Genomic DNA, 57,228 nt, shown 5'->3' with positions numbered 1-57,228 from the left:
CGCGCGGTCGACGACGATCTCGATATGCAGGCCATGATGCCGCAGCAGCCACGTGTCGCCCGCCCGCCCGATCAACTGCGCGGGGTCGGCGAGCGTCGGCGTGCCGCCGCGCCAGTCCGCCCATCGACCCTCCGCCAGCGGCACCGCCTCGTCGAGCAGCGCCTTGGCCCAGGCGATCACCGCCGCGCCGCGCACCGCGTCATAGCCGCGCGTCGCCGGACCCCGTTCGGGGATCGCATCGCTGCCGTAGAGCGCGTCGTACAGGCTGCCCCAGCGCGCATTGGCGGCGTTGAGCAGGAAGCGCGCGTCGAGGATCGGCACGACCAGCTGCGGCCCGGCACGCCCGGCGATCTCGACGTCGATCGCGCCGGGGTCGATCGCGAACGGCGCCGGCTCGGGGACGAGATAGCCGATCTCGGAAAGCATCGTGCGATACGCCTGCGGCGCATAGGCGTTGCCGCGGTGCCAGTCGTCGATCGCCGTCTGCAATCGGTCGCGCTCGGCGAGCAAGGCGCGGTTCTCGGGCACCAGCTTGGCGAACAGCGCCGCGACGCCGTGCCAGAAGCGGTCGGCGTCGAGGTCGAGCCCGGGCAGCACCGCCTCGTCGATGAAGGTGGCGAGTGCGGGGGCGATCGACAGGCCGGCACGCTGGATCATGGCATCATCTCCTCACCCGATCGCTAGACCCGCAGCGATCCCATCGCTAGCCATGACAATCACCAATCACCTTTTCCGAAAGCGAACGAATGGGCTTCGATCCGGATTATGCGCTGTTCGTCGCCATCGCCGATGCGGGCAGCCTGTCGGCGGCGGCACGCAGCCTCGGCAGCTCGCCGGCGATGGTGTCGAAGCGGTTGCAACGGCTCGAACATCGCCTCGGCGTCACGCTCGTCCAGCGGACGACACGGCGGCTGGTGCTGACCGAAGCCGGCAGCCGCTTTCGCGACGATCTGCGCGCAATCCTCGATACGCTCGGCACGGCGGAGGCGCGGGTGACGGGCGGGCAGGGCGCGCCGGTCGGACGGCTGCACGTATCGGCGCCGACCTCGTTCGGGCGGCTCCACGTCGCCCCGTACCTCGGCCGTTTCCTGGCGCGCCATCCGCGGATCGATCTCGCCTTCGATCTGAGCGACGCCTATGTGGATTTGCTCACGGCCCGCGTCGACTGCGCGATCCGCATCGCCCGCGATATTCCGCCGCCGCTCGTCGGGCATCGGCTGGCGCCGAGCCGCCGTATCCTCTGCGCCGCGCCCGGCTATCTCGCCGAGCATGGCACGCCGGCGACGATCGAGTCACTCGACGCGCATCGCCTGATCGCTGCCGATGGGCAGATGCCGTGGCAGCTCGCGACGGCGGGCAGGGCGGTGACGATCGAGCGGCCGAGCCACGTTCGCACCAATTCGAGCGAGATGGTGCGCGAGCTGGCGGTCGCCGGTGTGGGAGTCGCGCTGCGATCCTGGTGGGATATCGGTGCGGCGATCCGCAGCGGGGAATTGGTGCGGGTGCTGCCGGACTGGCACGGATCGGCGGCGGTGGCGATCCACGCGGTGCATCTGCGCCGCCCGGCGACCCCCGCCGCGGTCGCCGCCTTCGTCGCCTTCCTGCGCGAAACGATCGACCCCGCCGTCTGGGAGGCGGAGGCCTGACCGCGGGATGACACCGAATTCATGGAACATGACGCTGGCGTCACGGCTTTGGTCGGGAACGGTTCGATACAGGAGAATGCCATGAAGACGCTCATGATCCTCGCCGCCGCCACCGCCGTGATCGGCGCGCAGCCGGCGCTGGCGAAGGGCTGCATCCGCGGTGCCGCCGCGGGCGGCGTCGCCGGTCATTATGTCGGCAAGGGCCATGCCGTGATGGGCGCGGCGGCGGGCTGCATCGCGATGCACCACCATTATGCCAAGCAGGCGCGCGCGCAAAAGGTCGCCGCGAAGCGCTGACCCCGATCACCCGGCGTATCAGGGTGGAGACCCGGAGCGGCCGTCGCCGTCTCCGGGTCTTGTTATATGGCGGTCAGCCCGTCGCGCGGCCGCTGAGCTCCTCGCCCGCCTTCGGGTCGAAGCGTGCATTGACGAATACCGCGGTCAGCGAGATCGCCGTCACCGTCCAGAAGGCGAAGCGGAAGTCGGCGAAGCCGGTGTTCACGCTGCCCCGCCACAGCATCGAGACATGCAGCGCGGTCGCGCCGATGCAGATGCCGAGCGACAGCATCAATTGCTGGAAGGTCGAATAGAAGCTCGTCGCCGCGCTCATCCGGTCCTTGGCGATCTCGTCATAGGCGATGGTGTTATAGGCGGTGAACTGGAACGACATCAGGAAGCCCGACACGACCAGCACCGCGAACACCGCCGGCAGCGGCCAGGCCGGCCCGAACAGCCCGCAGCAGGCATAGCCCGCGGTCCCGGCCAGTCCCATTACCACCAAAGCGTTGCGGAAGCCGAAGCGCTTGAGGATGCGCCGCGCCACGCCCTTCATCCCGAACGAGCCGATCGCCGAGGCGACCGTCATCGCGCCGCTCTGCGCTGCCGACAGGCCGAAGGCGAGCTGCATCATCAGCGGCAGCAGGAAGGGCTGCGCACCCTGCGTGATCCGGGCCAGCGACCCGCCGAGCACCGACAGGCGGAAGGTCGGCACACGCATCAGCGACAGGTCGAGGATCGGATGCTCGGTCCGCCGCGTATGCCGCCAATAGCCGAGGCCGAACGCTGCGCCGATCGCGATCAGCGTCGCCGCCAGCCCTCCCTCGCCGGGGCGGCTCGCCATCTCGAAGCCGAACAGCAGGCAGCCGAGCGCCGCGCCCGACAGCAGGAAGCCGGCCGGATCGAAGCGCGCCGGATGATCCTCGCGCACGTCGGCGATGAAATGGCCGACCAGCACGATGCCGGCGATGCCGATCGGCAGGTTGAGCCAGAAGATCCACCGCCAGTCGAGATAGGTGACGATCAGACCGCCGACCGGCGGCCCGACGATCGGCCCGATCAGCGCCGGCATGATCAGCCACGACATCGCCGACACCATGTCGCGCTTGGCGACCGAGCGGAGCAGCACCAGCCGCCCGACCGGCATCATCATCGCGCCGCCGATCCCCTGGACGAACCGCGCCGCGACCATCGCCTCCAGGTTCGGGGCGAGGCCGCAGGCAAGGCTGCCCGCGACGAACAGGCCGATCGCGGCGCGGAACACGCGGCGCGCGCCGAACCGGTCGGCCATCGTTCCCGAGGCAGGGATGAACATCGCCAGCGCAAGCAGGTAGGAGGTGAGCGCAATGCTCATCTCGGGCGCGCGCACCGCGAAATCGCGGGCCATCGTCGGCAGCGCGGTGGCGAGCACGGTCGCGTCGAGATTCTCCATGAACATCGCGGTGGCGATGATCAGCGCGACGGTGCGGTAATTGCGCGTCGGCTCGGCGCCGCCGTGATGATCCGCGGTCTGCGCGATGCCGTCGCCCGCCGGCACGATACCGTCGCGCACCTCGGCATTGACCGAGGCGATCCCGCGCCGACGCGGCCTCAGATAGAGACGCGGATCGAGCTTGGCGGGAAGGTGGAGGTGCATGCGACGGACGAAGCTTTCTCGCTGGAACGGACCTCTCCGACGGTCGCGACCGGCTCGGACGGCTCGGCTCGCGCTACCGACAATATAGGAACGGTGACGCCGGGATTGAAGTTGCCGTCTACGCCGATCCCCCGGCAGCGCCATGGTTATTGCCGCTGCCGAGGGTCGCGGGCATGATCGCGCGGATGATCCGGACCGCCGCCTGATGTGTAACCGCGCCCGCCTGTCGAGCGAACCCGAAACCTTATGGGGCGCGAGCGCGGCGCTGTTCGACGAGCGCCCGCGCGACAATCGCTTCGACCCGCAGGAACTGCGCCCGCGCAACCGCAGCTATGTCATCCGCGAGGCGGACGGCACGCGCGGCTGGGACGTGATGGGCTGGGACGTGCTCGGCGGGCAGGCGGCCTATCCGATGACCAACGTGCGCAACCTCGGGCTCGCGCAGTGGCGGCGGCTGGCGGAACGGCCCGCCAACCGCTGCGTCGTGCCGCTCACCGAATTCTGTGAGTTCACCCCCGAGCGGCACGATCTCGGCGACGGCAAGCCGCCGCTCAAAGGCGAGATGTGGTTCGCGGTCACCGACCAGCCGCGCTTCGCCGTCGCCGGTTTCTGGCAGCAGACCGCGGCCGGCAAGGGCTTTGCGATGGTCACCTGCGACCCCAATGCGCTGGTCGCGCCGATCCACCCCAAGGCGATGATCACCATCCTCGCCGCCGATGACGTCGATCTCTGGCTGCGCGGCAGCTATGCGGAGATCGTCGCGCTGCAACGCCCCTATGATGCCGCGCGCATGACGGTGCGTGGGCCGCTGTTCCCGACCCGGCAGGGGTGATGCCGGACGGCGCGCGCCCGGCATCGATCGGTCAATTGGCCTGCCGCCACGCGCGCAGCTGCGCGGCATCGACATCGCCGGCGTAGCACTATCATCGGGCAGTGATGCGGTATAATGAGTCCAGGATTTCCTGATCCCGGCTCGATCGGTATCAGGTTACGGCGCCGTTGTTCATCAATACTGGCGCGTCGGACTCACTTCATCGCCTTCTGCGCGGCCAAGGCGCGCTCACGTGCTTCGCGATGGCCGATGATCTTCGCCGGATAGGATTCGGGGCGGACGCCATGCTCGTCGGGATCGTGGATGGCGTCATCGGGAACGTCGGCGAGCTCGGGCACCCAGCGGCGGATATAGTCGCCGGCGTCGAACTTCTCCGACTGGCCGAGCGGCGCCATGATCCGGCTGAACATATTGGCATCGACGCCGGTGCCGGCGATCCATTGCCAATTGACCGAGTTGTTGCCGTAATCGGCGTCGACCAGACAATCCCAGAACCAGCGCTCGCCCGCACGCCAGTCGATCAGCAGATGTTTGACGAGGAAGCTCGCGGTGATCATCCGCACCCGATTGTGCATCCAACCCGATTGCCACAATTGCCGCATGCCGGCGTCGACGATCGGATAGCCGGTCCGCCCGCGCTGCCACGCCTTGAGGTCGCGCTTGGCGGCGGCATCGTCGCGCCACGGCAAGGCGTCGAACTTGGCGCGGCCATTGACCGTGCCGTAATCCGGCAAGGCGAGCAGCACGCCCGAGGTGAAGTCGCGCCAGGCGATCTCCCGCACGAAGCCGTCGTCGGCATGGTCGCCGAGCGCGTGGATCACCTGCCGCGGCGAGATCTCGCCGTGATGGAGGTGCGGCGACAGCCGGGACGTGCCGTCCGCCGCGGGCAGGTTGCGCTGCGTTTCATAATCGTCGGCCTGTTTGGCGAAGCGCTTCGCCTTGGCCAGCGCCTCGGTCTCGCCCGGTTTCCAGTCGGCGAAACCGCCCGACCAGTCGGGCTTGCTCGGCAGCAACGCCCAGTCGGCAAGCGCGTCGCTTTTCGGCCAGTGATCGGGCGCAGGACACGTGCGTGGCGCGGCGACCGGCGCATCGGGGGGCAATTGCGTCTGCAAGGCCTTCCAGAAGGACGAGAAGATGCGGAACGGCGCGCCGCTGCCGGTGGTGACGTCCTCGATCCGCGCGAGGTGATTGCCGTCGTACAAGGTGATCGCGTCGCCCAGCGCCGCCTCCGCCTTGCGCCACCACGGCTCATAGTGGCGCAGCGCATGGATGCGCGTCGCGCCCGTCTCCTGCATCAGGTCGCGCAGGATCGTCACCGAATCCCCGCGACGCAGGATCAGCCGGCTGTGCTTGGCGTCCAGCGCATCGCCGAGCGCGGCAAGGCTGTGATGCAGCCACCAGCGTTGCGCCCCACCGATCGCCCATTCACCCGCGGCATCGTCATCGAGGATATAGACCGGGATCACCGCCCCCGCCTGCGTCGCGGCGACGAGCGCGGGTTGATCGTGCAGGCGCAGGTCCTGGCGCAGCCAGAGCAGGGAGATATCGGTCATCGGCGGTCAAGCGTTTTAGCGGCGAGACGGGTTCCGCGCCGCATCGGCCTGATGTGCAACTCGATCATGGGTAAGCACGAGCCGAAGAGCGGGGCAGCGGCCCGATTGTGCTCGGGCAGGCGGTCGGGCACAGGGGAGGGATGAAGCGGATATCGATCCTCGCGCTGCTGCTCGCCGCCTGCGCCCCGTCCGCGCCCGACCCGGCGCCGCCGCGGCTGCCGGTGCCGATCCGTGGCGCCGAACAGATGACGCTGGTGCGCGGCGCGGCGCTCGAACGGCTGGTGCGCGGCAGCGTCCAGACGCGAGACGGCGCGGTGCCGCCGGTCGAGCATTTCGCCGCGACCGGCGATGGCTATGAGTTGCGCTATAACGACAAGCCCGATTCCGCCGGCCGCTATCGGATCACCCCCGACCGCGTCTGCCTGCGCTTCGCCGACGATCGCAGCATCTATTGCCGCTTCTATCTCACCGATCGCGCCGGCAAGACCTGGATGGCGGAGGACGATCGCGACTATCCCCTGCACGTCGCCGGGGTGCGGGTGACGCACGGCGACCGATAGGGCCCGCCGGCGTCGGGAGCGGCGGCGATCGGTCGCCGTCCGCCCCCGAACCGGATTCAGGCGATCATCGCGCTGCCCGCGATCACCTTGTCGAGCGTGACCGGATATTCGCGCACGCGCACGCCGCTGGCGTTGTACACCGCATTGGCGATCGCCGCGCCGACGCCGCACAGGCCGAGTTCGCCGACACCCTTGGCCTTCATCGGCGACGACATCGGATCGACCTCGTCGAGGAAGATCACCTCCTGATGCGGGATGTCGGCATGAACCGGCACCTCATAGCTTGCCAGATCGTGGTTTACGAAGAAGCCGAAGCGCTTGTCGACCGCCAGCTCCTCCATCAGCGCCGCACCGACGCCCATCGTCATCGCCCCGATCACCTGGCTGCGCGCCGACTTCGGGTTGAGGATGCGTCCGGCCGCGCAGACCGCGAGCATGCGGCGGATGCGGATCTCGCCGGTATAGGCGTGGACGCCGACCTCGACGAAATGGCCGGCGAAGGTGGATTGCTGTTCCTTCTTCGCCAGGTCACCGAACTCGATACTGTCTTCCGCCGACAGGCCCGACGTGCCCGCCGCCTGCGCCAGTGGCACGCTGCGATTCCCTGAGCGGACCTTGCCGTCGGCGAAGCTGACGTCGTTCGAGTTGAAGCCGAGCTTTTGCGCCACCGCCTCGCGCAGCTTCATGCACGCAGCATAGACGCCGGCGGTCGAGCTGTTGGCGCCCCATTGGCCGCCCGATCCGGCGGCAGTCGGGAAGCTGCTGTCGCCGAGCAGCACCGTCACCTTGTCGAGCGGCACGCCCATCATCTCGGCGGCGGTCTGCGCGATGATCGTATAGCTGCCGGTGCCGATGTCGGTCATGTCGGTGGCGACGGTGACCTGACCCTTGCGGTCGATGCCGACCCGCGCGCCCGATTTCATCGTGATGTTGTTGCGGAAGCCGGAGGCGACACCCATGCCGACCAGCCACGCGCCGTCGCGCTTCGCCCGCGGCGTCGCGCTGCGCTGCGCCCAGCCGAATTTGTCGGCGCCCAGGCGCAGACACTCGACCAGCTGCCGCTGCGAGAATTTGCGGTTGGGCTTCTCGGGATCGACCTGCGTGTCGTTGATGATGCGGAACTGCACCGGGTCCATGCCCAGCTTCTCCGCCATCTCGTCCATCGCGACTTCGAGCGCCATCAACCCGGGCGCCTCGCCCGGTGCGCGCATCGCATTGCCCTCGGGCAGGTCCAGCACGGCGAGCCGCATCGAGGTCAGCCGGTTGGCGCCGGCGTAGAGCAATTTGGTCTGCGACACCGCCGTCTCCGGCCCGCCGCCGGGCAGATCGCCCGAACCGCTCTCATGCGCGATGGCGACGAGCTTGCCGTCCTTCCCCGCGCCGAGCCGGATGCGCTGGCGCGTCGCCGGACGGTGCGTGGTGTTATTGATCATCAGCGGGCGTTGCAGCGTCACCTTGACCGGCCGGCCCGCCTGCCGCGCGCCGAGCGCCGCGAGCACCGCATCGGCGCGCACGAACAGCTTTCCACCGAAACCGCCACCGATATAGGGCGAGATCAGCCGCACCTTCTCCTTGGGGATCCCGAGCGTCTTGGCGACGTCGCCCTTGCCCCAATTGATCATCTGGTTCGAGGTCCACAGCGTCAGCTCGTCGCCCTGCCAGCGGGCGATGCTGGCATGCGGTTCCATCATCGCATGGCTCTGGTCGGGCGTTTCATAGACCGCGTCGAGTTGCACCGGCGCGGCGGCGAACGCCTGTTCGAACTTGCCGACGCGGTCGACCGGCGGGGCGGAGCTGCCCTCGCCGCTGCTGTCACCCTTGAGCGGCGCGGTCTTGAGCGCCTCGTCGAGGTCGAACCGGCCTTGTCCGCGCGCATAATCGACGCGGATCAGCGCCGCGGCGGCGCGCGCCTGTTCGAACGTCTCGGCGACGACGAGAGCGATCGCCTGGTGGTAATGATCGACCGCCGGGCCGCCGAGCAGCTTCGCGGTGTTCATGTCACCCTTGCCGAGCGTGCCGGCGGTGTCCGCGGTGACGATCGTCAGCACGCCCGGCGCGGCCTTGGCGGCGGCGAGGTCCATGCCGGCGATCCGGCCCTTGGCGATGCCGGCGCCGACGACATAGCCATAGGCCGCATCGGGGGCGACGTCGTGGCGTTCATAGGCATAGGGGGCGGTGCCGGTCGTCTTGAACTTGCCGTCGATCCGGTCGGTCGGCTTGCCGACCACCTTGAGCTGATCGATCGGATTCTGCCCGGCGGGCGTATCGAACTTCATGCTGCGTCCTTCGCTTGCGCCAGCACCGCGGCGAGCGTCCGCTCGACCAGCGGCACCTTGAAGCTATTGTCCTTGGTCGGCCGTGCGCCGGCGAGCAGTCGCGGCGTCACCGCCTTGGCTCCCTGCGGCAGCGCTGCTTCCGCCGCCTCGACCCGCCACGGCTTGGGCGCGATACCTCCGATCGCGACATGGCCGCTGCCGTCGCGCTGGACGATCGCGGCGACCGAGACGAGCGCATAGGCGTAGGACGCACGGTCGCGCACCTTGTGGTAGATGTGCGTGCCGCCGACCGGCTTGGGAAGGGTCACCGCGGTGATCAGCTCGCCCGGTTGCAGGTTGGTGTCGATATGCGGCGTATCGCCCCACAGCCGATGGAAATCGGCGATCGGGATGCGCCGTGTCGCGCCCGACGGCTGCACCGTCTCGACTGTCGCGTCGAGCACGCGCATCGCCACCGCCATGTCGCCGGGATAGGTGGCGATACAGGCGTCGCTGGTGCCGATGATGCCGAGCTGACGGCTGTAGCCGCCGATCGCCGCGCAGCCCGATCCGGGCTTGCGCTTGTTGCACGGCTGGTTGGTGTCGTAGAAATAGGGGCAGCGGGTGCGCTGGAGCAGATTGCCCGCGGTGGTCGCCTTGTTGCGCAACTGGCCGCTCGCCCCCGCGACGATCGCCCGGGTCAGCACGCCGTAATCGCGGCGCACGCGCGGGTCGGCGGCGAGGTCGGTGTTACGGACCAGGGCGCCGATGCGCAGTCCGCCGCTGTCAGTCGGTTCGATCTTGTCGAGCGACAGCGTGTTGACGTCGACCAGATGGACCGGCGCCTCGATCTCCAGCTTCATCAGGTCGAGCAGGTTGGTGCCGCCGGCGATGAACTTGGCGCCGGGACGCGCCGCGACCGCGGCGGCGGCGGCGGCGGGGCTGGTCGCGCGCTCATAGGTGAAGGCCTTCATGCCTTGGCTCCCGCGACGTCGCGCATCGCTTCGATGATGTTGGAATAGGCGCCGCAGCGGCAGATGTTGCCGCTCATCCGCTCGCGGATCTCCATCTCGGTGACGGCCGGCGCGGTGGCGATATCGGCCTGGACGTGGCTCGGCACGCCGCGTTTGATCTCGTCGAGCACGGCCACCGCCGAACAGATCTGGCCGGGCGTGCAATAGCCGCACTGATAGCCGTCATGCTTGATGAAGGCGGCCTGCATCGGATGGAGATCGTCGGGCTTGCCCAAGCCCTCGATCGTCGTGATCGAATCGCCGTCGTGCATCACCGCGAGGCTGAGGCAGGAGTTGATCCGGCGGCCGTCGACCAGCACCGTGCACGCGCCGCACTGGCCGTGGTCGCAGCCCTTCTTGGTGCCGGTCAGCTTCCAATGCTCGCGCAGCGCATCGAGCAGGGTGGTGCGCGTGTCGAGATCGAGCCGGTGGGTCGATCCATTGACCTTGAGCGTCACCGGCATCGTCGGCGGCGCGGCACGCTGGTCGAGCGGCGGCGTCTGTGCTTCGGCCGGCAGCGCGCTCGCGGCGACGCCGACGGCCCCGCCCGCGATCACGCCGCGGCGGGACATGGTAATTTCGTTCTGGCTCATCGAGGCCCCCGGATGCTGTCGCAGATCGTCATAGGGCCGGACGGCCCTGCCTAGCTACGGAAAATCGCGTCGACTCACTACGCCGGAAGAGGGCCGGGGTTCCGCCGCCGGGACGGCGAAACCCCTGATTTCCCATCAGAAGCCGATATGGGCTCCGGCCGACAGGACGACGGCATGCGCATCCTGCAACGTGCCGTTGGTCAGTACGGTGGTCTGCGCGATCGTGCCGGAATAGGCCTGCGTCGCGCGATCGATCGACGCATTCTTGAAGTCGACGTAATTGGCGGCGAGATCGATCCCGAACTTGGGGGTCAGCTGGAAGGTGCCGCCGGCGCCATAATTCCAGCGGTTGGCATCGGGTACGCGCGCGTCGCGCAGACCGTTCTGCGTCGGCGTGGTGGCGTGCTGGACACCGGCGCGCAGCGTCACGCGCGGCGAGATCTCATAATCGACACCACCGGCGAGGCTGTAGCTGTCGCGATAATTCTCCGGCAGCGCGGTATTGAGCGGCGCGCCGAGGCGGATCGCGTCGAACTTGCTCCAATTGTAGCGCACCGCCTGGCCGTTGAGCGTCAGCGCCGGCGTGGCGCGGATGCGGGCGCCGACGATCACCTGCGCGGGGGTGTAGAAGCGCGCCTCGACCCCCGAGATCGTCGTGTTGCGGGTGGCGAGCGGCCCGGTCAGGCCTTCAACCAGCAGGTCGCCCTTCAGCGTATGCTCGATCCGCGACTTGTAGCTGACGCCGACCGTCGCCCAGTCGTTGTGCATCTGCGCGCCGGCGGTCCAGCCCACATCCCAGCCGTCGCCTTCGAGCTTCTGGCGGCCGTCCGTCGTCGTGGTGAGGTTGGGCAGCGCGTTGCCGAGGCTGGCATAGACATGTTCGACATTGGCGCCGCCGCCGACCCGCAGCCAGTCGGTCAGCGCAACCGCGATCGATGGCTGGATGTCGATCGTCTGGAGCTTGGTGCGGGTGGCGCTGTAGCGCGTCCAGCTCGTCGAATCATAATCGGTGGTGAAGCTGTACGGCGAGGTCACGGCAAGGCCGATCGCCACCGGTCCGAACGGCACGGCGACGGCGCCCGACGGCAGCAGGCCGTTGTCGATCGGGTTGCGCGCGACCTGGTCGCCGCCGACCGCGGCGAACTGACCCGCCGGCGTGCGCTGCACCAGCGTGTTGTTGTTGACGACCTTGCCGCGCGGCAGGATGCCCGACGCGTTGATCGCCGCCTCGCCATGATCCATCCCGGCGATCGCGGCGGGGTTCCACCACAGCGACTGCGGCCCGGTGTCGGCGACCTCGCCCGAGAAGGCGCGGCCGGCGCCGCGTGCCGACTGTTCCTGAAGGTAGAAGGCCTGCGCGTGGGCGACGGTGGCGAAGCCGAACGAGCCGAGCACCGCGGTGGCGAGCAGGGAGGTTTTGCGGAAGGTCATGGCGGGGTTCCTCTGAAAGGTATGGGAAGGGGGCTGGTGCGAGGGATGCGGCGGGCGGCGCCGGATCAGCGGATGCGCGTCCAGGTCTGCGTCTTGCAGAGCGGCACGAAGACGCAGCCGCGCACCTTGAGCGTGTCGGCGGTGAGCGGCGTCACCGTCGCCTTATAGGTCTTGCCGTCGTCGGCCTTGTAGATCGATCCGCCGGTCCAGGCGTTGCCGCTGGCGGTGAAGCCGCTGAGGATCAGCAGGCCCTTGAGCGGGCGGTTACGCTGCGCCGGATCGGGGTTCTTGCTGTCCTTGAGGTCGGGCTGGGTACGCAGCAGCTCCGACGTGACGATGCGGCCGCAGATCGATGCGCCGCAGCGCTGGATCTCGACGATGCCGCCGCGCGTCTCGGTCTTCCAGCGGCCGATCGCGGCCTCCGCACCGGGGTCTGGCGCCGCGGCGAGCAGGGCACCGAGCAACAGCAGGGACATGGTCATTCTCCTCTCCATGATGCCCGCGGTCCACCGCGCGCATCGGTCTTGCACTGGTCGGACGCCGTATCCGTACGGTCGCCCCGTCATCATCACCGCGTAAAGATGAACGATGACCTAATGGCTAAGCAGATGCCGTATACGGCAAGCTGCGGCCCGGTTAACCCGCTGCCGGGGCAAGTCAAGCGCCGCCACGCCGATTGTCCGGCGGGTGCGGCAGCGGTGCCACGAATGGCCGAATCGCGGCGTGGCGGCGTGCGACTCGGGGGTGGTGGGGCGTCCGCAAAGGGGGCCATCCGCAAGACGCCAGTCTTCCCGCGCGGGCTCGAACCCAGCGGCCAAGCAGGCCGGCGGCCGGTTGCGATGAGAAAACCGGGCGCTGCCTGCGCCGGGGCACCGTGGGGCTGGCGCACCGATTCACGCAGGCCAGGAGCCGGCTGGAGCAAGCCTCGCGACGACGCGGTTGCCCGACCGTCCCCAGCAGGACGGTCGGTTGGTTTGCGGAAGCCCCGACCGATCATCAGGACCGCCGAACCACGACAGCGCGACGGCTCAGTTGCGCAGCGGCTTCCCCGTCGTCAGCATCTGCTGGATGCGCGCCTGCGTCCGGGGATCGCGCACCGCCTCCATGAACCCTTCGCGCTCGAGCGCGAGCAGGTCATCCTCGCCGACGATGTCGACCAGATCGGCGTCGCCACCGGTCAGGACGCGCGCCAGCCGGGCCGAGACGACGACGTCATAGTCGGTCGCCACCCCCTTCTTGTGGAAGCCGTCGACCACGCCGGCGATGCCGACCTGACCGCTTTCGCCGGGCAGGCGGAACGTCGGCTGCTCGGGCGGCGCATAGCCCGCGACCAGCGACAGCGCCTTGGCCTTGGCGTCGGCGAGCAGCCGGTCGCGGTTCATCGTGATGCCGTCGTTCGGCCGCAGCAGCAGCATCTCCTTGGCGAGCGCCGCCGACTTGGAGACCTGCGCGGTCGAGATCGTCTCGAACGCCTTGGCGACCGCGGGCATCGGCCCCTTGGGCAGCATCGGCGCATGCGCGAGCCGATCGAGCAATTCGCCATTGCCGCCCCAGCCGGGCAACAGGCCGACGCCGCATTCGACCAGGCCGATATAGCTTTCGGCATGCGCCTGCACCGCATCGGCGTGGAGCACCACCTCGCAGCCGCCGCCGAGCGCCATGCCCGCGGGCGCGGCGACGACGGGGAAGGGGGCATATTTCAGCGCCTTCATTGCCTGCTGACCGCCGGCGACGAGCTTTTCGATCTCGCCCCACATGCCGGCGGCGACCGCGAACATCGCCATGCCGAGATTGGCGCCCGCCGAGAAGTTCGACCCTTCGTTGTAGATCACCAGCGCCTTGAACCGCTCTGCGACAATCGGAATCGCCTGCTGGATCAGCGCCATGATCTCGCCGTCGAGCGCGTTCATCTTGGTGGTGAATTCGAGCGCCGCGACGCCGTCGCCGATATCCCAGAGCGCGGCCGAGGCATTGCGCAGCACCGGTTCGGCGCCGAGCTTGATATCCTCGAGCAACATCACGCCGTCGCAGCGCACCACATCGGCATAGTCGCCGTCGCGGCTGAGGAACTGGCGCTTGCCGTCGACGACGCGGTAGAAGCTGCGCTCGCCCGCGACGTCGAGGATCGCCGGCACGTCGCGGCCCGCGTCGCGCAGCCGCGCGGCAAAGGGCGCGGCGCCGATCCGGTCGATCAGCTCGAATGGCCCGAACTTCCAATTGTAGCCGAGTTTCATCGCATCATCGATCGCGACGATATCGTCGGCAGCCTCCCCGACGAGCATCGCCGCATAAGCGAGCGTCTTGCCGAGCACCTCCCAGGCATAGTCGCCGACCTTGCCGGGCGTCGCGATCAGCGCGGCGAGATCCTTCTCGGCCTTGGGCGGCAAGGCGGCGGGCTTGATCCCCTCGCGATAGTCACCGGTGGCAAGGTCGAGCGCGAGCTTGGTGCGCGTCGCCTTGTCGAAGCGGTAGAAGCCGCCCTTGCCCTTGCGGCCGGTGAAGCCCTCGGCGATCATCCTGTCGACCAGCGGCATCGGCCGCACCGTCTCGAAATAGGGGTCGCCCTGCGGCAGCGTCGACGACAGGCTCTTCGACAGCAACGGCATCAGATCGACGCCGACCAGGTCGACCAGCCCGAAGATACCGGTCTTGGGTACGCCCATCGGCCGGCCGCCAATCTGGTCCGCCTCTTCGACGGTCAGGCCCTGATCCATCGCCGCATTGATCGCGACGGCGAGCCAATAGGTGCCGATGCGGTTGGCGATGAAGCCCGGCGTGTCCTTGGCGCGGACGATGCGCTTGCCCATGAAGCGATCGACGAAATCCTCGACCCGTCCCGCCACCGTCGCATCGGTCTGCGCGCCGCGGACGATCTCGATCAGCCGCATGTAGCGCGGCGGATTGAAGAAGTGGGTGATGAGGAAATCGGCCTTGAACTGGTCCGAGCGCCCGTCGACCAGCGCGCCGAGCGGAATGGTCGAGGTGTTCGACGAGACGGCGGTGCCGGGGCGCTTGAGCGTTTCCAGCTTGGCGTAGAGCGACTGCTTGATGTCGAGCCGCTCGACGATCGCCTCGACGATCCAGTCGCATTCGGCGACGCGGGCGAGGTGGTCGTCGATATTGCCCGTCTCGACCAGCTTCGCCGCGGCATTCGACATGAACGGCGCGGGGTCGGTCTTGAGCATCTTCGCCACCGCGCCCTTGGCGACCGCGTCGCGATCGTCGCCGTCCCTGGCCGGAATGTCGAGCAGCAGCACCGGCACGCCGGCATTGGCGACCTGCGCGGCGATGCCGGCGCCCATCACGCCGGCGCCGATTACGCACACTTTGCGAATGGCGTCAGTCATCATGCGCGCTCCAGCACCGTGGCGATGCCCTGGCCGCCACCGATACATTGGGTGGCGAGCGCATAGCGGCCGCCCTCGCGCTCGAGCAGCGCCGCCGCCTTGCCGACGATACGCGCGCCGGTCGCGCCGAGCGGATGGCCGATCGCAATCGCCCCGCCGTCCTTGTTGACCGTCTCGTCCTTGAGGCCGAGGTCGCGGATGCAGGCGATCGCCTGGCTGGCGAAGGCCTCGTTGATCTCGACCACGTCGAGGTCGGCGACGGCAACGCCCGCCCGCTCCAGCGCCTTGCGCGAGGCGCTGATCGGGCCGAGGCCCATCGTCTCGGGCTCGATCCCCGATACGCCGACCGCCTTGATCCGGGCGAGGATCTTGAGGCCGTGCTTGACCGCAAAGTCCTCCGACGTGACGAGCACGGCCGAGGCGCCGTCGGTCAGCGGCGACGAGGTGCCGGCGGTCACCGATCCATCCTGGCTGAACGCGGGCTTGAGCGCGCCGAGCGCCTCGACATTGGTGTCGGGGCGGATCGTGCCGTCCTCGCTGACCGTGCCCGCCTTGGTGGTGATCGGCACGATCTCGTCGGCAAGGCGGCCGTCGGTGCGCGCCGCGGCGGCCTTCTGCTGGCTCTTCACCGCAAAGGCATCCTGCTCGCCGCGGGTGATCTGATATTTGGTCGCGACGTTCTCCGCGGTTTCGCCCATGCCCATATACGCGCCGGGCTTGGCCTTGGCGAGCGCCGGGTTGGGCAGGGGGTTGTAGCCGCCCATCGGAATGCGGCTCATCGACTCGAGGCCGGCGCAGATGAACGCCTCGCCCGCGCCGATCTGGATCTGGCCCATGGCGATATGGATCGCGCTCATCGACGATCCGCAGAAGCGGTTGACCGTCATGCCGCCGACCGACAGCGGCAGATCGGCGAGCAGGCCGATCAGCCGCGCGACGTTGAGGCCCTGTTCGCCCTCCGGAAAGGCGCAGCCGAGGATGATGTCCTCGATCGCCGCCGCATCGACGCCGGTCTTCTCGATCAGCCCGCGAATCGTCTGCGCGGCGAGATCGTCGGGGCGGACGCGGGCGAGCGCGCCCTTGCCGGCGAGGTGGAAGGGCGAGCGCGCATAACCGGCGATGACGACGTTGGTCATGGAATCCTCTCTTTGCAGGCATCCGAGACTTGCGGGATGCCGTATAGGTGCGATACCTTCCCATTACGTCAAGTGACGCGAGCGGACAATATGCTCGGGACAGAAGATGAGAGGATAGACGGATGAGCGACACCGCGAGCCGAGAGTCGAGCGCATCGCAGACCCCTTCGCTGGCGATCCGCCATGGCGCGCCGCTCACCGCCCAACCCCGCCTGCTCGGCGACCTGCTCGACCGGTCGGTGCAGCGCTTCCCCGGTCGGCCCGCGGTCGACTTCATGGGGCGGATCACCAGCTGGGGCGCGCTGGGCGCCGATGTCGAGCGGGCCGCGGCGGCGCTGCAGGCGCTCGGCGTCGTCAAGGGGACGCGGGTCGCGCTGTGCCTGCCCAACACGCCCTATTATCCGGTGTTCTTCTTCGCGACGCTCAAGGCGGGCGGCATCGTCGTCAACGTCAACCCGCTCTACGTCGAGCGCGAGCTCACCCATCTGATCGAGGATTCCGGCGCGAAGATCATCGTCACCTGCGACATCGCCGAAATCCAGGCGCGCGTCCTCAAGGTCGCCGGCGAGACCGGCCTCCGCCACGTCATCACCTGCCCGATCGCCGACGTGCTGCCCGGGCTCAAGCGGTTCGGCTACAAGCTGGTCAAGCGCAAGGAGATCGGCCACGCTCCGGCGAGCGCGCAGCATCTCTATTACCGCGCCTTCATGGCGAAGGGCGGTACGTCGCGCGCCGTCGCGGTCGATCCGCATGAGGTGGCGGTGCTGCAATATACCGGCGGCACCACCGGCGTGCCCAAGGCGGCGATGCTCAGCCACGCCAATATCGTCGCCAACACCGACGCAATGCTGGTCCATTGCGGCGGCGAGGTGCCCGAGCAGGACCGCGTGCTCGGCGTGCTGCCGCTGTTCCACGTCTTCGCGCTGACCAACGTGCTGACCTTCTCGACGCTGGTCGCGGCGGAGATGATCCTGTTGCCGCGCTTCGAGCTCAAGCAGCTGCTGGCGACGCTCAAGCGTACCCGGCCGACCTATTTTCCGGCGGTGCCGACGATCTACAACGCACTCGCCAACCTGCCCGCCGGCGAGCGGCCCGATCTTTCGGCGATCAAGGTCTGCATCTCGGGCGGTGCGCCGCTGCCGGTCGAGGTGCGCCATGCGTTCGAGGCGCATACCGGCGCCAAGCTGGTCGAGGGATATGGCCTGTCCGAAGCCTCGCCGATCATCACCTGCAATCCGTTCGTGGGCGTCAACAAGGAAGGCTCGGCCGGTCTGCCCTTTCCGGGCACGACGATCGAGATTCGCGACCGCGAGGATCCGACGCGGATCATGCCGGCGGGCGAGAAGGGCGAGATCTGCGCGCGCGGCCCGCAGGTGATGAGCGGCTATTGGCACAAGCCCGCCGAGACGCAGGCCGCCTTCGCCGACGGCAGCCTGCGCACCGGCGACGTCGGCTATCTCGACGCCGACGGCTATCTGTTCATCGTCGACCGGATCAAGGACATGATCCTGTGCGGCGGCTACAACGTCTATCCGCGCGTCATCGAGGAGGCGCTCTACGAACATCCCGCGGTGGTCGAGGCGGTGGTGATCGGCGTCGCCGATCCGCATCGCGGCCAGAGCCCCAAGGCGTTCGTCGTGGTCAGCGATCCCGCCGTCACCGGCGCGGCCTTGCGCGATTTCCTGCGCGACAAGATCAGCAAGATCGAGCTTCCCCGCGAGGTGGAAATCCGCGACACTCTGCCCAAGACCTTGATCGGCAAGCTTTCCAAAAAAGAGCTCGTCGCCGAGGAAGAGGCCAAGGCGGCACAGCACGCCGGCTGATTGGGGGAGTCTATGCACGACGGCGGCGAGCTGCAGGGGATTCAGGAGGTGGCCGACATGCTCGGCGTCACCCCGCGCACCCTGCGCTTCTACGAGGACAAGGGATTGATCGAACCGTCCCGCATCGGGACGACGCGCGTCTATCGCCGCCGCGAGGTCGCGCGGATGCAGCTGATCCTGCGCGGCAAGCGGCTCGGCTTTTCGCTGACCGACATCGCCGAATTCCTCGACCTCTACGATGCCGACCCGCAGCATCTCGAACAGATGCGCGCGCTGGCCGAACGCGTCCGCCAGCGGATCACCGAGCTGGAGCAGCAGCGCGACACGCTCGACCAGACGCTCGCCGATCTCGCCAAGCTGGAAGGCGAGGCGCTCGCCCGCGTCCATGCCCATGATCCGGGCGGCAAGCTTTCGTCACGCACCATCGCGACCCAGGGAATTGATGTTCGGGCGGAAGGAGGCCTATAGGCAGCGCCACATCCCCAGGACCGTTGAGGTAATCCGTGGCCAAATCGCCTGCTCCTCCCGCCGTACCGCTCACCAATCGCGAGCGCCCCGCCGATCCCAAGCCGTTCGAGGCGACGAAGGAGCAATTGCTCGACTTCTACAAGCACATGCTGCTGATCCGCCGGTTCGAGGAGAAGGCGGGCCAGCTTTATGGTCTCGGCTTCATCGGCGGTTTCTGCCACCTCTACATCGGCCAGGAAGCGGTTGCGGTCGGCCTCCAGTCGGCGCTCGACGGCGAGAAGGATTCGGTGATCACCGGCTATCGCGATCACGGCCATATGCTCGCCTACGGCATCGACCCCAAGGTGATCATGGCCGAGCTGACCGGCCGTGCCGCCGGCATCAGCCGCGGCAAGGGCGGTTCGATGCACATGTTCTCGACCGAACATAAGTTCTACGGCGGCCACGGCATCGTCGGCGCGCAGGTCAGCCTCGGCACCGGCCTCGCCTTTGGCCACAAGTACAGCAACGACGGCGGCGTCTGCCTTGCCTATTTCGGCGACGGTGCGGCCAACCAGGGCCAGGTGTACGAGAGCTTCAACATGGCCGAGCTGTGGAAGCTGCCGATCATCTTCGTGATCGAGAACAACCAGTATGCCATGGGCACCAGCGTCAACCGCGCCTCGGCCGAGGACCAGCTGTATCGCCGCGGCGAGAGCTTCCGCATCCCCGGCATCCAGGTCGACGGCATGGACGTGCTCGCCTGCCGCGGTGCCGCCGAGGAGGCGCTCGCCTGGGTGCGCGCCGGCAAGGGGCCGGTCATCCTCGAGATGAAGACCTATCGCTATCGCGGCCATTCCATGTCCGACCCCGCCAAATATCGCAGCCGCGAGGAGGTGCAGGGGGTGCGCGACAAGTCCGATCCGATCGAGCACGTCAAGAAGCTGCTCGAAGCGCAAGGGGTGGGCGAGGCCGACCTCAAGACCATCGAACAAGAGATCCGCAAGACCGTGAACGAAGCCGCCGATTTCGCCGAGAGCACGCCCGAGCCCGATGAGGCCGAACTCTATACCGACGTGCTGGTGGAGACGTACTGAGATGGCGATCGAGATCAAGATGCCCGCGCTCTCCCCGACGATGGAGGAAGGCACGCTCGCCAAATGGCTCGTGAAAGAGGGTGACAGCGTCAAGTCCGGCGACATCATGGCCGAGATCGAGACCGACAAGGCGACGATGGAGTTCGAGGCGGTCGACGAAGGGACGATCGGCAAGATCGTCATCGCCGAGGGCACCGACAATGTGAAGGTCGGCGACGTCATCGCCTTGCTGCTCGAAGAGGGCGAGAGCGCCGATTCGGTCGCCGCCCCCGCCACCAAGGACGACAGCGCCAAGGGCGACGCCCAGGCGGACGAGCAGAAGCCGGCCGACAAGGTCGAGGATTCGGCGCACCCGGCGCAGGAGAAGGTTGAGACGGGCGCGCGCCAGCTGTTCGATGCGGCGAGCAACGACGGCAGGCGCGATCCCGAGATCCCCGCCGGCACCGAAATGGTCCGCACCACCGTCCGCGAAGCGCTGCGCGACGCGATGGCGGAAGAGATGCGCAAGGACGACCGCGTCTTCGTGATGGGCGAGGAGGTCGCGCAATATCAGGGTGCGTACAAGGTGACGCAGGGCCTGCTCGACGAGTTCGGCGACCGCCGCGTCATCGACACGCCGATCACCGAATATGGCTTTGCCGGCGTCGGCACCGGTGCGGCGATGGGCGGGCTCAAGCCGATCATCGAGTTCATGACGTTCAACTTCGCCATGCAGGCGATCGATCACATCATCAATTCGGCGGCCAAGACCAACTATATGTCGGGCGGCCAGATGCGCTGCCCGATCGTCTTCCGCGGCCCCAACGGTGCGGCGAGCCGCGTCGGCGCGCAGCACAGCCAGAATTATGCGCCCTGGTATGCCAGCGTCCCCGGCCTGATCGTCATCGCGCCCTATGACGCGGCGGACGCCAAGGGCCTGCTCAAGGCGGCGATCCGGTCGGAAGATCCGGTCGTCTTCCTCGAGAACGAGCTGATGTACGGCCGCTCGTTCGAAGTCCCCAAGCTCGACGATTACGTCCTGCCGATCGGCAAGGCGCGGATCATGCGCGAGGGCAAGCACGTCACCCTGGTCAGCTATTCGATCGGCGTCGGCCTCGCGCTCGAAGCCGCCGAGACGCTGGCGGGCGAGGGGATCGAGGCGGAGGTCATCGACCTGCGCACGCTGCGCCCGCTCGACAAGCAGACGGTGCTGAACAGCCTCGCCAAGACCAATCGCCTGGTGGTGGTCGAGGAAGGCTGGCCGACCTGCTCGATCGCGTCGGAGATCACCGCGATCGTGATGGAAGAGGCGTTCGACGATCTCGACGCGCCGGTGCTGCGCGTCACCAACGAGGACGTGCCGCTGCCTTATGCCGCCAATCTCGAGAAAAAGGCGCTGATCGACGCCCGGCGCGTCGTCGCCACGGTGAAGAAGATCGTCTGAGACAGGCGCCCCCTCTCCCTTGCGGGAGGGGGCGTTTTCCGGCGGGGGGGGGGGGGCGGCTCGCCGATGCTTTCGCCTGAGAAGTAGGGCGTTGGTGGCAAAAGCCGTTGGATCACTCGGACGGTGACGTGTCCGGTTGCGTGAGCCGTTGCTCAAGCCTCACCGTCGCCCGACACGCCGTCACCCCGGACCTGTTCCGGTGTTCACCGTCCCGCCAAACTACCGGCTCATGCCCTTGCGGACGGGTGGATGCCGGAACAAGTCCGGCCTGACCTAACCGCTTCGAATGATGGGTCACCCCGGCTGCGGGTCTGCGTCGCGGGATGATGATCCCAATGATCTTACCTACGCCCCACAATCAAATCCGATCAACTCGCCGTATATAGGTCGCAGAAATACTGCGTCGCCGCCGGGCTCGGATTGTAGATCTGGCTAAAGTCGCGGCGGTCGCGCACCACATAGGATGCGGTGTAGCGGATACGCGTCGCCGAGGCGCCGCCCGGCACCCAATAGGTGCTGAACACCGGCTTATAATCGTAGCTCACCTCGATATACATCACGCCCGATCCGACCGGCGCGCTGACCCGCGTCGCGGCGGTGTCGCCCATGCCGTTCGGCATCGCGACGCCGGCGCTGGAGGGGGAGGTGCCGACGCCGTCGCCGCGATCCATCGTCCCGTTGCTGCGGTCGTAGTTCGAATCATAGCCGGTGCCGCTGCGCATGCCGAGGCAGCGCTGCCAGTGGAGATATTGCGATCCCGCCGTCTGCTGTTCGAGGCTCGATATCGTGATCCGCCCGCGATTGGTCAGATCGAGCGCCGCGCCCTGCAACCGCGCCGAGGTCAGTACGTCGGCGATATCCGCCTCGCGCAACTGGGTGATGTTCGAAGCGCCGAGCAGCCCGACCCGCGACGCGGTATCGGCGAGGTTGAGCGCGACCTGGCTGACGCGCAGATGCGTGATCGCCAGCCACGCCATCTCCGTGCCCCACGCGCCGACGCCGAGCACCAGCGGCATGGTCAGCGCGAACTCGATCAGCGCGACGCCGCGGGTCGCGCGGAGCAGGTCTCGCGCCCGCCGGCGCGTCACGGGCACACCTGCTGCACGGTGGTGCCGGCCTGCGAGGCATAAGGCTGGTTCTTGAGGATCGTCGACGCGCTGATCGTCGCGCGCTTCGGCCAGCCGATCAGGCTGGCGATCGGGAAGATGCGGTTGAACTGGACCGTCATCGTATAGACGACGGCGTCATTCGCACCACCCTGGCCGGTGATACCGGGATCGATGTCGCGGAAGCCGTTGCCATTGACGTCGGTGAAACATTCGGTCGCGGCATCGTAGACGCCGTTCTGATTGTCGTCGGAGAAGGGCTCGGGCGCGATATAGCCGAACTGGCTGAAGCTCTTGCGCGACGAGGTCCCGGTCGCGTTCTTGGCGATGCGGTTGACCTGGCTCATTACCCGCTGGTCGAGCGTCGTTCCCGCGTCGGTCGAGGCGTTGGTCTGGATCGTGCCGTCGCGTCCGGCCTTCTGCACCGCGCCGGTCAGCGTCGCCTGCATATAGGCGAAATAGGCGAGGTCACCGAGTCCCATGATGAGCAGCAGCATGACCGGGACGACGAAGGCGAATTCGACCAAAGTCGCGCCGCGCCGATCCGCGGCGAGGGTGGGGCGGGGCGACTTCACTGGCTGATCCGCAGCATCGCCAGCCGCTGGGCGATCGTCTGGAACGCGCTCTTCAGCGCATCGGTGCTGCTCGCCTGGAACGCCTGTCCCGGTGACGCGCAATACGTCAGGTCGCTGGTGATCGACGTGCCGAGCGCGACGACGAAGATGCTGATCCCGCGCTTCTTCGCCGCATCGCACTCGATGCGGAAACGTGCGGTGTGGGTCGCATAATCGCGCGAGTCGTTGCTCGCCGAGCCGGTCCGGTTGTCCATATCCTCGACACCATATTGGCCGTAGATCTGGCCATTCGGCGACATCGTCCCGTCGGTCATGAAGACGATGTTGCGCGACGGCGCCGGCCGCCCGGGCCACGCCGCGGTATCCGCCGCAAAGACGCCCTTCGGCGCGAGCAGCCGCACGCCCCAGATCATGCCGGTGTCGTGGTAGGTGCCGCCGAACGCCTTGAAGCTGCTGTCGTAGACGTAATCGTTGACCTGCTGCGCCGTCATCACCGCCAGACGCTGCGCCTTCGGCACGCAGGCGGCATAAGCGTTGTTGGCGAGCGTGGTCCCGGCGCGGTAATTGACGGTGTTTTCGTTGATGCTCTCGTCGGCGACGTCGACGTAGGTCCGGTTCGCCCCGCGCCACCATTCGACGTCCGGCCACATCGGCCGCCACTTGTTGGTCGACAGGCTGGGAATGCTGTCCGGGTTGAGGTCGTCGGGCAGATTGTTGACGTCGAAGCTGCTCGCGGTCGAGGTGTTGAGTTCCTCGATACACCCCGACCAGGCGCTGGTCGACCCGTCGAACCGGGTCGGATCGGCGACGGTGCCGCCGGTGAGCGTCGTCAGATAGGAGGAGACGTCCCATTGCACCGGCTCGAACCGCCAATAGGGGCGCAAGGGTTGTTCGCGACCCGAGCAGGTTCCGCCGGAGGAGGAGGACCAGCTCGTGTTGTAATATTTCATCGCCTGCGGATAGCTGGTGCTCCAGTCCGGACCGGTCTTGCTGAAGCCGCTGCTTGGATAACGTTGATCGACGCACATCGCCTTCGGCACGCCAGTCAGCGAGACCGCTTTCGTATCGCCGGACGCATAGTCGCCGGCCAGCACCCCGCCGGTACCGGTGAGCGGCGACAGATGCCGGCTCTGATAGGTCCAGCTGCCCTGCATATATTGCGACGGGATCAGCCGGCCGACGTTGACCGACGACGCGTAAGGTACGAACCCGTAGCGGATATGCGTCGAGGGATCGGCGCTCGTCCGCATCGTCTTGTCGAACAGCAGCACCGACTGGCGCAGCGATTCGATCTTCGAATAGGTCGTCGTGCCGTTGGAGGTGGTGGCGGGTTTTTCCGTGCCGTTGTTGCAGGTCGTCGAATCGTAGGGATAGCAGGTCATCGACCCGGTCACGTCGAGCACGAACATCACGTCGGCATCGCCGACGTCGAAGATCGCCTGGCAATTGACCGTCAGCGTCTGCGCGCCGATGCCGAAGAATCCCATCAGCGCCATCGGCACCGTCGTCTGCGCGACGCCGCCCATCGCATTGGCGACGCCGGGGGTGGTGTTGACCGATGCCTTGCTGGTGGTGAAGCTGATGTTGCGGTTCTGGTACCAGCCGGGGCGGAAATTGTTGTAGAAGAAGGCGGAGGCCTGTTTGCTCGCGGCGTCATCGACCGGCGTCGACATCTGCGTGTCGGTCATCGCCTTGCGCCCGGCGAGCACGCCGGCGTCACACGCCTGTTGCAGCCGCACCTTGACGACGTACAGCCGTGCCATATCGACCGCCGAGCCGGCGAAACCGATCAGCGGAATCATCGCCGCCGCCATGATCGCCAGCGTATTGCCGGCCCGGTCGCGCCGCAGCCGGGACAGAAATCCTGATCGAGACCGATTGCGAAAGATGCGCATCGCCAAACACGGCTCACGTTTGTTTACTGGGATAGTCCCGGTTAACCCCCTGGTATGAAATCACTCTCAAACGGCATGGTTAACGAATCCGATCCGGATGGAACCGCATTGGCGCTGCTCGCCGTGTCGAGGGCGATGCGGCCGGCGATGGCCGCGCTGTTCGCGCTCGACGCGCGGCTCGCCGATATCGTCCGCACCACGCGGGAGCCGCTGGTCGGGCAGATGCGGCTGACCTGGTGGCACGACGCGCTGACCCGGCTCGACGATGCGCCCGCACCCGCCGAACCGCTGCTCCGCGAGCTGCAACGGCTGTTGCTGCCCCAGGGCGTATCCGGCGCCCTGCTGGCGACGATGATCGACGGCTGGGAGGCGCTGATCGTCGCCGACCCGATCGATGCCGCGGCGCTCGACACGCATGCGCGGGCGCGGGGGGAGGGGCTCTTCGCCGCCGCGGGCAGGCTGCTCGGCGGCGACTCGCCGCTGCTCGCGCCGGCGGGGCGGGGGTGGGCGCTGGCCGATCTCGCGGCGCATCTGTCCGACCGCGACAGCGCGACGCGGGCGGCAGACTCGGCGGGCGAAGCACTTGCCGATGCGTTCTCAGGCACTTGGCCAAGAACGTTGCGTCCGGTCGGTCTATCGGCCCTAATTGCCAAGCTCGATCGCTCCGATCTTGCGCCTATCGTCAAAGCATTGAAGGTCGGGGCTTTTCGGATGACTGGCCGGTGAAGACTTGATCGTCGCCCCGCCGCTGCTAGGCTCCCCTATCGCAGGAGGGCTCGGCGATGTGGCGATATCTGGCGGCGGGTGCGGCAGTTCTGGCGGCGGCGGGCGGTGGTGCGTTGCTGCTCCACCGCCATTCGCCGGCGGCGGCTCTGCCCGCGGCCCCGACGGCGCAGGCGAGCGAGGCGCCGGCCCCGGCGGCTGAGCCGGACGTTCCCGCCGCGGCCGAGGCGACGCGCGAACAGCGTCGCTTCGCGCGTTACGACAAGGACGAGAATGGCGCGATCAGCCGCGAGGAATATCTCGCCAACCGGCGCAAGAGCTTCGCCAAGCTCGACAGCAATGGCGACGGCCGGCTCGACTTCGACGAATATGCCGCCCGCGCCGCCGCCAAATTCGTCGCCGCTGATCGCGACAAATCGGGGGCGATGGACGCCGCCGAATTTGCCGCCACCGCGGTCAAGCGCAAGCCGGGTCGGGCGAAATGTCCGCCGACTGCGGCGCCGTCGGGTGATGAGAGCTGAGCCAGCCGGCAAAGGCGGCACGACCGCGGTCGGTGTACATCTTCTTGCGGTCGGCCTTCTTGGTGCGACCGGGGATCGGCGGCATGAGGCCGAAGTTGACGTTCATCGGCTGATAGGTCTCCGCCTCCGCGCCGCCGGTGATATGGCCGAGCAGGGCGCCGAGCGCGGTCTCGACCGGCGGCGGCGCCAGCGTCTGGCCGGCGAGCTCCGCCGCGGCGAACCGCCCGGCGAGCAGGCCGATCGCCGCGCTCTCGATATAGCCCTCACAGCCGGTGATCTGTCCGGCGAAGCGCAGATGCGGCCGGCTCTTCAACCGCAGCGTCGGATCGAGCAATTGCGGCGAGCGGATGAAGGTGTTGCGGTGCAGCCCGCCGAGCCGCGCGAATTCCGCATTCTGCAAGCCGGGGATGGTGCGGAACAGCCGGACCTGTTCGGCATGTTTGAGCTTGGTCTGAAAGCCGACGATATTCCACAAGGTGCCCTGCGCATTGTCCTGCCGCAGCTGCACCACCGCATAGGGCCAGCGCCCGGTGCGCGGGTCGTCGAGCCCGACCGGCTTCATCGGCCCGTAGCGCAACGTGTCGAGGCCGCGCTCCGCCATCACCTCGATCGGCATGCAGCCTTCGAAATAGGGCGTGTCCTTTTCCCACTCCTTGAATTCGCTCTTCTCCCCGGCAAGCAGCGCGGCGTGGAAGGCGAGATAGGTTTCCTTGTCCATCGGGCAGTTGATGTAATCCGCCTCGCCCTTGTCCCAGCGCGACGCCTTCCACGCGACGTCCATGTCGATCGTGTCGGCGTGGACGATCGGCGCGAGCGCGTCGAAGAAGGCGAGCGCCTCCGCCCCGGTCGCGCCGCCGATCGCCTCGGCGAGATGCGCCGCGGTGAGCGGTCCGGTGGCGAGGATCGCCGGCCCCTCCGGCAGCGTGTCGATCCGCTCGCGCACCAGCGTGACATTGGGATGATCGGCGAGCGCGGCGGTGACGCCCGCGGCATAGCCGTCGCGATCGACGGCGAGCGCCGAGCCGGCGGGGACGCGATGCCGGTCCGCCTGCGCCATGATCAGCGATCCGAGCGCGCGCATCTCCTGATGCAGCAACCCGACCGCATTCGCCTCGGCATCGTCCGAGCGGAAGCTGTTCGAGCAGACGAGTTCGGCGAGCTGGTCGGTCTGATGCGCCGGCGTGCGCTCACCCGATCCGCGCATCTCCGACAGGCGGACACGATAGCCCGCCTCGGCGAGCTGCCATGCCGCTTCCGATCCGGCGAGGCCGCCGCCGACGATATGGATGTCATAAGTCATGTCAGGCCATTAGGCCGCGATGCCGGCGCGGGCAACGCGCCGCCCCGCCGATGCGTTGGGGCGGCATGACGACGATCTACACCATCGGGTACGAGGCCACGACGATGGCCGATTTCCTCGCCGCGCTGCATCGCGCCGGCGTGACGCAGGTAATCGACGTGCGCGCATTGCCGCTGTCGCGCCGCCCCGGCTTCTCCAAGTCGTCGCTTGCCGCCAGTCTCGCCGAGGCGGGCATCGCCTATGTCCACCTCAAGGCGCTGGGCACGCCGAAGCGCGGCCGCGACGCCGCCAAGAAGGGCGACGTCGCGACGCTGACCGAGGTCTACGACGCGCAGCTCGACCTGCCCGAAGCGCAGGCCGCCGCCGCGCAGATGCTCGACCTCGCCGCGACGCAGCCGAGCGCCTTGCTCTGCTACGAACGGGACCCGACCCATTGCCACCGCACGCTGTTGCTCGACGCGGTGGCGGAGGGCGCGGAGGTGGTCGATCTTTATACGTGAGGCCGAGCGCGATGGACTGGTCTTCGTGCGCCATCGGTCTCTTATGGTAGGATTCAGCCTAGTCGGGCGGACCAGCCGGAAAATTAGGTTCACGCGGAGGCGCGGAGAAGGAGTTTGCGCGCAGAGGTGCAGAGGGCGCGGGGGTGTTGCGCCGCGGCGCGCAGCGCCTCCTCTATTCTCATTGGAGATAGCAAGCAGTTTCGCTGAGTCGCCTGTCGTCGGCTTTTTGACGTGGAACCCTTTTCTTCTCCGCGCCTCCGCGCCTCCGCGTGAACCCTCTCCCTGCGTTCCTTGCGCCCGCACTCAGGCCGACCGCACATCCTCGCTCATCCGCCGCACCCGCCGGATGCGCGGTTCGCGGTCGAGTTCCGCCGCCGCGCGGATCGTCTGGCGCAGCTCGTCGCGCTTTGCATGGATCGAGGCGATCACCGGCCCCATCGCGACGCCGAGATCGACCAGCACCGCCTCCGACAATTGCAGCGAGCTTTCGAGCGTTTCCGGCACCGCGTCGGTCACCCCGGCACGATAGAGTTCGGCGGCGTGGTGCGGATCGCGGGCGCGGGCGATGATCGGCAGGTCGGGGGCCAGCGCGCGCATCCGCCGCGTCAGCTGCACGGTCAGCACCGGATCGTCCATCGTCAGGATCAGCGCGCGCGCGCGGGCGAGGTCGAGCCGCTCCACCCAGTCGCCGCGGGCGATATCGCCGAACATCACCGGGTGGCCGTTGCGCCGCGCCTCGGCGACCGCATCAATATCCGCCTCGACCGCGAGATAGCGCTGGCCGTGCACCGCGAGCAGGTCGGCGACCATCCGGCCGACGCGGCCGAAGCCGATCACCACCGCGCCCGGCCCGTCGCCGCCGTCGTCGGCGGGCAGCGGGTCGTTGGGCGCGAACCGGTCGATGCCGCGCGACAGCCTCTTGCCCGCCTGCGCGAGCAGCGGCGTCAGCGTCAGCCCGATCGCGGTCACCGTCTGCCAGAAGGCGGCGGTCGACGGCAGGATCAGCTGCGCCTGCGCCGCGGTGGCGAGGACGATCAGCGTCGTTTCCGACGGGCTGCCCATCAGCAGCCCGGTCTCCGCGGCGACGCCGCGCCCGGTCTGCGCGACGCGGAGCAGCAGGAAGGTGACGATCGCCTTGATCCCGACAACCGCGGTCACGCCGCCGAGCAGCGACGGCCAATTGGCGAGCACTTCGCCAAGATTGACGCTCATCCCGACGGTGATCAGGAACACGCCGAGCGCCAGGCCTTTGAACGGCGCGGTGATGACCTCGACCTCGTTATGATATTCGGTCTCGGCGATCAGCAGCCCGGCGAGCAGTGCGCCGACGATCGGCGACAGCCCCGCCGCGGTGGTCGCGACGCTCGCGGTGATGACGACGAGCAGCGAGGCGGCGAGGAACAGCTCCGGGCTCTTGGTCCGCGCCGCCTGCGCGAACAGCCGCGGCAGCACCAGCCGTCCGCCCAGATACATCACCACCACCGTCGCCAGGCCGCGCAGCGCGACTCCGGCGATGCCGACCCAGCCGTCCGGGCTCGCGGTCGGCGCCATCGCGCCCAGCGCGAAGATGATCGGCACCAGCGCGAGATCCTCGAACAGCAGCATCGCGAAGGCGGCGCGGCCGACCGGGCTCGTGGTGCCGACCAGCGGCAGCACCAGCGCGGTCGACGACAGCGCGAGCGCAAGCCCGAGCCCCGCCGAACCGCCCCAATCCTGGCCGAGCAGATGCACCGCCACCGCGATCAGCACCGCCGATCCGATCAGTTCGGCGGGACCGATGCCGAACACCTGCGCCCGCATCGCCCACAGGCGCTTGAAGGACAGCTCGAGCCCGATCGAGAACAGCAGCAGCACGATGCCGAATTCGGCGAAGGGCTCGATCGAATGCGGGTTGGAGATGGTCAGGTAATAGAGCCATGGCGCGCGATCGGTCAGCGCGCCGAGCCCCGCCGGCCCGACCAGCACGCCGACGAGGATGAAGCCGATGATCGGGCTGACGCGAAACCGCGCAAAGGCGGGGATCACCAGCCCCGCCGCCCCCAGGATCACCAGCGCATCGCTGAACCCCGTATTATCCAGTCCGATTGCCATAGCCACTTTGTAGAGGGGGTTCGGCGAAAGTCAGCCCATCAATGGTCAGGATGGGGGGCTTCGCGAATGGCGGTCCTTCGCCTGTGCGTCTGCCGACGGATCGCTTATTCCTATAATGGTGAGGATCCGGAGGGTTTTTCGATGCGCCTGTCTGCCTGTGTGCTAACCGCAATGTTGCTCGGGACGGGACCGGCGTCGGCCGAATCCGTGGAGTCCGCCGAGTTTCGCGTATGGGGTATCCATCCCATCAAGACCGTATCGATATCGACGGGTCCGTTGACGGTCACGGTCGCTGCAACAGAATGTCATGGTCCCGATCAGAATGCAGGATGCCGGTTTGACGGCGTGAGCAACCAAGCCGTCGTTTCGGTGTCGCAAAAGGGCTTTGTGCCGTTCCGCATGACCAGCGACAGTCAGGCTTCGTTCGTGCGGGTCGCCATCATCCGTTTGTCGACGCGGGCGAGACATTATGGGGTCGTCATCGACAACCAATGGGGTGGCTCGGCGGGGGGCACCAAGGTGACGATCATCGAGCCGGATGCCGCAAGCTTCAAGGCCGTGCCGCTTACCTACCTCGGCACAAACGCCCTTATCGGCGAGGTGAAGCTGTTCTCCGATCGAAGTAGGTCAGACGGGCGTCCTGCTTTCGTGCTGGAAGCGCCCGCTTTCAACTTCTCCGGCGAATGTGCCGCTTGTACGCGAGGCGTGCCGTTATTGCTGGGCGTTCGGCGGGGGCGAAGTGCCGACCTGTCCGCCGAGCCGAGCGCACGCAGGTTGTTTGCCCGTGATCTGCCGCAACGGAAGCGCATCTGCATGTCGGATTTCCGCGAGCGTAACGGCAATTGCGCCGCTTATGTCGCCGACGCCGCCCGGCTGGGGCGGGTGAGATCGGCATGGCGCATCATGCTCCACTACTACCGCCCGGAGCCGGAAGGATATCCGGCCGCTCTCCGCAGCTATTTGGTCAACGGAGGCTATATCTCCGCGGCCGAGGCACGCGCCTTGCCGCTAAGCTGAGATCGCCCGCCTCAATTCCCCGCCACCGTCGTCCGCGACTGCGGGCTGACGCTGCCGTTCACCGCGATCGCGGTGTTGCTCGGGCGGCCGGCGATGCGGACCGCGGCGGCGCCGGGCAGGCCGGGGAAGCGCGGCCACATGCCCTGCGCCAGCGCGGAGCGGCTCGCCGAGGCCTTGCGGCCGCCCTGCGCCTCGTACATCCAATAATTGCGCAGCACCGTCGTGACATAGCCCCGCGTCTCCCAATAGGGGATGCTTTCGATGTAGAGCAGAGGGTCGCCATTGTCGTGGACGATCGCGTTCCAGTCGCCGACCGGTCGCGGGCCGGCGTTATAGGCGGCGATCACCTTGGGCAGCAGTCCGCCGGTCACGCCCGCCATGTCGCGCAGGCGCTCGAGATGGCGCTGGCCGATGTCCATGTTGGTCGCCGGTTTGGTCAATGCCGCCTTGTCGAGCGGCAGGCCGCGTTCGCGCGAATAATCGGTCGCCGCGGCGGGCATGATCTGCATCAGGCCATAGGCGCCGGCGGGGCTTACCACCTTGTTGCGGAAGCCGCTTTCCTCGAGCGTATGAGCATAGACCAAGGCCTTGTCGACGCGCCAGCCGCTCGACGGCGTCCAATTGGGCGTCGGGTAGCGCGCCTCGGCGGTGGCGACGACGCCCTGCGGGCAATTGTGCGCGAGCCAGACGGTGGTGGCGGGCAGGCTGAGCGCCTCGGCGACGCGGACCAGGCTGCCGAATTCGGCCGGGTCGCCGATCCGCGCCTGCTGGCGCACGACGGTGTCGGCAAGGTCGGTCTCGCCGATCTCGGCGAGCGCGGCGGCAACGCGGATGTTCGGCCGCTTGTCGAGCCGCGCCCAGTCGGCGGCGACGACCTGCGTCGACGGGCGGCTGGTATCGCGGATCAGCAGCGCCTGTCGCGCGAGCTGGCCGTAGAAGCTTTCGGAGAATTGCGCCGCGGACTGCAGGCGCGCCTGCACGCGGTCGGGGCGGCCGCACATCATATCGGCCCGCGCCGCCCAATAGAGCGCGGCGGCACGCAGATCGACGTCGGTGGCGCGCGCAGCGACGCCGGAGAATTCGCCGGCCGCGGCGGCGCAGTCATTCTGCCGCCAGGCGGCGAGCGCACCCATCCAGCGCCCCTGGACCGCCCAGTCGCCGTCGCCCGCGGCGGCTTTCGCTGCCATCGCGCGCGTGTTGCGGTCATCGCCGGTGAGATAATACATCCAGGCGACCTTCGCCTGCCATTCGCTCAGCGCCTCGGGCGACAGGCCGGGCGTCGATTCGAGCAGCGCCTGCGCCTCGGCGCCCATGTCACCCTTGATATAGGGCTGCATCGCCACGGCGAGGCCGGCGGCGACCTCGTCGCTGCGTGTCGCCTTGGCACGGACGCGGCGCGGCGCGCCGTCCTGCCAGATCAGCCGCTGCGCCTGCGGCAGCGGCGGCAGCTCCGCCGCACCGCGGCTGCGGGCGAGGCGGGCGAGGGTCTCCGCCTCGGGCAGCTCGGGCGCTTCGTTGAGCAGGGCGACGAGCGGTTCCATCTCGATCCGCGGCGAGCCCTTGGCGGTATAGAGTTCGGCGCGGGCGATCGCGTGCAGCGGGCCGGGCTTCATCGCGTCGAGCCCGAGCTGCGCATCCTGCCACCTGCCGTCGCGGATCGCCTGGAACACCGCGCGATAGCCCTCGCGCTGGCCGGCATCGAGCTGATCGGGAATGCGATCGGCGAGCGCGGCGGCGGTGACCGGCCTCGCATCGCCGGCCGGATCGCCGGGCGCGGCGTCCGCGGCGGCGGGGAAGGTGGCGGGGAGCGCGAGCGCGACGAGCAGGGCGAGCGTGCGGGTCATGCGGGTCCGATCAGCAATTGCAGGTCCTTCCAGGCCTCCGCCTTGGCCACGGGCTTTTCGAGCAGGAAGCGCGGGTGGAAAGTGGCGACCACCCCGGTCTTTCCGCTTCTATGGTTAAATGAGTGTAAAGACCCGCGTGCCGCCGGCATTTCCGCCCCCAGAACGGCACGGCTCGCCGCATTGCCGAGCAGCAGCAGCCGTTGCGGCGCGACCAGCCCGACATGATGCTGCGCGATGGCGGACAAACGCGTCTCGGTATCGGGCGGCATCCGGCCGGCGACCGGCCGCTTCGCGCAGACCGCGGCGAGGTGGATGGTCTCGCGGCTCAGGCCGATCGCGGCGAGCATCCGGTCGAACAAGGCGCCCGCCTGTCCGCTGAGCAAGGTGCCGGCCTCGCCATCCTCCTTGTCGGGGCAGTCGACCAGCACCATCACCGCCGCATCGTGCGGGCCGCTCGCCGCGATCGAGATGCCGCGCCAGGAGACTTCCGGCACCGCATCGCCGGCGCGCCAGGCGATGAAATCGGCGATCCGGTCGGGCATCGTCGCCGCGGCCGGCGCCGCCGCGAGGGCAGGGGCGGGGGCGGGCATCGCCGGCACGACCATCGGCTCGGCGAGCCAGTCGCGCGGCGTATCGGCGACGAGCGTGTCGACGCCCGCCTCCTGCCACCAGTCGAGCGCGCTCGCGACGCCCGCCAGCCAGTCGCTATGTTGATCGGCCCCCACGCTGTTCCTTTTTGTTTCCCCGAACCTTCCCTAGGTTGACGTTTGCGTCAACTTGTCCGATCGCGATCCGGAGACGAGACGTTGTCGGGATGCGCCTGAACGCTTTTCATGCCGCCGACAACCGCAAGCACGATGCATCCAGTGGGATGCCGGGAGTGGAATGATGTCGGAACGCGAATCGATGCCCTATGACGTGGTGATCGTCGGCGCCGGCCCGGCGGGCCTGTCGGCGGCGATCCGCTTCAAACAGGTCGCTGCCGAACAGGGCGCCGAGCTGTCGGTCTGCGTGCTCGAAAAGGGCTCGGAGGTCGGCGCGCATATCCTGTCGGGCGCGGTGATCGATCCGCGCAGCCTCGACGAGCTGCTGCCCGACTGGCGCGAGGATTGCCCGCTGGCCGAGGTGCCGGTCACCGACAATCTCCATTGGGTGCTCAGCCCGACGAAGAAGACGGTGCTGCCGCATCTGTGGACGCCGCCCTTCCTCCACAACAAGGGCACCTATACCGGCAGCCTCGGCAATCTGTGCCGCTGGCTCGCCGGCAAGGCGGAGGAACTCGGCGTCGAGATCTTCCCGGGCTTCGCCGCCGCCGAAGTGCTGTTCGACGACGAGGGGCGGGTGATCGGCGTCGCCACCGGCGACATGGGCGTCGCGCGCGACGGCACGCACAAGCCCGACTATACGCCGGGGCTCGAGCTGCACGCCAAATACACCTTTTTCGCCGAAGGCTGCCGCGGCCATCTGAGCAAGGAGGTGATCCGCACCTTCGACCTCGCGCGCGACGCGCAGCCTCAGGTCTATGGCCTCGGCGTCAAGGAATTGTGGGACATCGATCCGGCGCTGCACCAGCCCGGCCGGGTGATCCACACCCAGGGCTGGCCGCTCGGCGACGACGCCAATGGCGGCGGCTGGCTCTACCATCAGGCGAACGGGCAGGTCAGCCTCGGCTTCGTCACCTGGCTCAACTACACCAATCCCTATCTGTCGCCCTTCCAGGAAATGCAGAAGTGGAAGACGCATCCGGAGATCGCCGCGCTGCTCAAGGGCGGCAAGCGCGTCTCCTACGGGGCGCGCGCGATCAGCGACGGCGGCTTGCAGTCGATCCCCAAGCTCGTCTTCCCCGGCGGCGCGCTGATCGGTGACAGCGCCGGTTTCCTCAACGTGCCGCGGATCAAGGGCACGCATACCGCGATGAAGAGCGGCATGATGGCCGCCGAGGCCGCCGCCGCCGCGATCCTGTCGCAGCGCCAGCATGACGAGCTCGTCGCCTATCCGCAGGCGTTCGAGACGAGCTGGGTCAAAAAGGAGCTGTCGATCGTCCGCAACGTCGTGCCTCTGGTCAAGAAGTTCGGCGATTTCCTCGGCTCCGGCCTTGCCGGCGTGACGATGTGGCTCGAGCATTTCGGCATCCGCATGCCGTTCACGATGAAGCATCATCCGGATCATGAGAGCCTGTGGCGCAAGGATCTGGTCAAGCCGCCAGTCTATCCCAAGCCCGACGGCGTGCTGACCTTCGACCGCCTGTCCTCGGTGTTCCTGTCGAACACCAATCACGAGGAGGACCAGCCGGTCCACTTGACGCTCAAGGACCCGAACGTGCCGGTCGAATATGACCTGCCGCTCTACGACGAACCGGCGCAACGCTATTGCCCGGCCGGCGTTTACGAGATCGTCGGGCAGGAGACGGGCGAGCCCAAGTTCGTCATCAACGCGCAGAATTGCGTCCACTGCAAGACGTGCGACATCAAGGACCCGACCCAGAACATCAACTGGGTGGTGCCGGAGGGTGGTGGAGGCCCGAATTATCCCAACATGTAAGCGCCTGATCCTCGCCGCGGCGGTCGGCTGTGCCTCGATCGCGCCGGCGGCGGCGGACACCGCGCGGCTTGCCGATTACCTGAAGGCCGGGGCGGCGGATGCCGACGGCCGCGTCGACCTCGCTGCTGCAGGCTATGCCCGCGCGCTGGCGGCGGCGCCGACCAGTGCGGCGGTCGCGGTGCGCGCCTATCGCGAGGCGCTCGCCGCGGGCGACGTCGCGCTCGCCACCCGCGCCGCCGCGGTGCTGCGCGGCCAGCCGGGCGCCCCCGCCGACCTGCCGCTGCTGCCGCTCGCGCTCGCCGCCGCCCGCGGCGACGCTGCGGGCGCGAGCGCCGCGACCGATGCGCTCGCCACCACCCCGCTCGGCGTGCTCGCGCCGTCGCTGCGCGCCTGGATCGCCTTCGCGAGCAAGCAGAACCCGGCGCCGGCGATTCTCGCTGCCGGCAAGGACCCGGTCGCGCAGCGGCTCGCCGCGGAGACCGCGGCGTTGATCCAGATCGCCCGCGGCGACACCGCAAAGGGTCTGGCCACGGTCCAGGCGCTGCGCGAGACCGGCTCGCCGATCGACCTGCGCCTCTCCGCCGGCCAGTTGCTGTTCGGCCTCGGGCAGAAGGATCAGGCCCGCAGCCTGCTCGCCGGCGACGATCCGGTGTTCGCGGCGTTGCGCGAGGGCGATGCGGCGCAGCCGACGCTCGGCTTCGGCGTGTCGCGGCTGCTCGGCCGGATCGCCGGCGACCTTGCCGATCAGGATGCAAGCGAGCTGTCGATCGCGCTCGCCCGTACCGCGCTGATCGCTTACCCCGCCAATGATCGCGTGCGGCTGCTGCTCGCCGGCGCGCTCGCCAAGGACAAGGCGGTGCCGCGCGCGCTGACCGCGCTCGACGGGATCGGCGCGGCGAGTCCCTATGCCTCGACCGCGCTGGCGACGCGGATCGCGATCCTCGCCGCCGCCGGCCGGCAGGAGGAAGCGCTCGCCATCGCCCGCACGGGGGCCGAGCGGCCGGGGGCGGGCGAGGGCGACTGGCAGACCTATGCCGACCAGCTCACCGCGCTCGACCGGCATCGCGAGGCGGTCGGCTGGTACCGCCGCGTCGTCGATGCCGATCCGACCGCGTGGAGCGCATGGCTGCAATATGGCGGTGCGCTCGAACAGGCGGGCGACTGGCCGGCGAGCCGCGCCGCGTTGCAGAAGGCGGTGGCGATCGCCCCGGCCGAACCGCTCGCGCTCAACTATCTCGGCTATGCGCAGGCCGAGCGCGGCATCGACGTGCCGCAGTCGATCGCGATGCTCGAACGCGCGCATGCGCTCAAGCCCGACGATTCCTCGATCGCCGATTCGCTCGGCTGGGCCTATTTCCTCAGCGGCGATATTGCGCGGGCGCAGCCATTGATCGAGCGTGCCGCCGCGGTCGACACCGTCAATGCCGAGATCGGCGAGCATCTCGGCGATCTCTACTGGACCCGCGGCCGGCGCTACGAGGCGCGCTACGCCTGGCGCGCCGCGGCGCTGACCGCGACGCCGGTCGAGGCGCAGCGGCTCGCCGCCAAGGCCGCGAACGGATTGCCGCCGCGATGATCGTCGAACCCGCCCCTGCCAAGATCAATCTCGCCCTGCACGTGCGGCATCGCCGCGCCGACGGCTATCATGCTCTGGAGACGCTGTTCGTCTTCGCGGCCGATGGCGATACGATCACCGTCGTTCCCGCCGCGGCGGACAGCTTCACGATCACCGGACCGTTCGCCGATGCGCTCGCGGGCGGCAATCCCGCGGACAATCTCGTGCTGCGCGCGGCGCAGGGGTTCGCCGGCGTGTTCGGCATCGCCCAGGCGCATGCGATCACGCTCGACAAGCATCTGCCGATCGCCTCGGGGATCGGCGGCGGCTCGGCGGATGCCGCGGCGACCCTGCGCGCACTCGCCCGCCTGCACGGCATCGCCACCGACGACCCGCGGCTGTTCGTGCTCGCCGAGACGCTCGGCGCCGACGTTCCCGCCTGCCTGCTCGGGCGCGCGACACTCGGCACCGGCAAGGGGGAGGCGCTTGTGCCGGTCGACGGGCTGGCGGGTATGCCGGTGCTGCTCGTCAATCCGGGCATCGCGGTCGGCACCGCCGCGGTCTTCGCGCGCTGGGACGGGATCGATCGCGGCGGGATCGCCGAGGACGGGGACCTGCTCGCCCGCGCCTGCGCCGGCCGCAACGATCTCGAGCCGCCCGCCCGCGCGATCGCGCCGGTGATCGACGCGGTGCTCGCCCAGCTCGCCGCCGCGCCTGACGTGCTTCTGGCGCGCATGTCGGGGAGCGGCGCGACCTGCTTCGCGCTGTTCGACGAGCCGGCGGCGCGGGATGCGGCCGCGGCGCGCGCGCGCGCCTGCGGCTGGTGGACGCTGGCGACGCGGCTGACGTGATCCGGCACCCTCGAACGGGTAAAACCCGCGTTCCCCTCTTGTTCTCGCGGAACAAACACCGTACATGGTGAACAGACGCGTTGCCCCGACGGCGCGCTTGCTCTAGCGAGGACCCTCCCGATGGCCGCCAATCTGAAAGTGATCGACACCGGCATGGCAACCGCAAATACCGACCGGCAAAAGGCGCTCGACGCCGCGCTGGCGCAGATCGACCGCGCCTTCGGCAAGGGCTCGGCGATGAAGCTCGGCCAGAAGGAGGCGATGCAGGTCGAGGCGATCTCGACCGGGTCGCTCGGTCTGGACATCGCGCTCGGCGTCGGTGGCCTGCCCCGCGGCCGCGTGATCGAGGTCTATGGCCCCGAATCGTCGGGCAAGACGACGCTCGCGCTGCACGTCATCGCCGAGGCGCAGAAGGGCGGCGGTACCGCGGCCTTCGTCGACGCCGAACATGCGCTCGACCCGGTCTATGCCAAGAAGCTCGGCGTCAACATCGACGAGCTGATCGTCTCGCAGCCCGACACCGGCGAACAGGCGCTGGAGATCGTCGACACGCTCGTCCGCTCCAATGCGATCGACGTGCTGGTCGTCGATTCGGTCGCCGCGCTGGTTCCCCGCGCGGAGATCGAGGGCGAGATGGGCGACAGCCACGTCGGCCTGCAGGCGCGACTGATGTCGCAGTCGCTGCGCAAGCTGACCGGGTCGATCAGCCGGTCGCGCTGCATGGTGATCTTCATCAACCAGCTGCGCATGAAGATCGGCGTGATGTACGGCAATCCGGAGACGACGACGGGCGGCAACGCGCTGAAGTTCTACGCCTCGGTCCGCCTCGACATCCGTCGCACCGGCGCGATCAAGGACAAGGAAGAGGTCACTGGCAACGCCACCCGCGTCAAGGTCGTCAAGAACAAGGTCGCGCCGCCGTTCAAGCAGGTCGAGTTCGACATCATGTACGGCGAGGGCATTTCGAAGATCGGCGAGATCCTCGATCTCGGCGTCAAGGCCGGGCTGGTCGAGAAATCGGGCGCGTGGTTCAGCTACGACAGCGTCCGCATCGGTCAGGGTCGCGAGAATTCGAAGAACTATCTGCGCGAACATCCCGAGATGGCCGACCGGCTCGAAAAAGCGATCCGTCAGCGGACCGAAAAGGTCGCCGAGGAGATGATGGCCGGACCGGAAGCCGACGACGACATCTGATGCGCGCCCGGCGCGATGCGACGACAGGAGGCTCGCCGGTGACGGCGGGCCTCTTTTGTCTTTGGGGCGCTCGCGGTGCGCCGTCTAGGCTCGCGATCCGGGTTCGATCGACGGCGTCGCGCGTCAGGCAACGAAATCGTGCCGTCGGGAATTGGCAAGAGGTGCGCGCGGCCTGAGCCGCGATGAAGGGAAGTCAGATGATCATCGTCCACCATCTCGAAAACAGCCGGTCGCAGCGTATCCTGTGGATGCTCGAGGAGCTCGGCTTCGACTATCAGGTCAAGCGCTATCAGCGCGACGCCAGGACGATGCTCGCGCCCCCCGAGCTCAAGCGCATCCATCCGCTCGGCAAGTCGCCGGTGATCGAGGATCTCGACGCCGACGGCGGCCGCGTCGTCGCAGAGACGGGCGCGATCGTCGAATATCTCGTCGAAAAGGCCGATGGCCGGCTCGGACCGCCGCCGCACCGCGATTCGGCGCTGCGCTATCGCTTCTGGCTCCATTATGCCGAAGGCTCGATGATGCCGCCGCTGCTGCTCAAGCTGGTGCTCAGCCGTATTCCGCTGATGGGCAAGCCGGCGATCAAGCGCATCCAGCCGATGATCGACGTCCACCTCGACTATGTCGAGGCGGAGCTGTCGCAGCGGCCGTGGTTCGCGGGCGACGACCTCACCGCCGCCGACGTGATGATGAGCTTCCCGCTCGAGGCGGCGCGCAGCCGCGCGGGGCTCGACGCGTCGCGCCCCGCGACGATCGCCTGGCTGAACAAGGTCCACGCCCGTCCGGCCTATCAGGCGGCGTTGGAGAAGGGCGGTCGCTACGCCTACGCCTGATCGGGGCGATGCGCGGGTGAGGGCGGCGCCCGAAGACGCGAACCTGTGGCTGGAGCTGGTTCGCGCGGAGGCGCGGAGGCGCGGAGGGTTGCGATAGGAGCGTCGTTTCCGCGTACGTCACGGCCGTCAGGGCAAACTGCCGCGTTCGCGGCAACCCTAATCTCCGCGCCTCCGCGCCTCCGCGTGAACCTCCTTTTGGATCACGTCTTCATGCCTTCGCGTGACCTTACCCGCCGGCGGCTGGACCCCGGCGAAGCGCTCAATCCCGGAACCGCGTCGTCGCCTCCGCCGCCGGTCCGTGCGAGACCAGCGGGTCGATCGTCGCCGGCTCGCGCGGGTCGAGGCCGCCCTCCCATTTCGCCACCACCGATGCGGCGACGGCATTGCCGATGACGTTGGTCGCGGTGCGGCCCATGTCGAGGAAATGGTCGATCGCCAGGATCAGCAGCAATCCCGCCTCCGGGATCTTGAACACCGGCAGCACCGCCGCGATGACCACCAGGCTGGCGCGCGGCACCCCGGCGATCCCCTTGGACGAGATCATCAGGAACAGCAGCATCGCGATTTGCGTGCCGAGCGGCAGCGCGATGCCATAGGCCTGGGCGATGAACAGCGACGCGAAGGTCATGTAGATCATCGAGCCGTCGAGGTTGAATGAATAGCCGAGCGGCAGCACGAAGCTGGCGATCCGCGGCGGCACCCCGAACTTGTCGAGCGCCTCCAGCATGCGCGGATAGGCGGCTTCCGACGAGGCGGTGGTGAAGGCGACGAGCAATGGCTCGCGCACATAGCCGATCAGCGCACGGATGCGCGGTCCGATGAACAGGAAGCCGAGGCCGAGCAGGATCGCCCACAGGCACAGCAAGGCGAGGTAGAAGCTGCCCATGAAGAAGGCGAGCTGGCCGATCACCCCGGCACCGCGCTCGGTCAGCGTCGCCGCGACCGCGCAGAACACCGCAACCGGGGCGACGCGCATGACGTAATCGGTGATCCGCAGCATCACCGCGACCAGCCCGTCGATCGCCCGGGTCAGCGGCGCGGCACGCTCGCCCACCGCGGTGATCGCGATGCCGACGAAGATCGAGAAGACGACGATCTGGAGGATCTCGTTGGTCGCCATCGCCTCGACCATCGATGCCGGGACGATATGGGTGATGAACGTGTCGAGGCTGAACGCTGCGGTGGCGATCCCCGCATCGGCATCGACCGGCGGCAAGGGCAGGTTGATGCCGACGCCGGGGTGGATCAGATTGACCAGCACCAGCCCGAGGCCCAGCGAGATCAGGCTGGCCGACACGAACCAGCCGATCGCCTTGGCACCGACCCGGCCGAGCGACGCGGTATCGCCCATCTGGGTGATGCCGCTGACCAGCGTCGCGAACACCAGCGGCGCGATGATCATCTTGATGAGGCGCAGGAAGACGGTGGTGCCGATGGCGAAATAGCCGGCGATGCCCTTCAGCCGCGCCGCGGCGGCGGGCGTGCCGTCATCGAGCCATCCGTTGATCGCCAACCCGACGACGACGCCAAGCAGCAGGCCGATCACGATAAACACAGTCAGCCGTTTGGCCATGCAGCAAGTCTCCCAATATCGCCGGCCACGGAAGGGGATTGCGACCGCCGGGTCAAGCGCCGTATCGCTGGCATCATGATCGCCACCCCCTCGCGCCGCGCGCTGCTCGCCGCTGCGGCGACGGTGCCCCTGCTTTCCGCCGGGCTGCTCCGCGCCGCCGAACCCGATCTGTCGGCATTGCGCGACATCACCACGGGCGCGACGCCGATCGGCGCGGACGAGCGGGCGCGCCGCCTCGCCCGGGCGCAGGGGCTGATGGCGGCGAACGGCCTCGGCGCGGTGCTGATCGAGCCGGGCTCGTCGATGCTCTATTTCACCGGCGTGCGCTGGGGGCGCAGCGAGCGCCCGACGCTCGCCATCCTGCCGCGCGAGGGCGCGCCGCTGATCGTCACGCCCTTCTTCGAGGAACCCTCGGTCCGCCAGACGCTCGCCGTGCCTGCCGAGGTCCGCGTCTGGCAGGAGGACGGCAATGCGCTCGCCGTCGTCGCCGCCTGGCTGCGGGAGCGGCGGCTCGACCGGTTGCCGATCGGGATCGAGGAGACGGTGCGCGTCTTCATCCCGGGCGATCTCGCCCGCTACGCGCCCGACGCCAGGCAGGTCAGCGCCAATCCGGTGGTGCGCGGCTGCCGGATGATCAAGACCCCGGCCGAACTTGCGCTGATGGAGACGGCGACCAAGGTGACGCTCGCCGCTTATCACTGGCTCGCGCCGCGGATCGAGGCGGGGATGACCGGCAGTGCGATCGGCGCGCTGATGAATGCGGCGACGACCAGGCTCGGCGGCGATCCCGAATTCGCGCTGGCGCTGATCGGCCCGGCGGCGGCGCTGCCGCACGGCAGCCGCGAGGTCCATCGCATCGCCGATGGCGCGCTGCTGCTGATGGACTGCGGCTGTACGGTGCAGGGCTATCAATCGGATATCTCGCGCACCTGGGTGCCGCGCGGCACGGCGAGCACGGCGCAGCGCACCGTCTGGGATCAGGTCGCGCACGGGCAGCAGGTCGCGCTCGACGCGGCGCGGATCGGCGCCACCGCGGGCAGCGTCGATGATGCGGTGCGGCGCTATTACACCGGCCTCGGCTATGGTCCCGATTACGCGCTGCCGGGCCTGTCGCATCGGACCGGCCATGGCATCGGCATGGACGGGCACGAGCCGGTCAATCTGGTCCGCGGCGAGACGACGCGGCTGGCCGCCGGCATGTGCTTCTCGAACGAGCCGGGCCTCTACCTTCCCGGCCGGTTCGGCGTGCGCATCGAGGATTGCTTCCATATGACCGCTGCCGGCCCGCGCTGGTTCAGCACACCGCCGGCCGCGATCGACACGCCCTTGTGATGCGGGCGCGGCTGGCGGACCGGGGCTATGCCAGATGGGATGGCCGCCTCGATGCGGCGGCATGCGACGCGCTCGCCGATCTGTTCGGGCATCTGCCGCCGGACCAGCCGGGACTGCGGATCGACCCGACGCGCTGCGCCGCGCTTGCCGCCTATCGCGCGATCGCCCCAACGCTGATCGATCTGCTCGGGCCGCGGGCGCGCCCGGTGCGAGCCCTGCTGTTCGACAAGCGCGACGGCGCCAATTGGGCGCTCGGCTGGCATCAGGATCGTACCGTCAAGGTCGCCGAGTGGATCGACGTGCCGGGTTTCGGCCCGTGGACGAGGAAGCAGGACCGGCTGCACGTCGCCCCGCCGATCGCCGTGCTGGCGGCTATGGTGACCGTCCGCCTCCATCTCGATCCGGTCGGGCCGGACAATGGCCCGCTCCACGTCGCGCCGGGCTCGCATCGCCTCGGCGTGATCGCGGAAGCGGCGATCGACGCCGTGGTGGAACGCTGTGGCAGCGCCGTGTGTCTGGCGGAGGCGGGTGACATATGGTTCTACGCCACGCCGATCCTGCACGGCTCCGCCCGCGCCGCCTCCGGTCGACGCCGTCGGGTGCTCCAGATGGACATAGCGGCGGCGGACTTGCCCGGCGGGCTGCGCTGGGCCGCCGACGCGCTGTGATCCGGCGGCGGCGAACGGCGCTTGAGGGCGGGCCGTCTCTCGCCTAAGTCGCTTGGCCTATGATCTCGACCAACGACATCCGCCGCGGCTTCCTCGACTATTTTGCAAGCGCGGGGCACGCCATCGTGCCCTCGGCGCCACTGGTGCCGCAGAACGATCCGACGCTGATGTTCGTCAACGCCGGCATGGTGCCGTTCAAGAACGTCTTCACCGGCCTCGAGACGCGGCCCTACGTCACCGCGACCAGCAGCCAGAAGTCGGTGCGCGCCGGCGGCAAGCACAACGACCTCGACAATGTCGGCTATACCGCGCGGCATCACACCTTCTTCGAGATGCTGGGCAATTTCTCCTTCGGTGATTACTTCAAGGAACAGGCGATCCATCACGCCTGGACGCTGCTCACCGGCGTCTGGGGCATTCCGGCCGAAAAGCTGACCGCCACCGTCTATCATACCGACGACGAGGCGCATGGCCTGTGGACCAAGTATCTGCCGGAAGAGCGGATCATCCGCATCGCCACCAAGGACAATTTCTGGGCGATGGGCGACAGCGGGCCGTGCGGCCCCTGTTCGGAGATCTTCTACGACCATGGCGCGCACATCCCCGGCGGCCCTCCCGGCAGCCCGGACGAGGATGGCGACCGGTTCGTCGAGATTTGGAACCTCGTCTTCATGCAATATGAGCAGGAGGCCAATGAGATCGTCGGCGAGCTGCCCAAGAAGTCGATCGATACCGGCATGGGACTCGAGCGGATCGCCGCGGTGCTGCAGGGCGTCCACGACAATTACGATACCGACACGTTCAAGGCGCTGATCGCCGCCTCGACCTCGCTGACCGGCACCGATGCGGAGGGGCCGCGGCGCGCGTCGCATCGCGTCATCGCCGATCACCTGCGCTCGTCGGGCTTCCTCGTCGCGGACGGCGTGCTGCCGGCGAACGAGGGGCGCGGCTATGTGCTGCGCCGGATCATGCGGCGGGCGATGCGCCACGCGCACCTGCTCGGCGCGAAGGAGCCGCTGATGCACCGGCTGGTGCCGGCGCTGGTCGCCGAGATGGGCGCGGCCTATCCCGAGCTGGTCCGCGCCCAGCCGCTGATCGAGGCGACGCTGCGCCAGGAAGAGACGCAGTTCCGCAAGACGCTCGACAAGGGGCTCAAGCTGCTCGACGAGGCGACGGTCGATATGGCGGCGGGCGCGACGCTCGCCGGCGAGACCGCCTTCCGCCTCTACGACACGTTCGGCTTCCCCTACGACCTGACCGAGGACGCGCTGCGCGAGCGCGGCCTGACTGTCGATCGCGCCGGCTTCGACGCGGCGATGGCCGAACAGAAGCGCGCGGCGCGCGCGGCGTGGAAGGGATCGGGCGCCAAGGCGTCGGACGATCTGTGGTTCGACATCGCCGAAGAGACCGGCTCGACCGAGTTCATCGGCTATAGCGCAGACGTCGGCGAGGGCGAGGTGGTCGCCTTGGTCAAGGACGGCGTGCGCGTCGATCAGGCCGCCGCCGGTGATACCGTCGCGATCATCGTCAACCAGACGCCCTTCTATGGCGAGAGCGGCGGGCAGGTCGGCGATACCGGCGTGATCTCGACCGATGCGGGCCTGCGCGCCAGCGTGACCGAGACGTCGAAGCAGCTCGGCCGTGTCTTCGTCCATCAGGCGGTGGTGGAGAGCGGCGCGATCACGGTCGGCGATGCCGTCCGCCTGCAGATCGACGTCGCCCGCCGCGCGCAGATCCGCGCCAATCATTCGGCCACGCATCTGCTGCACGAGGCGCTGCGCCAGCGGCTCGGCACGCATGTCGCGCAGAAGGGTTCGCTGGTCGCGCCCGAGCGGCTGCGGTTCGACGTCTCGCATCCGGTGGCGATGACGGCCGCCGAACTCGCCGACGCCGAGGCTGCGGTCAACGCGCAGATCCGCGGCAACGGCAGTGTGACGACGCGGCTGATGACCCCCGACGAGGCGATCGCCGAGGGCGCTATGGCCTTGTTCGGCGAGAAATATGGCGACGAGGTCCGCGTTGTGTCGATGGGCAGCGAGGATGGCGGCAAGACCTATTCGGTCGAGCTGTGCGGCGGCACCCACGTCAATGCGCTCGGCGACATCGGCCTGTTCAAGGTGATCGGCGAGGGCGCGGTATCGTCCGGCGTCCGCCGCGTCGAGGCGCTGACAGGCGAGGCGGCGCGTGCCTATCTCACCGCCCGCGACGAGCGGCTGCGCGAGGCGGCGACCGCGCTCAAGACCACGCCCGACGAGGTGCCGGCGCGCGTCGCGGCGTTGCTCGACGAGCGGCGGCGGCTCGAGCGCGAGCTGGCCGAGGCGAAGAAGGCGCTGGCGATGGGCGGTGGCGGCGGAGCCGCGGCTGGGCCGGAGCAAGTCGGCGGCGTCGCCTTCCTCGGTCAGATACTCGACGGCTTCGACGCCAAGGGGCTGCGTGGCGCGGTCGACGATGCCAAGCAGCGCCTGGGCGGTGCCGGTGTCGCGGTGATGGTCGCGGTGAACGACGGGCGCGCGTCGATCGCGGTCGGCGTGAGCGAGGATCTGGTGGGCCGCGTCAGCGCGGTCGACCTGCTGCGGCGGGCGGTGACGGTGCTCGGCGGTCAGGGTGGCGGTGGCCGGCCCGACATGGCGCAGGGCGGCGGACCCGATGGCGGCAAAGCGGCCGAGGCGATCGAAGCGATCCGCGCTGCGCTGACCGAAATAGCGGCGTCCGTCTGACGGAAAGGGCGGGGGAGGCGAACCTCCCCCGGCCCGATTACTTGGCCGCGCCGGCGGTGGCACCAGCGGTGGCGGCGGCGAGCTGATCGGCGGTGATGCCGACGATGACCTTGCCGCTCGCATCGGCGGTAAAGCCGGTGATCGGCAGCTTCACATCGCCCTTGGCGGTGGTCACCGTCACGAACTGCGCGTCGGCCGACTTGATCGTGCCGAGATTGGCGCCGTTGAGACCCGACACTGCGGTGCCCGGGGTCAGCTTCGCCTTCACCGCCTGCTGCGCCTGCGCCTGCGAGCTGGCGACCGCGGCGTCGAGATCGGCCTTGGTCATCGCCATGGCGAAGCCCTTGTCGGTCTTGCCGATCGACGCCGGCGGCACGGGCACCTGCGCGGTGCCGGTATTGAGGATCACCGCCTGCGGCGTGATGCTGGCGACGGTGCCGAGCGCCACGCCGGCGCTGTCATAAATGGTCGCGCCAACGGTGGGCGCGGAGGCGGTCGCGGAACCGGCAGTGGTCGCGGCGGCGCCGGGAGCGGGCTGGGCTTGCTGTGCCAGAGCCGCGGCGGGCACCATCATCAGGCTGCCGATCGTCAGGGCCAGGGTACGCATTCGAGATTCTCCATCTTCGTCGTTGTGACTTGGTAACGATGGGGTTTCGAATGCGGTTCCGCCCGCTTTTCTCGGCAAGTGGAGCCCGGACCGGGATCAACTGGTGGTCGGCAATCGTATCGTCCCGTCTTCGGCACGGCTCAGCGGACCGAAGGCGACGGCGGTTTCGAGCAGCAGCGGCTCGTAGAGATGCGGGAAAAGCTGGCCGCCGCGCGATTCCTCCCAGCGCAACGTCTCGCCGAAGCTGCCGAGATCGACCGCGACGACATGCAGATCGTCCTGACCGGCGAAATGCTTGTCGACCGTCTCGGTCAGCTGCGCCTCGGTCGATAGATGGATATAGCCATCGGCCCGGTCGACCGGCGCACCGTCGAAGCGGCCGTCGCGTTCCAGCGTCGCCATCTGCTCGCCGGTCAGCACCTTATAGGCGATGTTCGGCCGTTCGCTCATCCCTCGTCCCCTTCGTCATCGCTCTCGTCGACCTGTTCGTCCATCGTCTGCGGCCCGGTGCCGTCGTCGACGATCAGCGCGTCCTCGGCCGGATGCGCCGGGGCGCGGCCGAGTTCGGCGGCGACCACCGCCTGCGCCTCGTCCTCGGGCTCTTCCTCTTCGTCGATGCGCGCGGCGGAGACGACATGTTCGTCCTTGGCGACGCTGAACAGCGTGACGCCCTGCGTGTTGCGCCCGGTGACGCGGACGTCGCCTACCGACATGCGGATCAGCTTGGCCTGATCGGTGACGAGCATCAGCTGCTCGCCCGAATGCGCCGGGAAGCTCGCCACCACCGGACCGTTGCGGCCCGCGGAGACGATGTTGGTGATCCCCTGGCCACCACGATTGGTGCGGCGATATTCGTACGCCGAGGTGCGCTTGCCATAGCCGTTCTGGGTAACGGTGAGGATGAACTCCTCCGCCGCCTCCATTGCCGCCATCGTCTCGGCGTCGAGCGTCGTCTCGCGCTCGCCTTCCTTCCACGGCGCGGCACGGAGATAGGCGTCGCGCGTGTCGGTATCGAAGGGCACGCCGCGCAGGATCGACAGGCTGATCACCTCGTCGCCCTCGGCGAGGCTGACGCCGCGCACGCCGGTCGAGGTGCGGCTCTGGAATTCGCGCACGTCGGTCGCGGCGAAGCGGATCGCTTTGCCGTTGCGGGTGGCGAGCAGCACGTCGTCGCTCTCGGTCAGCACCGCGACGCCGATCAGTTTATCGTCCGAGCCTTCGTCAAAGCGCATCGCCAACTTGCCGTTCGACGGGATGTTGGCGAAGGCGTCCATTGCGTTGCGGCGGACGGTGCCGTTTGCGGTGGCGAACATGACGTGCAGGTCGCCCCAGCGCGTCTCGTCCTCCGGCAGCGGCAGCACCGTCGAGATCGTCTCGCCGGGACTGAGCGGCAGCAGGTTGATCATCGGCCGCCCGCGCGTCGCCGGCCCGCCCTCGGGCAGGCGCCAGACCTTCTGGCGATAGACCTTGCCGAGATTGGAGAAGAACAGCACCGGCGTGTGCGTCGAGGTGACGAACAGCGAGGTGATCGCATCCTCGTCCTTGGTCGCCATGCCGGCGCGCCCCTTGCCGCCGCGCTTCTGCGCGCGGAAGGTGTCGAGCGGGGTGCGCTTGATATAGCCCTGCACCGTGACGGTGACGACCATGTCCTCGCGCTCGATCAGATCCTCGTCGTCGATGCCGTCGGCGGCCGCGGCGATCTCGGTGCGGCGCGGGGTCGCGAAGATGGCGCGGACGTCGACCAGCTCCTCGCGCATCACCTCGTACAGCCGCTTGCGGTTGCCGAGGATTTCCAGCAGCGCCGCGATCGAATCGGCGAGGCCCTTGAGCTCGTCGCCGATCTCGTCGCGGCCAAGCGCGGTGAGGCGATGCAGGCGCAGGTCGAGAATCGCGCGCACCTGCGTGTCCGACAGGCGATAGCCGTCACCGACCTGCGTGCCCTCGACCGCCTCGACAAGGCTGAGATAGGGCGCGATCTCGGCGATCGGCCATTCGCGCGCGAGCAGGGCGGCGCGCGCCTCCGCCGGGCTCGACGACCCGCGGATGATCCGCACCACCTCGTCGAGATTGGTGACCGCGATCACCAGACCGAGCAGGATATGGGCGCGGTCGCGCGCCTTGTTGAGCTCGAACTTCGAGCGTCGGGTGATGACCTGTTCGCGGAACTGGACGAAGGCCTGGATGATGTCGCGGAGGTTGAGCGTCTCCGGCCGGCCGCCGCGGATCGCGAGCATGTTGGCGGGGAAGGAGCCCTGCGCCGGCGTATGCCGCCACAGCTGGTTAAGCACCACCTCCGGCGTCGCGTCGCGCTTGAGGTCGATGACGATCCGCACGCCCTCGCGGTTCGATTCGTCGCGGATGTCGCTGACGCCCTCGATGCGCTTGTCCTTGGCGGCCTCGGCGATCTTCTCGACCAGCGCGTTCTTGCCCTGCTGGAAGGGGATTTCGGTGAGCACGATCGAGGTGCGGTCGCCGCGCGCCGTCTCGATCTTGTGGCGCGAACGCACGATGATCGAGCCGCGGCCGGTATTGTAGGCCGAACGCGCGCCGGCGCGGCCGAGGATGATCGCGCCGGTCGGGAAGTCCGGTCCGGGAACGATCTCCATCAGCTCCTCGATGGTGATCGGCTCGCCGCCGCTCACCGACCGGTCGATATAGGCGAGGCAGGCGTCGACCACTTCGCCGAGATTGTGCGGCGGGATGTTGGTCGCCATGCCGACCGCGATGCCGCCGGCGCCGTTGACCAGCAGGTTGGGGAAGCGTGCCGGCAGCACCTGCGGCTCGCGCTCGCTGGCGTCGTAATTGGGCTGGAAGTCGACGGTATCCTTGTCGAGATCCTCCATCAGGTAATTGGCCGCGCGGGCAAGGCGCGCCTCGGTGTAGCGCATCGCGGCGGGCGGATCGGGATCCATCGAGCCGAAATTGCCCTGACCGTCGATCAGCGGCAGCCGCATCGACCAGTCCTGCGTCATCCGCGCCAAAGCGTCGTAGATCGCGGTGTCGCCGTGCGGGTGATATTTACCGATCACGTCACCGACGATGCGCGCCGACTTGCGATAGGGGCGATTGAACAGGAAGCCGTTTTCCTGCGCCGAGAAGAGGATGCGGCGATGCACCGGCTTGAGGCCGTCGCGGACGTCGGGCAGCGCGCGCGCCACGATGACGCTCATCGCATAGTCGAGGTAGCTCGACTTCATCTCGTCGACGATGGAGATCGTCGCAATATCGGAGGGTTCGGCGAGGCTGGTCTCGTCGGCCAAGGCTATACGCTTTCGGATTGTTACACGGGTGTGCCGATCTTGTAGGCACCTCGCGACCGAAAGTCACGCGCGCACACGCGCGCGCGTGACGATAGAGCCTTTGTGTTACTTCTTGCAGGCGGCCTTGGTGGCGTTGCCCGCCTTGCTGCAATCATAGGTCACCGTCTTGCCGGTGCTGGTCTTGGTGGTCACCATCCGGCCCTTGGTCCCGGCGGTGGTGCGCGTCGTCGTCTTCGTCATCGTGGTCGGACGCGCCGCGGGGGTCTTGGTCGTGGTGGTGCGGCTGGTCATCGTCGTCTTGGCGCTGGTCGCGGTCTGCGCGCCGGTCGCGAAGGCGGCGGAGCCACAGAAGAGCGCGGCCGCCGTCAGGATGGCAACGGGCAAGGATTTGGTCATGACATCATCTCCCACCGGCCGACGCGGGATCGCGTCGCCTTGATGAGGACGATGCGCGCGATGCGCTGACGTGCCAATGGCCGGACGATGACGATTCTGTCATCTCCGCGCCGCGGCGGCATGGCTCAGGGCGCTACTTCCTTGCCTTCGAAATCGAACAGCTTGCCGCTGTCGGTCACGCCGAGGCCGTCGATCACGTCGAGCAATTGCGAGGCGGCGCGATCGGGGGTGAACAGCGTGCCGGGGCGCACGTTCGCCTGGAACGGCTTGGACAAAGCGGTATCGACCGTACCGGGATGCAGCCCGACGAGGATCGCCCGATCGTTGCGCCGCCGCTCCTCGACGCTCAGCGTCCGCACCAGCTGGTTGAGCGCCGCCTTGGCCATGCGATAGCCGTACCAGCCGCCCAGCCGATTGTCGGAGATGCTGCCGATCCGCGCCGACAGCACCGCAAAGACCGTCCGCCCCTGTTTGGGCATCAGCGGCAGCAGATGCTTGGCGACCAGGGCAGGGCCGATCGCGTTGACGCGCAGCACCGTCTCCAGCCACGCCGGATCGAAGTCGCGATAGCTCTTCTCCGGCCCGTGGCGGGCGTCGTGGAGCAGGCCGGTGGCGAGGATGACTAGCGACGGCGGTGGGCCGGCGGCGATGCGCGCCGCGGCGGCGGCGACGCTCGCCTCGTCGGTGATGTCGATCGGCGCCTCGCCCGATCGCGACAGCGCATGGACCGGCGCATAGCTCGCCTCGTCGACCAGCGCCGCATGCAGCGCCGCGCCGATCCCGCCCGACGCGCCGATCACCACCGCCGCGCTCATCGCGCGAACCGCCAGACATCGTCGCCGCTCGCCGCCGCGTCGAAGACGTAGCCGTCGCTGTCGAAGCCGCGCATGTCGTCGATCCGGGTGATGCGATGCTCGACCATCCAGCGCGCCATCATCCCGCGCGCCTTCTTGGCGTGGAAGCTGACGAAGCGGTCGCCGTCGCGGAAGTCGATGGCTACGACGCGGATGCCGGCGGGCAGATGGCCGCCGACGCCCGCCCAATATTCCTGGCTGGCGAGGTTGAGGACGACGCCCTCGCCCTCTTCGGCGAGATCGGCGGCGAGCGCCTTGGCGATCCGGTCGCCCCACCAGTCGGTCAGCTTGGTCTTCCGCGGCGCCCAGCGCGTGCCCATCTCCAGCCGGTACGGCCGCATCAGATCGAGCGGGCGCAGCATGCCATAGAGGCCGGAGAGCAGCCGCAGATGATCCTGCGCGAAGGGGAGCGCTTCCTCGGGCAGGGTCTTGACGTCGAACCCGGTATAGACGTCGCCGTCGAAGGCGAAGATCGCCGGCCGCTCTGGCGCGTCGGGGAAGTCGCGGAAGCGGTCGGCGTTGAGCTTGGCGAGCGCCGGCGAGATATGCATCAGTTCGGCAAGCTTCTTCTGCGTCAGATGCGCCGCCGCGGCCGCCAGCGTCTCCGCCTCGGCGGCGAAGCGCGGCCGGGTCGGGGTGAGGGCGGGGAGGGGCGACTCATAGTCGAGCGTCTTGGCGGGGGAGAGCAGGGCGATCATCGCCGGTCGCGGTAGCGGCCCCGCCGCCGCCGTTCAATCGCCGTTCAGTGCCGCCGGGGCAGACACCGCACGGCATCTGCTTGAACGGCTTGCGACGGACCGTTACAGCCGCGCAGACGTTAGCGGCAGCGATGCCTCACTATCTGGAGAGTAGGTTAGCATGAAGACCCTTTCGAAGCTTGCGCTGGCCGCGGTGCTGGCCACCGGCGTGAGCGGATTGGCGTTCGTCGCCCCCGCGATCGCCAAGAAGGAAGAGCCGGCGACGCCTGGCTTCAAGCTCAGCAAGCCGGTGCAGGCGATCGCCTTTCAGGCACAGGAAGCGGTGAAGTCGCGCAATGTCGCCACCGCCGAGCCGCTGGTCGCGCAGGTCGAGGCCGCCGCCACCACCGACGATGACAAATATATCGCCGCCGCGCTGCGCTACGATCTCGAGAACACCAAGCTCGTCATCGCGCAGGAGGCCAATCCGAAGGCACCGCTCGACGAGACCGGACTCGCCAAGCCGCTCGACGCACTGATCGCCGCCAAGAACACGCCCGCCGCCGATCGCGGCAAATATTTGTTCCGCCGTGGCCAGCTCGCCTACAACAGCAACCAATATCCGGTCGCGACGCAATATTTCACACAGGCGAAGGCCGCCGGCTACAATTCGCCCGACTTCGACCTGCAGCTCGCCAAGGTGAAGGTGCAGGCGGGCGATACCGCCGGTGGTCTCGCCGATCTCGATCGCTACATTACCGCGCAGAAGGCGGCGGGGCAGACTGTGCCGGAGGCCTATTACCGTTTCGGCATCGCCACCGCGAACAACAAGAAGATGGCGCCGGAAACGCTCGCCTGGATGCAGAAGTACGTCGCCGCTTATCCGAACGCCAAGGTGTGGCGCGACGTGATCCTGCAATTCGCCTTCGCGCAGAACAGCCTCGCCGCGCCGGACAAGTCGCAGACGGTCGATCTGTATCGCCTGCTTCGCGCCACCGGCTCGATGCCCGATCAGGCGATGTACGAGGATTACGCCAAGAACGTCTACGATAAGGGCAATCCGTATGAAGCGGCGGCGGTGCTCAAGGAAGGCATGGCGGCGGGCAAGATCCCCGCGACCAGCGCTTTCTCGAAGAGCCTGCTGACCGCGTCGAACACCGCGATCAAGGCGGACGGGTCGCTCGCCGGCAGCGAGAAGACCGCGCTGGCATCGAAGGACGGCAAGATCGCGGCCTCGACTGCCGACGCCTATCTCGGCCAGAACAACTATGCCAAGGCGATCGAATTGTATCGCGCCGCGCTGAGCAAGGGCGGTGTCGATGCCAATGAGGTCAACACCCGCCTCGGCATCGCGCTCGCCAAGTCGGGCGACAAGGCCGGCGCGCAGGCGGCCTTCGGTGCGGTGACGGGGAATCCGCGCGCCGGCATCGCCGCGCTGTGGAACACCTATACTCAGGTCGGCGCGACGCCCGCTCCGGCGGCCTGATCGCCTCACCGGTGATGCACAAGGGGGCGGTCCGGAGACGGGCCGCCCTTTTTGCGTCAAAGGGTCAGTCGATGATGACCGGGATGCCCGAGGTCGACTTGGCGGTGCGGATCGTCAGCGACGTCTTGACGCTGGCGACGTTGGGTGCCGGGGTCAGATGCGTGGTGAGGATTTCCTGAAAGCTCTTGAGGTCGCTGGCGACGATCTTGAGGATGAAGTCGATCTCGCCGTTGAGCATATGGCATTCGCGGATTTCCGGAATGTCGGCGACATGCGCCTCGAACGCGGCGAGATCATGCTCGGCCTGGCTGCGCAGCGAGACCATCGCGAAGACGGTGATCGGAAAGCCGAGGCTGGCGGGATCGAGATCGGCGTGATAGCCGCGGATCACCCCGGCCTCCTCCAGCGCGCGCACGCGGCGCAGGCAGGGCGGCGCGGTCAGCCCGACGCGTTCGGCCAGCTCGACATTGGTCATCCGCCCATCCTGCTGCAGGTGAGCGAGAATTTGACGATCGATCCGATCGAAGGACATTGCGTATTACTCTCCAGGAACAGGCCGGATTAGCGCGGCGGCTCCCCCTAAGCATAAGAAAATTGCGGCGCAACGCAATTGTCCCACTATGCGACGTGCGTAAATCGGCGGTTCCTCTAACCGGAGCCGGACGTTAAGGGATGAGCGCGCACATCGTGACGATGGGGCGATCTCCAGGAGTTGGTGTGCGGTTCGACGACAGCCTGAAAACGGTGCTTTCGGCCGACATGGAGAGTGGGTTCGGCGCGCAATCGGCGTGGCGCCAGCTGACCGACCTGATGGGGCGCGGGCGCATCCCTGCCGACCCGGCGTCGCTCGACCGGCTGCGTGCGCTGCGGGAGGTCGTTCCCGTGGCGACGCGCATCGCCAGCGCGCGGGCCCTGGCCTTCGCCCGGCCGCCCGCCGCGCTGATCGGCGTCTTCGCCGAGGATGAGATCACCGTCGCCGCACCGCTGCTGCGCACCGCCAGCCTGACCGACGACGAATGGCTGGCATTGTTGCCGAGACTCGACGCGCATGGCCGCGCCTTGCTGCGCCACCGCCGCGACCTTCCCGCGCCGGTCGAGCGCGGGCTCGCCAGCTTCGGTCCCGCCGATTTCGTCCTGCGCTACGACACGCCCGAGCCGGCGAACGACGTCGTCACTCCCGCGGCGAACGACGTCGCCGTCGCGCCGCCCGCCGAGGAGAGCGCCGTCGTCCGTTTCGCCCCGCCGGCCGAAGACGGTTCACCATCCGAAGACCTGCTGCCGCCCGCAGCGCCGCAGCCGGTCGCCGACGGCGGTTTCCAGATCGCCGATCTCGTCGCGCGGATCGACGCCTTCCAGAAGCAGCGCGACCCCAACGAGCCGGTCGCCGACGCCAAGGCGGAGCCGCCGAGCTATTTCCACTTCGACACCGACAGCCATGGCGTGATCTGCGCGGTCGACGGCGTCGCGCGCGGGCCGCTGATCGGCGCCTCGCTCGCCGTCGCGACGCCGCAGGGCGAGGTCCGCGTCGATGCGGTGATGACCGGCGCGCTGCGCCAGCGGCAGCGATTCGCCGGCGCGCGGCTCGACGTCGGCGGCCATTCGGATGCCGCGGGCGCGTGGCGCGTCGCCGGTACGCCGCAATTCGACGCGGCGAGCGGCCGCTTCCTCGGCTATGTCGCGATCGCCCGCCGTCCGCGCAGCGACGAGGATGCCGTACCGGGCGCACGCAAGCTGATGTCCGATTCGCTGCGCCAATTGGTCCACGAACTGCGTACCCCGACCAATGCGATCGCCGGTTTCGCCGAACTGATCGAGGCGCAACTGCTGGGGCCGGTTTCCGCCGTCTACCGCGACCATGCGCTGACCATCCGCCGGCAGGCGGCGAGCCTGCTCGGCGCGATCGACGATCTCGACACCGCGGCGCGGATCGAGGGCAAGGCGCTCGACCTGCGCCCGGCGCCGATCGCCTTCGAGCCGCTGCTGACGCGCATCGTCGCCGATCTTGAGCCGCTCGCCTCGCTGCGCGGCACGGTGATCGACATCCATCCGATGGGCGATCATCAGGCGCTGAGCGACGATCGCGCGCTCGAACGCCTGCTCTCGCGCCTGCTCGCCGCGTTGACCGCCGCCGCGACGACGGGGGAGCGGATCGACATCGCCGAGGCACCCGCGCCCGAGGGGCAGGTCGCGATCTGCTTCGCCCGCCCGATCGCGCTCGCCGCCACCGGCGAGGCGGCGTTGCTCAGCCTCGACGCCGAAGCCGAGGCCGAGGCGGGGGATCGCGACGGGGCGCCTCTGCTCGGCACCGGCTTCGCGCTGCGCCTCGCGCGCAACCTCGCCGCGGAATTGGGTGGCGAACTGGTGTTCGGCGAGCATCTGCTGACGCTGCGGCTCCCTGCGGCCGACGAGCCGGCGGCGGTGCAGGCGACCCATTGAGCGTTCACGGCGGCGCCCTGTCGCCGTTCCGGCTGCCCGCCCCCGATGCTGCCGCTCTGGTACGCTGGCCAGCGCGCTTCGGCCGCCGCTTCCTCGTCTTCGTCGATGTCGAGGAGGAGTTCGACTGGTCGGCGCCGCTCGATCGCGCCAATCGCTCGGTCACGGCGATCGCCGCGCTGCCGCAGGCGCATGCCCGCTTTGCCGATCATGGCATCGCGCCCGTCTATCTGATCGATCACCCCGTGGTCAGCGATGCCGGGGCGGTCGATCTGCTCCGCGGCGTGCTGGCCGATCCGCGAGTCGGGCTGGGGGCGCAACTCCATGCCTGGGTGACACCTCCGTTCGCCGCACCGCAGCCGGGCGACACTTATGCCGGCAATCTGCCGCCGGCGCTCGAAGCCGCCAAGCTCGACACGCTGACCGACCGGCTGACCGATGCGTTCGGCCGGGCCCCGATCGCCTATCGCGCCGGACGCTATGGCATCGGCCCGGCGACCGCAGCCGCGCTCGTCCGTCGCGGCTATCGCGTCGAAAGCTCGGTGCGGGCGCGCTACGACTATAGTGCGGACGGCGGACCGGATTTCAGCCGTGTCGGCAGCGCTGCCTTCCGTCTAGGCGATCTGATCGAAGTGCCGTTGACCACCAGCTTCACCGGGCGGCTGCGGCGGCGGGGCGCAGGCCTCTATCCTGCGCTCGGCCGCCTGCCGTTGGCGCGCGGCGCCTTCGCCACCGCCGGGCTGCTCCAGCGTGTCGCGCTGACGCCGGAGGATATGCCGATCGCCGAGGCGTGCGCTGCGGTGCGTGTCGCGGTCGAGGAGGAGGGTCACGGGCTGATCAGCCTGTCGTTCCATTCGCCGAGCCTGGTGCCGGGGCATACGCCCTATGTCCGCAGCACGGCCGATCTGGCACGATTGTGGGATTGGTGGCGGCAAATGACCGCGCTGCTCGAATCGCTGGCGGTTCGGCCGGCGACTCTTGCCGAGGTGATCGCCGCCGCGGACGCGCCCGACAACTGATGATAGGTCGGATTCCGCAAGTTGCCGGCAAATTCTTCAAAGTGTCACAGAGACGATCGAACCATCGTGAGGGTATCGCCCACCGGTGCCCGCCGAAAAGTCCTGATCTCACGCGACGTTGCGTGAATCTCTGCGGTTATTGCCGTCGACGTCAGGCGGTTCGTCGCACCGGCAGGGGCGTTTGACCAGCTTTGTGGCGGATTTGCGCGCTTTCGGATTGTCTTTTCTTGGCGACGCTGCCATTAGCAAGCCTCAACACGTCAAAGGGGATGACCATTATGGTTGCCAAGTTTCTGATGGCTGCTGCTGCAGCCGCTCTCGCCGTCGCTCCGGCCGCTGCTGCCCCCGCCAACCCGGCGGCGAGCCTGTCGGTCGCGAAGTCGGTGCGCACCGGTTCGGTTTCGGCCAAGAAGAACGAGCTCGCCGGTGGCGGTCTGATCATCGCCCTCGTCGCGGCCGCTGCCGTCGTCGCTGGCATCATCATCGTTGCCGACGACGACAACAGCGACAGCAACTAAGATGCGGAGCGGCCGCCGTGCCTGTCACGGCGGCCATCTTGCATGAGGTAAGGGGGGCTTATGCCCCCCTTGTT

49 protein-coding genes (1 of these 49 only partly in view) are annotated in these 57,228 nt (G+C 68.4%); 24 read left to right on the top strand and 25 right to left on the bottom strand.

Features of this window, described 5'->3' with window-relative positions; genetic code table 11:
• Nucleotides 1-657, bottom strand: the beginning of a protein-coding gene (locus V8201_RS09895) for a malate synthase G (protein WP_336545174.1). The gene continues 1,416 nt to the left of window position 1, outside the view; the window shows 657 of its 2,073 coding nt (coding positions 1-657); its start codon is at nt 655-657; its stop codon lies off the left edge, out of view.
• 89 nt (nt 658-746) lie between these two features.
• On the opposite strand from V8201_RS09895, the gene V8201_RS09890 reads away from it, so the two are divergent.
• Together V8201_RS09890 and V8201_RS09885 are read left to right on the top strand one after the other, a co-directional pair.
• Nucleotides 747-1,646, top strand: coding sequence for a LysR family transcriptional regulator (locus V8201_RS09890; RefSeq protein WP_336545173.1), 900 nt, complete (start codon nt 747-749; stop codon nt 1,644-1,646).
• Between the two features lie 81 nt (nt 1,647-1,727).
• Complete coding sequence (locus V8201_RS09885; RefSeq protein ID WP_336545172.1) at nt 1,728-1,943, top strand: hypothetical protein; 216 nt, start codon at nt 1,728-1,730, stop codon at nt 1,941-1,943.
• Nucleotides 1,944-2,016: 73 nt separating this feature from the next.
• Here the strand turns inward: V8201_RS09885 and V8201_RS09880 are convergent, their stop codons facing one another.
• Nucleotides 2,017-3,558 carry an MFS transporter gene (locus V8201_RS09880; RefSeq protein WP_271298869.1) on the bottom strand — a complete coding sequence of 514 codons (1,542 nt, stop codon included), beginning with the start codon at nt 3,556-3,558 and terminating at the stop codon, nt 2,017-2,019.
• Nucleotides 3,559-3,763: 205 nt separating this feature from the next.
• Between V8201_RS09880 and V8201_RS09875 the strand changes: the two genes are divergently transcribed.
• Entirely contained in the window at nt 3,764-4,390 is a 627-nt protein-coding gene (locus V8201_RS09875; RefSeq protein ID WP_037536237.1) for an SOS response-associated peptidase family protein, read from the top strand.
• 194 nt (nt 4,391-4,584) lie between these two features.
• Here V8201_RS09875 and V8201_RS09870 read toward each other — a convergent pair whose 3' ends face one another.
• Entirely contained in the window at nt 4,585-5,943 is a 1,359-nt protein-coding gene (locus V8201_RS09870) for a cryptochrome/photolyase family protein (RefSeq protein WP_336545171.1), read from the bottom strand.
• 140 nt (nt 5,944-6,083) lie between these two features.
• Here V8201_RS09870 and V8201_RS09865 point away from each other — a divergent pair, with 140 nt between their 5' ends.
• Entirely contained in the window at nt 6,084-6,503 is a 420-nt protein-coding gene (locus V8201_RS09865; protein ID WP_271298867.1) for a hypothetical protein, read from the top strand.
• 56 nt (nt 6,504-6,559) lie between these two features.
• On the opposite strand, the gene paoC is transcribed toward V8201_RS09865, so the two are convergent.
• From paoC to V8201_RS09830, 7 genes are all read right to left on the bottom strand, one after another.
• Nucleotides 6,560-8,779: an aldehyde oxidoreductase molybdenum-binding subunit PaoC gene (paoC, locus tag V8201_RS09860; RefSeq protein WP_037536242.1), complete on the bottom strand. Its 2,220-nt coding sequence runs from the start codon at nt 8,777-8,779 to the stop codon at nt 6,560-6,562.
• Nucleotides 8,776-9,732 carry an FAD binding domain-containing protein gene (locus V8201_RS09855; RefSeq protein ID WP_271298866.1) on the bottom strand — a complete coding sequence of 319 codons (957 nt, stop codon included), beginning with the start codon at nt 9,730-9,732 and terminating at the stop codon, nt 8,776-8,778. The genes paoC and V8201_RS09855 overlap by 4 nt, the downstream gene beginning before the upstream one ends.
• The gene (gene paoA, locus V8201_RS09850) at nt 9,729-10,364 is read right to left on the bottom strand and encodes an aldehyde dehydrogenase iron-sulfur subunit PaoA (protein ID WP_037536245.1); all 636 of its coding nucleotides are present in this window, start codon (nt 10,362-10,364) and stop codon (nt 9,729-9,731) included. The genes V8201_RS09855 and paoA overlap by 4 nt, the downstream gene beginning before the upstream one ends.
• A gap of 135 nt (nt 10,365-10,499) precedes the next feature.
• Entirely contained in the window at nt 10,500-11,795 is a 1,296-nt protein-coding gene (locus tag V8201_RS09845; RefSeq protein ID WP_336545170.1) for an OmpP1/FadL family transporter, read from the bottom strand.
• Between the two features lie 65 nt (nt 11,796-11,860).
• Nucleotides 11,861-12,271, bottom strand: coding sequence for a DUF2147 domain-containing protein (locus V8201_RS09840; RefSeq protein ID WP_037536467.1), 411 nt, complete (start codon nt 12,269-12,271; stop codon nt 11,861-11,863).
• Nucleotides 12,272-12,823: 552 nt separating this feature from the next.
• Nucleotides 12,824-15,142 (bottom strand): 3-hydroxyacyl-CoA dehydrogenase/enoyl-CoA hydratase family protein, encoded by a 2,319-nt coding sequence (locus V8201_RS09835; RefSeq protein ID WP_336545169.1) that lies wholly within the window; start codon nt 15,140-15,142, stop codon nt 12,824-12,826.
• Complete coding sequence (locus tag V8201_RS09830) at nt 15,142-16,278, bottom strand: thiolase family protein (RefSeq protein WP_336545168.1); 1,137 nt, start codon at nt 16,276-16,278, stop codon at nt 15,142-15,144. Before V8201_RS09830 ends, V8201_RS09835 begins: the two co-directional genes overlap by 1 nt.
• 122 nt (nt 16,279-16,400) lie before the next feature.
• Here V8201_RS09830 and V8201_RS09825 point away from each other — a divergent pair, with 122 nt between their 5' ends.
• The 4 genes from V8201_RS09825 to V8201_RS09810 are packed head-to-tail and all read left to right on the top strand — an operon-like array spanning nt 16,401 to nt 21,068.
• A complete protein-coding gene (locus V8201_RS09825; protein WP_336545167.1) occupies nt 16,401-18,101 on the top strand; it encodes a long-chain-fatty-acid--CoA ligase in 1,701 nt (566 codons plus the stop codon).
• A 12-nt stretch (nt 18,102-18,113) separates the two neighbouring features.
• Nucleotides 18,114-18,569, top strand: a complete 456-nt coding sequence (locus V8201_RS09820) for a MerR family transcriptional regulator (protein ID WP_051583669.1) — start codon at nt 18,114-18,116, stop codon at nt 18,567-18,569.
• Between the two features lie 35 nt (nt 18,570-18,604).
• The gene (pdhA, locus tag V8201_RS09815; protein ID WP_037536253.1) at nt 18,605-19,645 is read left to right on the top strand and encodes a pyruvate dehydrogenase (acetyl-transferring) E1 component subunit alpha; all 1,041 of its coding nucleotides are present in this window, start codon (nt 18,605-18,607) and stop codon (nt 19,643-19,645) included.
• 1 nt (nt 19,646) lies between these two features.
• On the top strand, nt 19,647-21,068 hold the full coding sequence (locus V8201_RS09810; RefSeq protein WP_037536254.1) for a pyruvate dehydrogenase complex E1 component subunit beta: 1,422 nt from the start codon (nt 19,647-19,649) through the stop codon (nt 21,066-21,068).
• Between the two features lie 368 nt (nt 21,069-21,436).
• Here V8201_RS09810 and V8201_RS09805 read toward each other — a convergent pair whose 3' ends face one another.
• Genes V8201_RS09805 through V8201_RS09795 form a run of 3 tightly spaced genes read right to left on the bottom strand, consistent with a single transcriptional unit; the run spans nt 21,437 to nt 24,644 of the window.
• Nucleotides 21,437-22,156, bottom strand: coding sequence for a TadE/TadG family type IV pilus assembly protein (locus V8201_RS09805; RefSeq protein WP_271298859.1), 720 nt, complete (start codon nt 22,154-22,156; stop codon nt 21,437-21,439).
• On the bottom strand, nt 22,153-22,749 hold the full coding sequence (locus tag V8201_RS09800; RefSeq protein WP_271298858.1) for a TadE/TadG family type IV pilus assembly protein: 597 nt from the start codon (nt 22,747-22,749) through the stop codon (nt 22,153-22,155). The genes V8201_RS09805 and V8201_RS09800 overlap by 4 nt, the downstream gene beginning before the upstream one ends.
• Nucleotides 22,746-24,644: a TadE/TadG family type IV pilus assembly protein gene (locus tag V8201_RS09795; protein ID WP_336545166.1), complete on the bottom strand. Its 1,899-nt coding sequence runs from the start codon at nt 24,642-24,644 to the stop codon at nt 22,746-22,748. The genes V8201_RS09800 and V8201_RS09795 overlap by 4 nt, the downstream gene beginning before the upstream one ends.
• Nucleotides 24,645-24,752: 108 nt before the next feature.
• Here V8201_RS09795 and V8201_RS09790 point away from each other — a divergent pair, with 108 nt between their 5' ends.
• A complete protein-coding gene (locus tag V8201_RS09790; RefSeq protein WP_336545165.1) occupies nt 24,753-25,370 on the top strand; it encodes a squalene/phytoene synthase family protein in 618 nt (205 codons plus the stop codon).
• A gap of 56 nt (nt 25,371-25,426) precedes the next feature.
• Nucleotides 25,427-25,888: an EF-hand domain-containing protein gene (locus tag V8201_RS09785; protein WP_336545164.1), complete on the top strand. Its 462-nt coding sequence runs from the start codon at nt 25,427-25,429 to the stop codon at nt 25,886-25,888.
• On the opposite strand, the gene trmFO is transcribed toward V8201_RS09785, so the two are convergent.
• A complete protein-coding gene (trmFO, locus tag V8201_RS09780) occupies nt 25,824-27,188 on the bottom strand; it encodes a methylenetetrahydrofolate--tRNA-(uracil(54)-C(5))-methyltransferase (FADH(2)-oxidizing) TrmFO (RefSeq protein WP_336545163.1) in 1,365 nt (454 codons plus the stop codon). The genes V8201_RS09785 and trmFO overlap by 65 nt on opposite strands.
• 65 nt (nt 27,189-27,253) lie before the next feature.
• Here trmFO and V8201_RS09775 point away from each other — a divergent pair, with 65 nt between their 5' ends.
• Nucleotides 27,254-27,688, top strand: coding sequence for a DUF488 domain-containing protein (locus tag V8201_RS09775; protein WP_336545162.1), 435 nt, complete (start codon nt 27,254-27,256; stop codon nt 27,686-27,688).
• A gap of 303 nt (nt 27,689-27,991) precedes the next feature.
• Here V8201_RS09775 and V8201_RS09770 read toward each other — a convergent pair whose 3' ends face one another.
• Nucleotides 27,992-29,779 carry a cation:proton antiporter domain-containing protein gene (locus V8201_RS09770; protein ID WP_336545161.1) on the bottom strand — a complete coding sequence of 596 codons (1,788 nt, stop codon included), beginning with the start codon at nt 29,777-29,779 and terminating at the stop codon, nt 27,992-27,994.
• A gap of 141 nt (nt 29,780-29,920) precedes the next feature.
• Between V8201_RS09770 and V8201_RS09765 the strand changes: the two genes are divergently transcribed.
• A complete protein-coding gene (locus V8201_RS09765) occupies nt 29,921-30,796 on the top strand; it encodes a hypothetical protein (protein WP_336545160.1) in 876 nt (291 codons plus the stop codon).
• 11 nt (nt 30,797-30,807) lie between these two features.
• On the opposite strand, the gene V8201_RS09760 is transcribed toward V8201_RS09765, so the two are convergent.
• Both V8201_RS09760 and V8201_RS09755 read right to left on the bottom strand, forming a co-directional pair.
• On the bottom strand, nt 30,808-32,640 hold the full coding sequence (locus V8201_RS09760; RefSeq protein ID WP_336545159.1) for a lytic transglycosylase domain-containing protein: 1,833 nt from the start codon (nt 32,638-32,640) through the stop codon (nt 30,808-30,810).
• On the bottom strand, nt 32,637-33,365 hold the full coding sequence (locus tag V8201_RS09755) for a uracil-DNA glycosylase (RefSeq protein WP_336545158.1): 729 nt from the start codon (nt 33,363-33,365) through the stop codon (nt 32,637-32,639). Before V8201_RS09755 ends, V8201_RS09760 begins: the two co-directional genes overlap by 4 nt.
• Nucleotides 33,366-33,528: 163 nt before the next feature.
• Here V8201_RS09755 and V8201_RS09750 point away from each other — a divergent pair, with 163 nt between their 5' ends.
• From V8201_RS09750 to V8201_RS09730, 5 genes are all read left to right on the top strand, one after another.
• The gene (locus V8201_RS09750; protein ID WP_336545157.1) at nt 33,529-35,181 is read left to right on the top strand and encodes an electron transfer flavoprotein-ubiquinone oxidoreductase; all 1,653 of its coding nucleotides are present in this window, start codon (nt 33,529-33,531) and stop codon (nt 35,179-35,181) included.
• The gene (locus V8201_RS09745) at nt 35,153-36,757 is read left to right on the top strand and encodes a tetratricopeptide repeat protein (RefSeq protein ID WP_336545156.1); all 1,605 of its coding nucleotides are present in this window, start codon (nt 35,153-35,155) and stop codon (nt 36,755-36,757) included. Before V8201_RS09750 ends, V8201_RS09745 begins: the two co-directional genes overlap by 29 nt.
• Entirely contained in the window at nt 36,754-37,587 is an 834-nt protein-coding gene (locus V8201_RS09740) for a 4-(cytidine 5'-diphospho)-2-C-methyl-D-erythritol kinase (protein ID WP_336545155.1), read from the top strand. Before V8201_RS09745 ends, V8201_RS09740 begins: the two co-directional genes overlap by 4 nt.
• 120 nt (nt 37,588-37,707) lie before the next feature.
• Nucleotides 37,708-38,781, top strand: a complete 1,074-nt coding sequence (gene recA / locus V8201_RS09735) for a recombinase RecA (protein ID WP_037536277.1) — start codon at nt 37,708-37,710, stop codon at nt 38,779-38,781.
• A 197-nt stretch (nt 38,782-38,978) separates the two neighbouring features.
• Complete coding sequence (locus V8201_RS09730; protein ID WP_271300877.1) at nt 38,979-39,614, top strand: glutathione S-transferase family protein; 636 nt, start codon at nt 38,979-38,981, stop codon at nt 39,612-39,614.
• 259 nt (nt 39,615-39,873) lie between these two features.
• Here the strand turns inward: V8201_RS09730 and V8201_RS09725 are convergent, their stop codons facing one another.
• On the bottom strand, nt 39,874-41,187 hold the full coding sequence (locus V8201_RS09725) for a dicarboxylate/amino acid:cation symporter (protein WP_336545154.1): 1,314 nt from the start codon (nt 41,185-41,187) through the stop codon (nt 39,874-39,876).
• Nucleotides 41,188-41,262: 75 nt separating this feature from the next.
• Here V8201_RS09725 and V8201_RS09720 point away from each other — a divergent pair, with 75 nt between their 5' ends.
• Genes V8201_RS09720 through alaS form a run of 3 tightly spaced genes read left to right on the top strand, consistent with a single transcriptional unit; the run spans nt 41,263 to nt 45,904 of the window.
• Entirely contained in the window at nt 41,263-42,519 is a 1,257-nt protein-coding gene (locus tag V8201_RS09720; protein WP_336545153.1) for a M24 family metallopeptidase, read from the top strand.
• Nucleotides 42,519-43,187 (top strand): phytanoyl-CoA dioxygenase family protein, encoded by a 669-nt coding sequence (locus tag V8201_RS09715; protein WP_336545152.1) that lies wholly within the window; start codon nt 42,519-42,521, stop codon nt 43,185-43,187. The genes V8201_RS09720 and V8201_RS09715 overlap by 1 nt, the downstream gene beginning before the upstream one ends.
• 59 nt (nt 43,188-43,246) lie before the next feature.
• Nucleotides 43,247-45,904 carry an alanine--tRNA ligase gene (gene alaS, locus V8201_RS09710; protein ID WP_336545151.1) on the top strand — a complete coding sequence of 886 codons (2,658 nt, stop codon included), beginning with the start codon at nt 43,247-43,249 and terminating at the stop codon, nt 45,902-45,904.
• A 37-nt stretch (nt 45,905-45,941) separates the two neighbouring features.
• Here the strand turns inward: alaS and V8201_RS09705 are convergent, their stop codons facing one another.
• From V8201_RS09705 to yaaA, 6 genes are all read right to left on the bottom strand, one after another.
• On the bottom strand, nt 45,942-46,511 hold the full coding sequence (locus tag V8201_RS09705) for a hypothetical protein (protein ID WP_037536291.1): 570 nt from the start codon (nt 46,509-46,511) through the stop codon (nt 45,942-45,944).
• 96 nt (nt 46,512-46,607) lie between these two features.
• Nucleotides 46,608-46,961, bottom strand: a complete 354-nt coding sequence (locus V8201_RS09700) for a DUF952 domain-containing protein (protein ID WP_336545150.1) — start codon at nt 46,959-46,961, stop codon at nt 46,608-46,610.
• Nucleotides 46,958-49,771 (bottom strand): DNA gyrase subunit A, encoded by a 2,814-nt coding sequence (gyrA, locus tag V8201_RS09695; RefSeq protein WP_037536295.1) that lies wholly within the window; start codon nt 49,769-49,771, stop codon nt 46,958-46,960. Before gyrA ends, V8201_RS09700 begins: the two co-directional genes overlap by 4 nt.
• Nucleotides 49,772-49,876: 105 nt before the next feature.
• Nucleotides 49,877-50,167, bottom strand: a complete 291-nt coding sequence (locus tag V8201_RS09690; RefSeq protein ID WP_336545149.1) for a hypothetical protein — start codon at nt 50,165-50,167, stop codon at nt 49,877-49,879.
• A gap of 125 nt (nt 50,168-50,292) precedes the next feature.
• Entirely contained in the window at nt 50,293-50,982 is a 690-nt protein-coding gene (locus tag V8201_RS09685; RefSeq protein ID WP_336545148.1) for an SDR family oxidoreductase, read from the bottom strand.
• Complete coding sequence (gene yaaA / locus V8201_RS09680; RefSeq protein WP_037536300.1) at nt 50,979-51,719, bottom strand: peroxide stress protein YaaA; 741 nt, start codon at nt 51,717-51,719, stop codon at nt 50,979-50,981. The genes V8201_RS09685 and yaaA overlap by 4 nt, the downstream gene beginning before the upstream one ends.
• A 160-nt stretch (nt 51,720-51,879) precedes the next feature.
• Between yaaA and V8201_RS09675 the strand changes: the two genes are divergently transcribed.
• The gene (locus tag V8201_RS09675) at nt 51,880-53,184 is read left to right on the top strand and encodes an outer membrane protein assembly factor BamD (protein ID WP_037536301.1); all 1,305 of its coding nucleotides are present in this window, start codon (nt 51,880-51,882) and stop codon (nt 53,182-53,184) included.
• A gap of 64 nt (nt 53,185-53,248) precedes the next feature.
• Here the strand turns inward: V8201_RS09675 and V8201_RS09670 are convergent, their stop codons facing one another.
• Nucleotides 53,249-53,716: an Lrp/AsnC family transcriptional regulator gene (locus V8201_RS09670; RefSeq protein ID WP_037536303.1), complete on the bottom strand. Its 468-nt coding sequence runs from the start codon at nt 53,714-53,716 to the stop codon at nt 53,249-53,251.
• Between the two features lie 140 nt (nt 53,717-53,856).
• Here V8201_RS09670 and V8201_RS09665 point away from each other — a divergent pair, with 140 nt between their 5' ends.
• The 3 genes from V8201_RS09665 to V8201_RS09655 all read left to right on the top strand — a co-directional run bounded on the left by V8201_RS09665 (nt 53,857) and on the right by V8201_RS09655 (nt 57,154).
• On the top strand, nt 53,857-55,620 hold the full coding sequence (locus V8201_RS09665; protein WP_336545147.1) for a sensor histidine kinase: 1,764 nt from the start codon (nt 53,857-53,859) through the stop codon (nt 55,618-55,620).
• Nucleotides 55,617-56,636 (top strand): polysaccharide deacetylase family protein, encoded by a 1,020-nt coding sequence (locus V8201_RS09660; protein ID WP_336545146.1) that lies wholly within the window; start codon nt 55,617-55,619, stop codon nt 56,634-56,636. Before V8201_RS09665 ends, V8201_RS09660 begins: the two co-directional genes overlap by 4 nt.
• A gap of 227 nt (nt 56,637-56,863) precedes the next feature.
• Nucleotides 56,864-57,154, top strand: a complete 291-nt coding sequence (locus V8201_RS09655) for a hypothetical protein (protein ID WP_443026737.1) — start codon at nt 56,864-56,866, stop codon at nt 57,152-57,154.
• Nucleotides 57,155-57,228: the final 74 nt, after the last annotated feature.

It is taken from the genome of Sphingomonas kyungheensis, from assembly GCF_037120395.1.
In the GTDB taxonomy this organism is placed as follows: Bacteria; Pseudomonadota; Alphaproteobacteria; order Sphingomonadales; family Sphingomonadaceae; genus Sphingomonas; species Sphingomonas kyungheensis.
This window is presented reverse-complemented; position numbering and strand designations above follow the sequence as displayed.

Excerpts from the sequence above, each read along its gene's own strand:
- V8201_RS09890 (WP_336545173.1), top strand. The coding sequence starts at position 747 with ATGGGCTTCGATCCGGATTATGCGCTGTTCGTCGCCATCGCCGATGCG.
- V8201_RS09885 (WP_336545172.1), top strand. The coding sequence starts at position 1,728 with ATGAAGACGCTCATGATCCTCGCCGCCGCCACCGCCGTGATCGGCGCG.
- V8201_RS09880 (WP_271298869.1), bottom strand. The coding sequence starts at position 3,558 with ATGCACCTCCACCTTCCCGCCAAGCTCGATCCGCGTCTCTATCTGAGG.
- V8201_RS09875 (WP_037536237.1), top strand. The coding sequence starts at position 3,764 with ATGTGTAACCGCGCCCGCCTGTCGAGCGAACCCGAAACCTTATGGGGC.
- V8201_RS09870 (WP_336545171.1), bottom strand. The coding sequence starts at position 5,943 with ATGACCGATATCTCCCTGCTCTGGCTGCGCCAGGACCTGCGCCTGCAC.
- V8201_RS09865 (WP_271298867.1), top strand. The coding sequence starts at position 6,084 with ATGAAGCGGATATCGATCCTCGCGCTGCTGCTCGCCGCCTGCGCCCCG.
- paoC (WP_037536242.1), bottom strand. The coding sequence starts at position 8,779 with ATGAAGTTCGATACGCCCGCCGGGCAGAATCCGATCGATCAGCTCAAG.
- V8201_RS09855 (WP_271298866.1), bottom strand. The coding sequence starts at position 9,732 with ATGAAGGCCTTCACCTATGAGCGCGCGACCAGCCCCGCCGCCGCCGCC.
- paoA (WP_037536245.1), bottom strand. The coding sequence starts at position 10,364 with ATGAGCCAGAACGAAATTACCATGTCCCGCCGCGGCGTGATCGCGGGC.
- V8201_RS09845 (WP_336545170.1), bottom strand. The coding sequence starts at position 11,795 with ATGACCTTCCGCAAAACCTCCCTGCTCGCCACCGCGGTGCTCGGCTCG.
- V8201_RS09840 (WP_037536467.1), bottom strand. The coding sequence starts at position 12,271 with ATGTCCCTGCTGTTGCTCGGTGCCCTGCTCGCCGCGGCGCCAGACCCC.
- V8201_RS09835 (WP_336545169.1), bottom strand. The coding sequence starts at position 15,142 with ATGACTGACGCCATTCGCAAAGTGTGCGTAATCGGCGCCGGCGTGATG.
- V8201_RS09830 (WP_336545168.1), bottom strand. The coding sequence starts at position 16,278 with ATGACCAACGTCGTCATCGCCGGTTATGCGCGCTCGCCCTTCCACCTC.
- V8201_RS09825 (WP_336545167.1), top strand. The coding sequence starts at position 16,401 with ATGAGCGACACCGCGAGCCGAGAGTCGAGCGCATCGCAGACCCCTTCG.
- V8201_RS09820 (WP_051583669.1), top strand. The coding sequence starts at position 18,114 with ATGCACGACGGCGGCGAGCTGCAGGGGATTCAGGAGGTGGCCGACATG.
- V8201_RS09810 (WP_037536254.1), top strand. The coding sequence starts at position 19,647 with ATGGCGATCGAGATCAAGATGCCCGCGCTCTCCCCGACGATGGAGGAA.
- V8201_RS09795 (WP_336545166.1), bottom strand. The coding sequence starts at position 24,644 with ATGCGCATCTTTCGCAATCGGTCTCGATCAGGATTTCTGTCCCGGCTG.
- V8201_RS09785 (WP_336545164.1), top strand. The coding sequence starts at position 25,427 with ATGTGGCGATATCTGGCGGCGGGTGCGGCAGTTCTGGCGGCGGCGGGC.
- trmFO (WP_336545163.1), bottom strand. The coding sequence starts at position 27,188 with ATGACTTATGACATCCATATCGTCGGCGGCGGCCTCGCCGGATCGGAA.
- V8201_RS09775 (WP_336545162.1), top strand. The coding sequence starts at position 27,254 with ATGACGACGATCTACACCATCGGGTACGAGGCCACGACGATGGCCGAT.
- V8201_RS09770 (WP_336545161.1), bottom strand. The coding sequence starts at position 29,779 with ATGGCAATCGGACTGGATAATACGGGGTTCAGCGATGCGCTGGTGATC.
- V8201_RS09765 (WP_336545160.1), top strand. The coding sequence starts at position 29,921 with ATGCGCCTGTCTGCCTGTGTGCTAACCGCAATGTTGCTCGGGACGGGA.
- V8201_RS09760 (WP_336545159.1), bottom strand. The coding sequence starts at position 32,640 with ATGACCCGCACGCTCGCCCTGCTCGTCGCGCTCGCGCTCCCCGCCACC.
- V8201_RS09750 (WP_336545157.1), top strand. The coding sequence starts at position 33,529 with ATGTCGGAACGCGAATCGATGCCCTATGACGTGGTGATCGTCGGCGCC.
- V8201_RS09740 (WP_336545155.1), top strand. The coding sequence starts at position 36,754 with ATGATCGTCGAACCCGCCCCTGCCAAGATCAATCTCGCCCTGCACGTG.
- recA (WP_037536277.1), top strand. The coding sequence starts at position 37,708 with ATGGCCGCCAATCTGAAAGTGATCGACACCGGCATGGCAACCGCAAAT.
- V8201_RS09730 (WP_271300877.1), top strand. The coding sequence starts at position 38,979 with ATGATCATCGTCCACCATCTCGAAAACAGCCGGTCGCAGCGTATCCTG.
- V8201_RS09725 (WP_336545154.1), bottom strand. The coding sequence starts at position 41,187 with ATGGCCAAACGGCTGACTGTGTTTATCGTGATCGGCCTGCTGCTTGGC.
- V8201_RS09720 (WP_336545153.1), top strand. The coding sequence starts at position 41,263 with ATGATCGCCACCCCCTCGCGCCGCGCGCTGCTCGCCGCTGCGGCGACG.
- V8201_RS09715 (WP_336545152.1), top strand. The coding sequence starts at position 42,519 with ATGCGGGCGCGGCTGGCGGACCGGGGCTATGCCAGATGGGATGGCCGC.
- alaS (WP_336545151.1), top strand. The coding sequence starts at position 43,247 with ATGATCTCGACCAACGACATCCGCCGCGGCTTCCTCGACTATTTTGCA.
- V8201_RS09705 (WP_037536291.1), bottom strand. The coding sequence starts at position 46,511 with ATGCGTACCCTGGCCCTGACGATCGGCAGCCTGATGATGGTGCCCGCC.
- V8201_RS09700 (WP_336545150.1), bottom strand. The coding sequence starts at position 46,961 with ATGAGCGAACGGCCGAACATCGCCTATAAGGTGCTGACCGGCGAGCAG.
- V8201_RS09690 (WP_336545149.1), bottom strand. The coding sequence starts at position 50,167 with ATGACCAAATCCTTGCCCGTTGCCATCCTGACGGCGGCCGCGCTCTTC.
- V8201_RS09685 (WP_336545148.1), bottom strand. The coding sequence starts at position 50,982 with ATGAGCGCGGCGGTGGTGATCGGCGCGTCGGGCGGGATCGGCGCGGCG.
- yaaA (WP_037536300.1), bottom strand. The coding sequence starts at position 51,719 with ATGATCGCCCTGCTCTCCCCCGCCAAGACGCTCGACTATGAGTCGCCC.
- V8201_RS09675 (WP_037536301.1), top strand. The coding sequence starts at position 51,880 with ATGAAGACCCTTTCGAAGCTTGCGCTGGCCGCGGTGCTGGCCACCGGC.
- V8201_RS09670 (WP_037536303.1), bottom strand. The coding sequence starts at position 53,716 with ATGTCCTTCGATCGGATCGATCGTCAAATTCTCGCTCACCTGCAGCAG.
- V8201_RS09665 (WP_336545147.1), top strand. The coding sequence starts at position 53,857 with ATGAGCGCGCACATCGTGACGATGGGGCGATCTCCAGGAGTTGGTGTG.